The organism is Actinokineospora spheciospongiae (genome assembly GCF_000564855.1).
Classification (GTDB): domain Bacteria; phylum Actinomycetota; class Actinomycetes; order Mycobacteriales; family Pseudonocardiaceae; genus Actinokineospora; species Actinokineospora spheciospongiae.
On the sequence record NZ_AYXG01000240.1, the window covers coordinates 1 to 56,532 of the forward strand.

Here is a 56,532-nt window from a genome sequence, read left to right on the forward strand (position 1 = left end):
GCCCCGCCCCGCCGCCCAATCCGCCCCGCCCCGCGCCACCGCGCAAGCTGCCCCGTCCAGCTCCGCCCAAGCCGCCGCGTCCCGCCGCGCCGTCAAGCGCCCCGCGATCCGCCTCCGCTCGGCCTTCGGCCTGCTGCGCGACCGCCGCTTCCTGCGCGTCGCCGCAGCGGCCACCGTGCTGGGCCTGGCCACCATCAGCGACGCGTTCGTGTACGTGGTGGCGCAGAAGACCCTGGACGTGCCGGTCACGGTGCTGCCGCTGCTGCCGCTGGGCACGGCCCTGGTCTTCCTGCTCGGCGCGTACCCGATGGGGCGCATCGCCGACCGGGTCGGCCGGTGGCCGGTGTTCGTCGCCGGGCACGTGCTGCTGCTGGGCGTGTACGCGGCACTGCTGCTGCCGTGGGGCGGCTACGGCGTGCTGATCGCCGCCCTCGCCGTCCACGGCCTGTTCTACGCGGCGACGGACGGGGTGCTGATGGCCTACGCCGGGGCGGTCGTCCCCGAGCACCTGCGCGCGGGCGGCATGGCGGTCGTGCAGACCGGCCAAGCGCTGGCCAGGCTCCTGTCGTCGGTCGGCTTCGGCATCCTGTTGTCCGTGGTCACCATGCCCACCGCCACGATGATCGCGGCGGCCCTGCTGGTGGCGGCCCTGGTCGCGGCGGTCCTCCTGGTCGGCCGCTCCGGCGAAGACCAGACCACCATCAACACCCCCGACGCCGAGAAGAAGAACGAGGTCCAGCCATGACGAACAGGCGCCGCGCCCTGCTGGCAGTGGCGGCCATAGTCCTGGTCGTCCTGGGCGGCGGCACCTACCTGGCGGTCAAGTTCGCCGGAACCACCCCCGGCGGAACCCCCGCCTCCGCAGCCCCCACCGGCGGCCTCCTCTTCGTCGACATGTCGAGCGGCCTGCACCAGGTCAACCAACTGACAAAGGTCGAAGACCCGGCAGCGGGCCGCAGCCCCACCGACCTCCGCTGCGAACGCGTCTACCGCTCAACGGGCCGCACCGTCTGCCTCCGCCTGGCGGGCATCGGCCCCTCCTACGAGGCAGCGGTCCTCGACGCCACCGGCAAGGTCACCCACACCACCCTCCTAGCCGGAATCCCCAGCCGAGCCCGCATCTCCCACACCGGCGAGGTCGTGAGCTGGACCACCTTCGTCACTGGAGACTCCTACTCGGTCCCCGGCGGCTTCTCCACCCGCACCGGCGTGATGGACCTCCGCACCGGCGAGGTCATCGACTCCCTGGAAACCTTCACCGCCACCCTGGAGGGCAAGGAAGTCACCGCCGCCGACCGAAACTACTGGGGTGTCACAGTCGCCGACGACAACCGCACCTTCTACGCGACGTTGGCCACCGCAGGCCGCACCTGGCTCGTCAAGGGCGACCTCCAAACCCGCACCGCCCACGACGTCATCCAGAACGCCGAATGCCCCTCCCTCTCCCCAGACGGCACCCGAGTCGCCTTCAAGAAACGCCAAGGCCGCCTGGGCGCCTGGGTCCTCAACGTCCTCGACCTGGCCACCGGCAAAACCATCGAAATCCCAGCCACCCAAGGCCTGGACGACCAACCCACCTGGCTCGACAACAACAACATCGCCTACGGCGCAGCCCTCCGAAACGCCAAGGTCCCCTCCATCTACGAAGTCCCCGCCGACGGCAGCAAGCCCCCAACCCTCCTCATCCAGGACGCCCAATCCCCCTCCCCCATCACCTGACCCGGAGGCCCGCCGAAAGTGAATGAAAACCGCCACCAAGCCCAATAAAACCGCAGGTCAACAAGCCTCCTCCCCGCGCAGGCGGGGCTGTTCCGTCGGACTGCACGTTCGCAATCACCGGGGACGCCTCCTCCCCGCGCAGGCGGGGCTGTTCCCGCCTGCCGCTGGGTGTCGGTGCTGGTCGCGGTCTCCTCCCCGCGCAGGCGGGGCTGTTCCCACGCGGTGAAAGCCGTTTACTCATCGTTCCTCCTCCTCCCCGCGCAGGCGGGGCTGTTCCGGGCGGCAGCGGCAAGACCACCTTTGCCGGGCACTCCTCCCCGCGCAGGCGGGGCTGTTCCCGAAGAACTCAGGCACCAGGACGGGCGAACCGCCTCCTCCCCGCGCAGGCGGGGCTGTTCCCAGCCGGTAGAGCAGGTTGCCCTCCCCGTCGCCCTCCTCCCCGCGCAGGCGGGGCTGTTCCCAGCGGCGGTGATCACCCTGGCCCGCCGACCGCCTCCTCCCCGCGCAGGCGGGGCTGTTCCGGTTGACCCGGACACCCGGGTAGCGGGACTCGTCTCCTCCCCGCGCAGGCGGGGCTGTTCCTCCGCCTCCCACCCACCCCCTGCCGCGCGCCCCGTTTCCCCGCACACGCGGGGCTGTTCCGTGCAGCAGCGGGCGCGGCCCGTGACACGCGCGATCCTCCCCGCGTCAGCGGGGCTCCCCGCCTACTTCCGGAACCACGCGCCCTTCACCGCTTTCCCCGTCCCCACCGCTTCCCCCAACGACACCGGCGCCAACCCCCGCTCCGCCAACCCACCCAGCACCGCCCGAGCCAACCCCTCCCGAGAAAACCCGGGCGCGGGCCCGTCATCCACCCCCACGTCCAACCCAGCGTGCCCGTCGTGCATCAGGATCACATCCCCCGCCGAGGCCCCCGCCAATGTCCGCTCCGCCACCTCTCCCACCGGATCGTCCTGCCAGTCGTACCCGGTCCGGTTCCACACCACCGATTCCAGCCCACACCGCCGGATCGCCGCCCACGTGGCAGGTTGCTGCGCCCCGTACGGCGGCCGGAACCACCGCACCGGTGCCCCCAACATCTGCTCCAGCCGTTCCTTGCCCTCCCGGGTCCGCCGCAGCACCTCCCCGGGCGACAGCGTCGTCAGTCGCACGTGGTCGATCCCGTGCAGTGCCACCTCGTGCCCGGCGGCCACGATCTCCGCCAGCAGCGAGGGCTCCCGCTCCGCCCGCGCCACCAGCACGAAGAACGTCGCCGTCGCCCCGGCGTCGGACAGCGCGGACAGCACGCCCGGGGTGTCCTCGGGTACCGGGCCGTCGTCGTAGGTGAGCACGACCTGGGGCGTCGGGGTGGTCACCGTGCGGATGGAGCCGACGGGGGAGGTCAGCGGGAGGATGAGGCGGCGAGCGGTCTGGCCCAGCATGGCGGACATCCTGCCAGGTGTAACGGTGTGCGAACGGCCCCCGATGCCGAACACGGAGACCGGGCCGCCGCCAGCGGGCCGGCACGACCGAGCGGACGGCTGTGGCAGGGAACAGGGGCGGCCCCGAGCTGTCGATCGTGATGGTGTCCTACAACGCCGCCGCCCACCTCGAACGGACGCTGGCCGCGTTGACCGGGCCCGCGAAGCCCGCTGCCACCCACGAGGTGGTCCTCGTCGACAACGGTTCCGCCGATGGTGCGGCCGACGTCGCCGAGCGGTTCCTGGGCGCCGTCACCCGCCTCGGCCGGAACTCCGGTTTCGGGTACGCCGTCAACCGGGGCGTCGAGCGGACCACCGGTGACCACGTCCTGCTGCTCAACCCGGACGCCGAGCCGAAGCCGGGGGCGATCGACGCGCTGCTGGCGCACCTGCGGTCCAATCCGGGGCACGGCATCGCGGGTGGGCGCTACCTGGCCGAGGACGGCACTGTCGACCCGCGCAGTTGCTTCGGCCGCATCACCCTCTGGAGCCTCACCTGCGGGGCGCTCGGGTTGTCGGTGGTGGCCCGGGGCTCGCGGGTGTTCGACCCCGAGGCGCTGGGGCACTGGGGGCGCGACAGCACCCGGCACGTCGACGTGATCAGCGGTGGGTTCCTGCTGGTGTCCCGGGAGCTGTGGGACAGGCTGGGCGGGTTCGACGAGCTGTTCCTGATCTACGGCGAGGACCAGGACCTGTGCCTGCGCGCGGCCCGGTTGGGGTTCCGCCCGTCGATGACGCCGACCGCCGAGGTGGTGCACGCGATCGGTGCTTCCTCCTCGACGAAGGCGGGGCGGGACGTGCTCGTGCTGTGTGGCCGCGCCACCGTCGTGCGGCGGCACTACACCGGCTTCGCGTGCCGCTACGGCCTGGGGGCGATGGCGTTCGGCGTGCTGCTGCGGTCGGTCGCGGAGCGGGTGCTGCGCAGGCCGGGGCGGTGGACCGAGGTGTGGCGCAGGCGCGGTGAGTGGGTGCGCGGGTGGCAACCGGGCGCGGTGCTGCCGGGGGAGCGGGTCGCGGCGTGAGCGGGGTGGTCAGCGTGGTCATCCCGGCGCACAACGAGGCCGGGGTCCTGGGGCGCACCCTGCACGCCCTGCTCTCCGGTGCCGAGCCGGGGGAGTTGGACGTGGTGGTGGTGGCCAACGCGTGCACGGACGGGACGGCCGACGTGGCGCGGGCGTTCGGGGTGCGGGTGATCGACACCGAGGTGCCGGGCAAGGTCCCGGCGCTGTTGCTGGGCGACCGGTCGTGCGCAGGCTTCCCCCGCCTCTACCTCGACGCGGACGTGGAGTTGTCCGCCGCGTCGGTGCGCGAGCTGGCCGGGTGCGTGGACGCGGGTGCGCTCGCCTGCGCCCCGGTCCCCGAGTACGACCTGACCGGTGCCTCCGCCCTGGTGACCCGCTTCCACCGGGTGCTGGAGCACCTGATGGTGGCGCGGCGCGGTCTGGCGGGCACCGGTGCCTACATGCTCGCCGAACAGGGCCACGCGCGGATCTTCCCGATGCCCCCGGTGATCGCCGACGACGGTTACGTGCACCGCTCCTTCACCGCCGCCGAGGCCGCGGTGGCCCCGGGTGCGCGGTCGCTGGTGCGCCCGCCGCGCAGCGCGGTGGCCACGGTCCGGCGCCGGGCCAGGGTGCGCCGGGGCAACGCCGAGCTGGACCGCCTGGGCCACCGGGCGACCGGGGCGCCGGTGTCCCTCGGTGAGCTGCGCGGCGCCGTGCGCGCGGGTGAGGTCGGTCTCCTCGACGCGGGGTGCTACCTGGCCGTGCTGGTGGCCGAGCGGGTGCTGTTGACCTGGCGGCGGTTGCGCGGCACGCAGGCGTCCTGGTCCGCTGACACCACCAGTCGCGCGGCCGAATCCGGCCGGTAGGTAACCCGAGCGACACCTCGGGCGATTACCGGGAGTCGGTACTTCCAGAGAATGAGGTCCCCGTGAGGCGTCAGAGGGCCCCGCACGTCCTGATCATCGTGCAGAACCTGCCCGTACCGCTCGACCGGCGGGTGTGGTTGGAGTGCCAAGCCCTCAAGGCCGCCGGGTACGAGGTGTCGGTCATCTGCCCCAAGGGCCCCGGTGACCCGGCGTACGCCGAACTCGACGGCGTGCACCTGTACAAGTACGCCCCGCCGCGGCAGGCCGAGGGCGCCCTGGGGTTCGCCTGGGAGTTCGCCTACTGCTGGGTGCGCACCGCGTGGCTGAGCCTGAAGGTGCGCCGCCGCGCCCGCTTCGACGTCATCCAGGCGTGCAACCCGCCGGACACGTACTGGGCGCTGGCGCTGCCGTGGAAGGCCGCGGGCGTCCGGTTCGTCTTCGACCACCACGACCTCAACCCGGAGGTCTACCGCTCCCGCTTCGGCGAGCCGACCGGGTTGGTCGGCAAGCTGCAACTGGCCGTGCTGGAGTGGTTGGAGCGCCGGACCTTCCGCACCGCCGACCGGGTGATCTCGACCAACACGTCCTACCAGGACATCGCCGTGCGCCGCGGCGGCGTGCCGCGCGGGCACACCACGGTCGTGCGCTCCGGCCCGGACACCACGAAGATGCGCCCCGTCCACACCGACGCCACCGCGCGGCGTGGCGGTGAACACCTGGTGGCGTACCTGGGGATCATGGGCCCGCAGGACGGTGTCGACGGCGTGCTGGAGGCGGCGGACCGGATCGTGCACGAGCACGGCCGCACCGACTTCCGCTTCGTGCTGCTGGGCTTCGGCGACTGCCTGGAGGACCTCAAGCGGCAGTCCACCGAACTCGGCCTCGACGACTACGTGGAGTTCACCGGCCGCGTCGGCCCGGAGCAGATCACCCGCTACCTGTCCGCCGCCTCGATCGGCCTGTCGCCGGACCCGCTGAGCCCGCTCAACGACGTGTCGACGATGAACAAGACCATGGAGTACATGGCCTACGCGCTGCCCGTGGTCGCCTACCGGCTCACCGAGACGGTCGTGTCCGGCGGCGACTGCGCGGTCTACGTCGAGCCCGGCGACAGCGCGGGCCTGGCCGACGCGGTCGTGGCACTGGCCGACGACCCGGCCCGCCGCGGCGAGCTGGGTGCGGCGGGCAGGCGCCGCGCCGAGCAGGTGTTGGACTGGCGCCCGCAGGCCGAGGCTTACATCTCCGTCTACGACGGCCTGACCGGGTTCGAGTCGGCCGGGCCGTTCCCGGGCGGCCCGCCCGCGACCGGGGGCGACTCGACCGACCAGTGGGGCAACCCGCTGGTGGACCTGACCGACGACGGGGCGTTGCGTGCTTTCGCCTCGGCTCGCATGATGGCGCCGGGGGCGGAGCCCGCGCCGAGCGCGAGCTGAGACCAAGGGAGTGGAATCGGTGTTCGTACGACGCATCGCCGTGGTCGGCACGGGGTACGTGGGGTTGACGACGGGGGCGTGCCTGGCCTCGCTCGGCCACGACGTGGTCTGCGCCGACGTGGACGCGGCCAAGGTCGAGCGGTTGCGGCGCGGTGAGATCGACATCCTGGAGCCGGGCCTGGCCGAGCTGGTCGCCGAGGGGATGGCCGCCGGTCGGCTGACGTTCGTGCTGGGCGCCACCTCGGCGATGCGGCACACCGCCGAGGGCCCGGAGGTCATGTTCCTCTGCGTGCCGACGCCGATGGGCGTGGGCGGGGTGGCGGACCTGAGCATCGTCGAGGCCGTGGTGGAGGAGGTGCGCGAGCTGCTGCCGCCGGGCTGCGTGGTGGTCAACAAGTCCACCGTGCCGGTCGGCACCGCCGAGCGCACCGCCGAACTCTTGGGCCGCGACGACGTGGCCGTGGTGTCCAACCCGGAGTTCCTCCGCGAGGGCAGCGCGGTCTACGACTTCCTCAACCCGGACCGCATCGTGGTCGGCGGCTCCCAGCAGGACGCCGCTGAGCGCGTCGCCGCCCTCTACGCCCGCCTGGGTGCCCCGACCGTGCTCACCGACGCCCCGTCGGCCGAGCTGGTCAAGTACGCGGCGAACTGCTTCCTGGCGATGAAGCTGTCCTACGTCAACGCCGTCGCCGAGCTGTGCGACCGCCTCGGCGCCGACATCACCGACGTCACCGAGGGCATGGGTTACGACAAGCGCATCGGCCAGGCGTTCCTGCAACCCGGCCCCGGCTGGGGCGGTTCCTGCCTGCCCAAGGACACCTCGGCGATGCTGCAACTGGCCGACGCCGCCGACTTCGAGTTCCGCCTGATCCGGGCCACCATCGACACCAACACCCGCCAGCGGCAGCGGATGGTGGAGAAGGTCCGGCTGGCGGTCACCGGCAAGCGCGGCGGTTCCCTGTCGCACAAGCGGATCGCCCTGTTCGGCCTGACGTTCAAGGCGGGCACCGACGACCTGCGCGACTCACCGGCCCTCGCGGTGGCCGCGCTGCTGCGCCAGGCGGGGGCGGACCTGGTCGGCTACGACCCGGCCCTGCGCCCGGACAACCCCCACCCGGACCTGACCGGCGTCACCGTCGTCGACGACCCGTACCTGGCGGCGAAGGACGCCGAGGCGGTGGTCGTGCTGACCGAGTGGCCGGAGTTCCGCTCGCTGGACTGGTCCCGGCTGGCTGAGTCGGTCAGCAGGCCCACGGTGATCGACACCCGCAACCTGCTGGACCCGGCCGTGGCCCGCCGCGGCGGTTTCGAGTGGATCGGCATCGGCAAGAGCTGAGCCCCACGCCCCGGCCCGGCGACCCCGCCGGGCCGGGGCCCGCCCACCGGCAGGCCGACCACCGCGAAACCGCGGGCGGGCTTCACGCGGGGTCGGTGAAGTCCAGGTACGCCAGTGCCTGGTCGTCGTGCGCCTTGCGGCGGGGCCAGCGCACACCGTCCCGATCGCCGCGCTCAGCGGCGCGAACAGCGTCCAGCAGGACCTGCGGCCCGTGCTCGCTCGCCATCACGCGCGCGGTCGCCCAGTCGAACAAGCCGTAGCGGTCAACCCCGCAGGTCACACCGTCCGTTGCGATCAACGCCGCCAGCACCCGGTCCCGCCGCCACGTCCGGTGCACCGCCTGCGCGGCGGCCGACGGCAACGCCTCGGCGACCCAGAACCCGCCGTCCCGGTTGCGCAGCCGGTCGACCGAGGCCGTGGTCGCCCGCGCCTCCCGGGGCAGGTCGGCCAGCCGGGTGTCCTCGACCACCTCGTACCCGTCGTCGGTGAACACCACCACCGGGGTGTCGGCCAGCACCAGCGCCTCGACCTCGTCGTCGGTCCAGCGCACCACGGCCACCGTGCTCGACGGGCTGTTGCCCGGGGTGTAGCCGTTGCCGCGGGCCACCGCCCGGATCGCCCCGGCCAGGTGCTTGACCAGTGGCAGCTCCGGCGCCGCGGTCAGCCGGGCCACGAGCTGCGCGCCCAGTTCGATCGCGTACGCGCCCCCGGAGGGCAGGTCGTCGCGGGTGGCGGTGGCGCCGTCGAGCACGACCACGGCGTCCGGCAGGACCATGACGACGTCCTCGGTCGGGCGTTCCCGCCCGTCGAGTCCGACCCCGGCTGCCTCGGCGACGGTGATCTGCGGCATGTGCGCATCCTGCCTCCGTCAACCTGGGTTGACATAGCCGCCCTCGTCAACATAAGTTGACGGCCATGGTGGAGGCAACACAACTGGCAGGCGCCGCGGGTGACCGCGACCCCCGCGTGGGGCTGCGCGCCGTCGCGGCGCTGCGCAAGCTCCTCGAGCAACTGGAGGCGGTCCAGGTGCGCAGCGCCCGGGCGGACGGGTGGTCGTGGCAGGAGATCGCGGCCGAGCTGGGTGTCAGCAAGCAGGCCGTGCACAAGAAACACGGGAGGAACTGACGATGTTCGAACGCTTCAGCAAAGCCGCGCGCAACGCCGTCCGCGACGGCGTCCAGATCGCCGAGCGCGACCGCGCGGCGAGGGTCGAGGCCGAGCACCTGCTGCTCGGCATCCTCGCCCAGGACCGCACCCCGGGAACCGACATCCTCGTCCGGCACGCGGTCACCACCGCGGCGGCCCGCGAGGCCATCGACGCCGCCCGCCGCCGCGGTGGTCTGTCCACAGCGGACGCCGAAGCCCTCACCGGCCTGGGCATCGACGTGGACGCGGTGGTCGCCGCCGTGGAGCACAGCCACGGCGAGGGCGCCCTGGCCGCGGCGGGCAGGCGCGGGCGCCCCTTCGGGTGGCGCGTCCCGCTGTCCGCCGAGTGCAAGCGCGTCCTGCAGCGCTGCCTGGTCGAGGTCGTCGAACGCGGCGAGAACACCATCGGCGACGAGCACCTGCTCCTGGCCATCCTCCGCACCGGCGGCACCGCCGCCGACGTCCTCACCGGCTTCGGCGTCACCTACGAGGTCGTCCGGGACTCCTTGACCAGGGCCTGACCTACGGCGTGACCGCCAGGAACACGAACGCGCTGAACAGGACCAGGTGGACGGTCCCCTGCAACAGTGTCGCCCGCCCGGTCACCAGCGTCATCATGCTCACCACCACGGTGAGCACCAGCAGCACCAGTTCCTTCGCGCCCAGCCCGAGCAGCAGCGGCCCGGTCAGGAAGATCGACGCCACCGCGATGGCCGGGATGGTCAGCCCGATGCTGGCCAGCGCCGAGCCCAGGGCCAGGTTCAGGCTCACCTGCAACCGGTCGCGCAGCGCGGCGCGCACCGCCGCCACCGTCTCCGGTGCCAGCACCAGCATGGCGATGACCACGCCGACGAACGACACCGGCGCCCCGATGGACTCGACGGCCGATTCCAGCGTCGGGGACACGGTCTTCGCCAGGCCCACCACCGCCACCAGGCACAGCAGCAGCAGGCCCAGGCTGGTGAAGGTGGTGCGGTTGGTGGGGGCGGCGGCGTGGTCGTCGTCGGAGGTGCTGCCCTTGGGCAGGAAGTAGTCGCGGTGGCGGACGGTCTGCACGAACACGAACACCCCGTAGAGGACCAGCGACGCGACGCCCGCGAAGGCCAGTTGGGCGCCGGAGAACGTGGGTCCGGGGGTGGAGGTGGTGAAGGTCGGCAGCACCAGGCTCAGCGTCACCAGGGCGACGATCACCGCGAGCGCGCCGCCCGAGGCGTGGGCGCGGAACTCCTGCTCCCGGTGCCGCAGCGAGCCGACCAGCAGCGCCAGGCCGACGATCCCGTTGCAGGTGATCATGATCGCGGCGAACACCGTGTCCCGGGCCAGGGACGCGGCCTTCTCCCCGCCCGAGGTCATCAGGGTGACGATGAGCGCCACCTCGATGACGGTCACCGCCAGGGCGAGGATCAGCGTGCCGAACGGTTCACCGACGCGGTGCGCCACGACTTCGGCGTGGTGCACCGCGGCGGTGACGGCGCCGCCGAGGCCCAGGCAGACCAGGACCAGCAGGACGGCGCCGAGGGAGCGCCCCCAGGTGACGGCCAGCACCACCGCCGCGGCGGGTGGGACGGCCAGGCTCCAGCGGGGCAGGGCGGGGGTGGTCGTCGTGTCGTTCACCCCGTCGACAGTAATGTCGGTTTTACGCCCCGGCGCGCGGTCGCCAGGAGACCAGCGGCAGGAACGCCTGGGCGAGCGGGCCGATGGCGAGCGCGTAGAGCGCGGTGCCGAGGCCGACGGTCCCGCCGAGCAGCCAGCCGGTGGCGAGCACGGTCAGCTCGATTCCCGTTCGGACCCAACGGATCGAGACCCCGGTGCGCGTGGACAACCCGGTCATCAGCCCGTCGCGCGGCCCCGGTCCGAGCCGGGCGCCGATGTAGGCGGCGGTGGCGAAACCGTTCAGCAGCACGCCACCGATGAGGAAGGCGAGCCTCGTCACCACCGCCGACGGGGTGGGCAGCAGCGCGAGCGCGGCGTCGACCGCCAGGGAGATCACCACCACGTTGGCCACCGTGCCCACGCCGGGCCGCTGCCGCAGCGGAACCCAGCACAGCAGCACGCCGACGCTGGTGATCGCGGTGACGGTGCCGAAGCTGAGCCCGGTCCGCTCGTGCAGCGCCTCGTGCAGCACGTCCCACGGCGCGAGCCCGAGCGCGGCCTCGATCTGCATGGCCATGCTGGTGCCGTAGAGCACCAGTCCGAGGAACAACTGCGGGAGCCTGCGCCCGGGGCTGACCCCGACCGCCACCGATCTCACGTCCAAAGCTGACATGACCCCATCGTGGCCGGGCATTGGCCTTCTCATCCATGGCCAATCATGCACAATTGGCCTTGTGAACGCGCCCACCGGCCGGATCTCGGCCCGCCGACTGGTCCTCCTGCTCGGCCAGTGGCGGGCCGCGGGCAGCAGGCAGGGCTCCGCCGGGCTCGCCGCGGGCATCCGCAGGCTGGTGCTGGAGGGCGAGCTGCCCCCGGGCACCACGCTGCCCGCCGAGCGCGAGCTGGCCGCGGCGCTCGGCGTCAGCCGCACCCTGGTGGCCGCCGCGTGGGAGCAGTTGCGCGCCGACGGCTTCCTGCGCAGCAGGCGCGGCTCGGGCACCTGGACGGCGCAGCCGAACACCCCGACCGCGCCCACCGCCCTGACCGAGCAGCCCCTCGACCTCGCCCGCGCCGCCCCGGCCGCGCTGCCCGACATCCTCGCGGCCTTCGACCGGGTGCGCGACCGCTTCGCCGTCGAGCTGGGCGGCCACGGCTACCACGAGGTGGGCCACCCCCTGCTGCGCGCCCGCCTCGCCGAGCGGTTCACCGCCCGCGGCCTGCCCACCGACCCCGACCAGGTCCTGGTGACCAACGGCAGCCACCACGCGCTGGCGCTGGCCCTGCGCGCCCTCACCGGCCCCGGCGACCGCGTCCTGGTCGAGCAGCCGACCTACCCCAACGCCATCGACGCCATCCGGGCCGCGCACGCCGTCCCGGTCCCGGTGCCGATGCCCGAGGCGGGCTGGGACCTCGCGGGCCTGGCGGCCACCACCCGCCAGGCCGCGCCCCGGCTGGCCTACCTCGTCGTCGACTTCCACAACCCGACCGGCCGCAGGCTCGACGCGCCGGGCCGCGAGCGGCTGGCCGCCGTCCTGCGCCGCACCCGCACCCCGACCGTCGTCGACGAGACCCTGGTGGAGCTGGACCTCGACGGCGACCCGGCGGACGGCCCGCCGCCGATGGCGGTGTTCGCGCCGAACCAGGTGATCACCGTCGGGTCGGCCAGCAAGTCGCACTGGGGCGGGCTGCGGCTGGGCTGGGTCCGCGCCCCGGCCGAGGTCGTGCACCGGCTGGTCGCCGCCCGGTACGCCTTCGACCTGGGCTCCCCGGTCTTCGAGCAACTCGTGCTGGCCGAGCTGTACGCCGACCCGGAGCCGCTGCTGGCCGCGCGCCGGGCGCAGATCCGCACCCAGCGCGGGGCCCTGGTCGACGCGCTGCGGGAGCACTGCCCGAGCTGGGGGTTCGAGGTGCCCGCGGGTGGGCAGAGCCTGTGGTGCGCGCTCCCCGCGCCGATCAGCACCCGGATCGCGGTCGAGGCCCAGCGGGTGGGGGTGCGGGTGGCGCCGGGTTCGCGGTTCGGCGTCCACGGCGGGCTGGAGCGGTGGCTGCGACTGCCCTACACGCTGGCGCCCCCGGCGCTGGTCGAAGCCGTGCGCAGGCTCGCGGTGGTGGCCGGGGAGGTCGGCGGGGAGACCGCGCCGGGAGCGGGGGCCGGACTCGTCCCGGTGGCGTGACTGGCCCTGGAGGGGGTCCAACCGCTACAAAGTAGTGCGCTGGATGGCGTAGTCGCGTGGACCTTTCGGTTGCGACTCCGCCATCCAGCGCACTCGGCCCTGGTCGTACGCCCAGGTCAGTCGGCACAGCCCCTCGTTGTGCCGATCGGGCGGGCGACCGAGGGTGGGACCCCGGCGCCGCGGGGGCATCGCGGCGCCGGGGCCAGTCCCCGAGTCGGCCGGGCGCGGTCGGCCGATCGGGACGTCTGGTTCCTCGGGGGGATCTCCAGGACCACCGGGTGTGCGGGCGGTACCTGGGGGGAGCGGCCGACGGAGTGGTCGGCGGCAGCGGGCAGACCGGTCCCGTGGGACCCGGGTGTCAGTCGGGCGTCGAGGCGGGCAGCCCGGCCACCTGGCCCGGCTGCGCGAACACCCGGTCGTCGACGGTGACGGCGAAGGTCGGCGGCGCGGCGCCGGTACGCGTGGACAGGACGCCCTGCGGGGCGCCACCGCGGGCCTGACCGCTCAGGTCGTGACCCGAGGGGGCGGCGGCGGGCGCGGCCGGGGCGCTGGGGGAGAACGGCTGCTGGGGCGCCTGGCCGGACCCGGTCAGCGCGGTGGCCTCGACCGGCTCGGCCTGGGCGGGCGCCCCGGTCGCCGCGGGCACCCGGTCGGACCTGCGCTCGACCCGGGTCTGCGCCTGGTCGTGCCTGCGCGGGGACTCGGCGACAGCGGCGGTGACGGCGGTGGGGGCCTGCGGGAGCGCGGCCGGGGCCGGAGCGGTGATGGGGGTGGTGCCGGGGGCGGGCGCGGGTGGGACCTGCGGCCCGGGCGCCTCCGGGGCCGGGAGCACGAACGGCGGCACGAACGGCGGGGTGAACGGCGGCACGACCGGCGGCGAGAAGGTCGGCGGTGGCGGGAGGGTCGGCGGTGGCGGTAAGGAAGGGAGGACGACCGGGGCGGGTGGGGAGAAGTCCAGCACCGGCGCGACCAGTTGGTTCGCGGTCTCGGTGACCGTGCCGACGACCCCCGCCACGGTGCTGAGCGTGGTGTTGAGCACCGTCGTGACCTGGTCGAGCGTGCCGTCCAACAGGCTGAACAACGCGGCGGAACCGTCGTGCTGGCCGCTCGGGGACTGCTCGGGGGCGGGGGGCTCGTGGGCGGTCTGCGCGGACGCGGAAACCGCCAGCGCGAGCCAGCCGATCAGCGCCAACGCCCCGGTCACGACCAGGCGCAGCAGGGTGCGGGAGGGAGCTCGGGAACCGCTCACCGCCGTCACCACCATCCGCAACTCGTCGCCCGACGTCGAACCGGCCCCGCCCGATCGGTGCGACCTGGCCACTATCCAGCACCGGTTCTCCCTTTTGCACCTTAGTGGCGCGTGTTCCACCCGGAAAGACGGTGAACGCCCCGCCTCAGTGGGCCGAATGGAGACGATGATCACCGACAGTGGAAATCACCGGTCCGGGTGACGTCGAGCCGCCTTCCGTGCGGGGGGACCGCGGCGGCGGCAGGGTGTCCGTTGTGTACTCACAGCACCCGGACGCCCTCCCCGAGCTGGCCGAACGGCTCAGCGGCCTCACGGTGCACGACCCGGGCGGACCCGCGCAGTGCCTCGTCCGAACCGGTCAACTCCTCGTCCCGAGGGCGCGGGTGGAAGATGCCGCTCGCATTTTGCGGAGGTGGGTCGACACCGTCGAAACCGACGGTCCGGGTCTGCTCCGATTGCGCCCCCCGGTCGCCGCCGACTGCGTGCGGATAGCCGCCGACGTGGCCGAGCGGGTCCCGGTCGCGGCCAACCACGTCCACCTCGTCGGCACCCCGGTCCTCCACGGGACCGGTGCCGTCCCCACCCCGGCCGACCCGCCCCCGCCACCTCCGCGGGAGGTGTGGGCGCCACCGGTCACGGTCACCCTGTTCGACACCGGCCTCGACCCGCACCCCTGGTTCGCCGACCGCCCCTGGTTCGACCCCGCCACCGCCGAACTCCTCGACGAGGACGCCGACGGCCACGCCGACCGCCAGGCGGGCCACGGCACCTTCGTCGCGGGCGTCCTCCTGCGCCACGCCCCCGGGGTCACCATCCGCGCCCACCGCGTCCTCACCCCCCGCGGCCTGACCGACGACCGGACCCTCGCCGCCGCCCTGCACCACGAGTCGACCCGCCCCCACCCCCACGTCATCGTGCTCACCGCGGGCTGCCACACCGCCGACGACCGCTGCCCCCCGGTCCTCGCGGACGAACTGGCCCGCTTCCCCACCACCGCGGTCGTCGCCGCGGCGGGCAACACCGGCACCACCCGCCCGTTCTGGCCCGCCGCGCTCCCCGGTGTGGTCGCGGTCGGCGCCTCGGCGCTCGACGGCTCACCCGCCCCCTTCACCAACCGCGGCCCCTGGGTCGACCGCCACGCCCCCGGCGTCGACGTCCTCAGCAGCCACGTCCGCCTCGCCGGGGGCATGCGCACCTTCGGCGCGGCCCGCTGGAGCGGCACCTCCTTCGCCGCCCCCCGGGTCGCCGCCGAGATCGCCCGCGCCCGCCTCACGCCCCCACCACCCCCAGCACCCCGGGCCCGCGCCCACCCCGGTCCCTGACCGCGATCGGACTCCCCACCACCGTCTTGGCCCCCAGCCGGAGGAAGGCCAGCGGGAACCCGTAGGGGTGCCCCACCTCGCACGCCGCCAGCACCACCCGCTCGGGCCCCCGCCGGAGCCCACCGAGGTGGTGGGGGTGCAGCGTCCCGTCCCCCAGATCGATCCCGGGCGCCCCGGCGCGGTGGTGCCCGTGTGCGGCGATGTGCACCCACCCCGCCCGCCCGATCGCCTCCCGAGCGGCGTCGACGGTGGGCTCGACGAGGAGGGTGCCGCCGTGGGCGCGGTGCAGCGCGGTCACCTCGGGCACGGCGTGGTCCAACCCCGGGCCGGCGATCCACAGGCGCGGCCCGGTCGGCTCGGGAGCGGCCTCGGCACGGCGGTAGGCGGCCACCGAGGGGGCGACGGTGATGCCACCGGGCAGCAGCCCCCACGGCAACCCCGCCAGGGCGGGCGTGGGCACGACCACGGTGCGGCGGCCTGCGGGCAGCCCCAACAACCGGGCGAACTCGACGGCAGCCTGGCGGGCGGATGACAGCCCGGCACCGGGCACACCGCAGGCCGGCAGGCCGGTGGGGAACAGCCCGGCAGTAGGCGGGCCGGGGGAGGCCTGGTTTGGGGGGACCAGGCCAGCGGTGGGCAGTCCGGGGGAGGCATGGCCTGCGGGGACCAGCCCGGCGTCCAGCAGACCTGGGGCAGGCATGTCGGCGGGGGCCTCCCCGCTCGCGGAGTGTTCGGCGAGGACGGCGTGCCGGTGGAAGGCACGGGCGGCCGCGGTGATGCGAGCGGTGTCACCGATCTCTCGAAGGTCCGTAGTGGACAGTGCGAGCAGGGTGCCGCCCCGGTCGATGAGGACCACCAGCGCGGGGTCGTCGAGCGGCGCGGGCTCGGCGTCGTCACCGGTGTGCAGGGCCAGCAGCCGTTCGTTGCGCTCGTGCAGGTCCCGTGCCGTGCTCACCCTGGTGAGGGCGGACCTGGCCCGTTCGACGCGGGCGGGCGCGTCCACCCGAACCGCCCGGCGGGCCAGTTCGCGGGCCCGGGCGCCGAGTTCGGGCAGCCGGTGGTCCCGGAACAACTCGGCGGCCCGGGTGGCCGTCCGAGCGGCCGTCTCCCGGTCCCCGCCGCCCAAGGCGTGCTCAGCCCGAGCCAACAACGCCTCCGCGAACGCGGGCGCCCGCCCCGCCGCGGCCAACAACACCTCCGCCCTGGCCAACGTGGCATCAGCGGTGCGCACCAACCCCAACGCCAACTCCGACCGGGCGCGGTCGACCAACACCTCCGGCCACCGCCCCTCATCAACCCCCGAGGCCGCGTAGTGCTCCACGGCCCGCGCGTGCTCCCCCGCCTCAGCGGCGAGGAACCCCCGGTTGTGCACGCAGGTGGCCGCCCGCTCCACCTCTCCGATCCCGGCGTAGACCTCCCCGGCCTCCGCCAACGCCCGATCCGCCTCAGCGAACCGCCCCAGGTGCCCCGCGGCCACCCCCAACCCCACCAACGCGTTCGCCCGCCACCGCGGCTTCCCCGCCAACCCGGCCACCGCCACCGCCAACACACCGACCGCTTCCGCGTACCGCCCCGCCGCGCACTGGATCAACCCCCCGAGGCAGTCCGCCCGCACCACCCCACCCGCCCCCAACCCGGGCCGAGCGACCGCGATCAACGCCTCCGCCTCCGCGTCATCCCCCAACCGGTGCGACACCCACGCCAACACCAACCGCGACTCGGCCCGCTCCCGCTCATCCCCCGCCACCGCGATCGCCGCCCGAGCCGCCCGCCGCGCCACCAGCGGCTCCCCCTCCTCCTGCCGCCGCACCGCCTCCGCGTGCCACTCCGCCCACGTCCGCAACTCCCCATCCCGCGGCCCCGCCCGCTCAGGACCTCGCGCGGCTCTCGACCGCCGGTCGCCCGCCCTCCGCGCCGACGTAGTCGTCTGCGCGGTCGTGCCCCCAGCCTTCACCTGCTTTTGCGTTCTCTCTACGTCCTGTGCCTGGGGGTGTTCCGCCAAGTCCTGCCCATCGCCGAACTGACCCGTCGGAGCTCGGCCCCCTGCCGCCGACCGCGCTCCCCGCACCGCGGCCCGGTTCCTGGCCACGCCCCCGCTCACCCCAGCCACGACGTCACCAGCGGCACCCCACCGGCCCGGTGCAGCACGAACCGAACCCGCCCCCGGACCACCGGCCCGCCGAAGCTCCCCCCGGCGTCCACCGCGTACCGGGCCCCACCCGCCGCCCCCTGCGACTCCACCCGGGTGACCCCCAGTTCCGGCGCCACCACCCCGGTCACCTCGCCCCCCACCCGGATGGTGATGTCCGGCTCCCGGGCCCACACCCGCGCGGTCCCCCGCATCAGCGGCACCGCGACCTCCTCGAGTTCGACCCGCTCCCACCGCACCCCCAGCAGGCTCCCCGCCACCACCGCCGCCTCCCGCACCCCGGCGGGCACCGGGTCGAGTCCGCTGAGCACCTCGCGCAGCTCGGCGAGCAGCCCGGCCTCGTCGTCCCTCACGCCGCCTCCCCGGGCACCCCGAGCAGCACCAGCCGCCGCCGCAACGCCTCCAGGCAGCGGCCGCGCGTCTTGGACACCGCGCTGCCAGACAGGCCCAGTACCCCGGACAGCTCCACATAGGTCAGTTCGGGTGCGAAAGACTGCAACGCCAACAGGTTCCGGCACCGCTCGCGCAGTCCGGCGAACGCCCGCCACAGCAGGTCGTCGCGTTCGCCGCGCAGTGCCACCTCCTCCGGGCGCCAGGTCTCGTCCCCGTCGACCCACTCGGCCCAGCGGTCCGTCACGGTCTCCCGGCCGCGCTCGCCGAGGACCCGCAGCGACTCGCGCCGGGCGGTGGTCGCCAGCCACGCGCCGACCCGGTCGGGTTCGCGCAGCCGCCCGATGTTCTCCGCCAGGCGCACCCAGGTCAGTTGGCTCACGTCCGCCGCGTCGGCCCGTTGCAGCCGGTGGGCCCGCGCCACCGCCCACACCAGGTCCGAGTACCGCCGCACCAGTTCCCGCCAGGCGTCCTGGTCGCCGCCCGCCGCCAGCGCCACCAAGTCCCGCACCCCGCACGCACCTCCGTCCGCTCCACCCCTCGTCAGCCCGTCCGACGGCGGGGTGCGGCGGGCGGCTCCCGGGGTCACGCGAAGGTGTGACCTAGCGCAGCCTCCCCAGCCGCTCGACGGCTTCGTCCAGCACCTCGTCGCGCTTGCAGAACGCGAACCGCACCAGGTGCTTCCACTGCTCCGGCGAGTCCGTGAACACCTGCAGCGGCACCGCCGCCACACCCGCCCGCTCCGGCAGCGCGTAGCAGAACTCGACCCCGTCGGAGTAGCCCAGCGGGCGGATGTCGGCGCACACGAAGTACGTCCCCTCCGCCTGCCGCACCCCGAACCCGGCCGCCGCGAGACCCGCCGAGAGCCGGTTCCGCTTGTCCGCCAACACATCCCGCGTCGACGCCACCCACGCCGACTCGTGGCCGAGCGCGTAGGCCACCGCCGGTTGGAACGGCGCCCCGCCGACGAAGGTCATGAACTGCTTGGCCGCGCGCACCGCCGACACCAGTCCGGCCGGGCCGCACACCCAGCCGATCTTCCAGCCGGTGCAGTTGAAGCTCTTGCCCGCGCTGGAGATGGTCAGCGTCCGCTCCCGCATCCCCGGCAGCGACGCCAGCGGGGTGTGCGCGCGGCCGTCGAACAGCAGGTCCTCGTACACCTCGTCGGTGATGGCCAGCAGGTCGTGGTCGCGGCAGACGGCGGCGATGCCCGCCAGCTCGGCCGCGGTGAACACGGAGCCGGTGGGGTTGTGCGGGGTGTTGACCAGGACCGCCTTGGTCCGGGGGGTCACCGCCGCGCGCAGCGCCTCGACCGGCACCCCGAACCGCCCGGACTCCTCCTCCACCAGCGGCACTACCACCCGGGTCGCCCCGGCGAGGGCCACCGAGGCCGCGTACGAGTCGTAGTAGGGCTCGAACAGGATCACCTCGTCGCCCGTCTGCACGAGGGAGAGCAGGGCCGCCGCGATGGCCTCGGTGGCGCCCACCGTGACCAGGATCTCCCCGTCCGGGTCGTACGCCGTCCCGTACCGGGCGCGGCTCTCGGCGATGGCCGCCCGCAGCTCCGGGCGGCCCGGTCCGGGCGGGTACTGGTTGACGCCGGAACCGATCGCTTCCTGGGCCGCGGCCAGCATCGCGGGCGGCCCGTCGGTGTCCGGGAAGCCCTGGCCGAGGTTGACCGCCCCGGTCCGGGCGGCCAGCGCGGTCATCTCCGCGAAGATCGTCGAGGTGAACGGTCGCAGTCGGGGTACCAGCGGGTGTGGGGGCACGACTGCGCATCCTCACGGAGAATGGCGGGGTGGAGCAACTGACACCGGTCCCGGGCGAGGCGGAGAAGCGCCGCGCGCTGCGCACGATGAAACTGGTCGCGCTGTCGTTCCTCGGCGCGGCCACCCTCATCTTCCTGGCAACGGTCCTGTGGCCGGACCCGCCCGCGTGGGTGGGCTACGTGCGGGCGGCGGCCGAGGCGGGCATGGTCGGCGCCCTGGCCGACTGGTTCGCCGTCACCGCGCTGTTCCGCAGGCCGATGGGGCTGCCCATCCCGCACACGGCGATCATCCCCACCAAGAAGGACGTCCTGGGCGACAGCCTCGGCGACTTCGTCGGCTCCAACTTCCTGTCCGAGTCGGTCGTCCGCGACCGCCTCCGCCGCGTGGGCGTCGCCGGTCGCCTGGGCGGTTGGCTGGCCCAGCCGGACAACGCCGAGCGCATCACCTCCGAACTCGCCACGGTCTTGCGCGGCGCCGTCACCGTCCTGCGCGACGAGGACGTCCAGGCCGTCATGGAGCAGGCGGTCGTCACCCGCGTGGTCAACGTCCCCTGGGGACCGCCGCTGGGCAAGCTCCTCCAGCGCGTCTTCGACGACGGCACCCACCACAGGCTGGTCGACCTGATCTGCGACCAGGCCTACGAGTGGGTCAGCCGCAACCACGACCAGGTCATGCGCGTCGTCTCCAACCGCGCCCCCTCCTGGTCGCCCAAGTTCGTCGACGCCCTGGTCGCCGACCGCGTGTACGAGGAGGTCCTGACGTTCGCCTGGAACGTCAAGACCGACGTCAACCACCCCATGCGCGCCGCCGTCGACAAGTTCCTGCACGAGTTCGCGGGCAACCTCCAGACCGACCCCAAGATCATGGAGCGGGCCGAACTGGTCAAGCACCAGGTCCTCGAACACCCCGCGGTGAAGGACATCATCGGCCGGGCCTGGACCACGGCCAAGCGCATGCTCCTCGACGCCGCGGAAGACCCCTCCAGCGAACTGCGCACCAGGGTCCGCACCGCCCTCACCACCCTGGGCGACCGCCTGGCCAACGACACCGACCTCCGCACCAAGGCCGACGGCTGGGTCGAGGGCGCGGCGGCCTACGTGGTCCTCAACTACCGCGACGAGATCACCACCCTGATCACCGACACCGTCCACCGCTGGGACGCGGAGGAAACCTCCCAGAAGATCGAACTCCAGGTCGGCCGCGACCTCCAGTTCATCCGCATCAACGGCACCGTCGTCGGCGCCCTCGCGGGCCTGCTCATCTACACGGTCGCCCAGTTCATCTCCTGAGCCCCGCAAGCCCTCGGTGTTGCCTGTGGACAACCTGCCGGGTTGTCCACAAGCATGATCGTCTCTTCCCGCGCCGCACCCGTGGCGGGATAGGATGGCCTTGGGCTCGGCCCCATGGGTGTGGCGAGGTAATCGGGTATGACGGTTCGAGGCGATGGCCCCTCGGCTGGCTGAGGGGTGCAGTTACTCAGGGAATGGGAACACGGGAATAAATGCAGCCAGCGCGCTGGAGTCGCGGTTGACGTCATACTGGCGCAGCAAAGTGATGTAGTGAGCTTTGTCTATATTCCAATCATATCCATGAAGTGTTTCGTCATCTTGTGTGGCAGCAAATACCAGGTCGGCGAGCAGGCGGGTTGTGCGACCATTTCCGTCGGTAAATGGATGAATTCTCACCAACTCGGCATGGACGGCGATGCCGAGTTCGCGCGGCGTCCAGTCCTGGGTGGTGTTCCAGCGGTACTGGATGCTGTCCAAGGCGTTGCGTAGGTCGACTGCGATCTGCTCGGGAGCTACGCCGATGTTCAGTTCGCGTTTGCGGAAGCGTCCGGCCCACGTCCAGATGTCTCCGTACAACCGCTCGTGCAATTCGCGCACAAACCCGTCATGCGGGAGATCTTGGAGCGCTAGTTCGTCGACGAGTACCTGGGTCAGCAGTTGCTCGGTGACCTCGTTTTGCAGTTCCTGCTCAAGGTCGAATATCGCGGCCTTGTTGATGGGTGACCCGAGTGCTGTCCGTGCATCCGCGAGCAGTGCTTGCATCTCGTCGTCGGAAACGGGGGTCTCACCGTAGCCTGGCGTGAACGCGGTCACGCCTGCTGGCGACGCTTGACGAGGAACTGTGTGATGCTTTCCGGGCGGACGTAATCAGCGGGGATCGCCCGCCGTTCGAGCCGCGCGGAGGCCGCGGTCGAGCGGGCGACGATCCGTTTGACTGTCGACTTGCTCACAACCCTGCGCTTCACGGCTCGCATCTCCATTCGCCAGAACGCTCGTATACCACGATATTACAGCCGGTATGCAAGGGGGCTGCGATGGCGCCGGTCGCCCACGCGCAGCAACTAGGCCGGCAAACCGGTCACTCCGGGCGGGTGCGTTCCCGCCAGGCCCGCGCTTTCTCCCGGTTGCCGCACACCCGCATCGAGCACCAGGTCCGCGACCGGTTGCGGCTCCGGTCGAAGAACGCCCACCGGCAGTCGTCCGCCGGGCAGATCTTCACCCGCTCCCACTCCCCGAGCACCGCCAACCGCACCGCCGCCGCCAGGACCGCTTCGGTCACCTCCGCCCCCGCCAACCGGGGTACCCCGCCCGCCACTTCAACCGGCACCGCGAAACCGGCCAGGGAAGCGGGTTCTCCGGCGGCAGCGGCCCGGAGCCCGTCGCGCACGGCCCGCACCCGCGCCGCATCGCCGTCCGACAGGCCGTGTGCGGTGAGCCATGACCGCCACCCGTGGGCGTCGTCGAGCAGGTCGGTGTGCTCCTCGAGGTCGATCGTGTTCAGGAAGTCCAGGAGCAGGTCCGCGTCGTGCTCCGGGGTCGCCTCGCCAGTGCGCACGTCACCACTGTAGGCCGGTGACCGGTTGTCGAAAGATGCCGTAACCCGCATACTCGGTATACCGGTTACCAACTCCAGGAGGTCGCCATGTCCGTACCCACTTTCGGCACCACCGTCCTCGACTGCCCCGACCCGATCGCCCTGGCGGGCTTCTACGCCCGGCTCCTCGAGTGGCCGGAGCCGGGGGAGCAGCGGGAGAACGGCTGGGTGAACCTGAACGGCCCCGGCGGTCGGCTCTCCTTCCAGCGCGTCGCCGACCACACCCCGCCCACCTGGCCCACGGGTGAGCGCCCCCAGCAGTTGCACCTCGACCTCTACGTCGAGGACCTGGAGGCCGCGCACACCCGGGCGGTCGGCCTCGGTGCCCGGCTCCTGGACGACGGGGCGGAGGACTTCCGCGTGTACGCCGACCCGGCCGGGCACCCGTTCTGCCTCTGCCTCTCCTGATCTATTCGCCGTGTGTATACACATCCGGTAGAGTCCCGGGGCATGTCAATCGGACACGCCTTGCTGGGGCTGCTGGAGACCGGTCCCCGGCACGGCTACGACCTCAAGCGCGCCTACGACGAGCGCTTCGGGCAAGACCGCCCGCTGGCCTACGGACAGGTCTACTCGACGCTGTCCCGTCTGCTGCGCAACGGACTCGTGGAGGAGAGCGGTGTCGAACCAGGGGGCGGTCCCGACCGCAAGCGCTACGCCATCACCCACGCCGGGGTCACCGACGTGGCGGAGTGGCTCGTGACCCCGGAGAAGCCGCAGATCTACCTGCAGAGCGCGCTCTACACCAAGGTCGTGCTCGCGCTGATGTCCGGGCGCAGCGCGGAGGACGTGCTCGACGCGCAGCGGGTCGCGCACCTCAAGGCTATGCGGGAGCTGACCGCGCGCAAGCAGGAGGGGGACCTGGCCGACCAGTTGATCTGCGACCACGCCCTGTTCCACCTGGAGGCGGACCTGCGCTGGTTGGAGCTGACCACCGCCCGCCTGGCCGACCTGGGCGCGCAGGTCGCGTCATGAGCGACGTGCTGCTGGTCGGGACCGACCTGCGCAAGTCGTTCGGAAAAACCCCTGCGCTGGACGGGGCCGGGATGAGCGTGGCGGCGGGGGAGGTCGTCGCGGTGCTGGGGCCGTCCGGGTCGGGGAAGTCGACGCTGCTGCACTGCCTGGCCGGGATCGTCGCGCCCGAGTCCGGGACGGTCGTGTACGCCGGGCGCGAGTTGTCGGCCATGGGCGACAAGGAGCGCAGCGCGCTGCGGCGCGGTGAGTTCGGGTTCGTGTTCCAGTTCGGGCAGTTGGTCCCTGAGCTGACCTGCCTGGAGAACGTGGCGCTGCCGCTGCGCCTCGGCGGCACCCCGCGCAAGGCGGCGGAGGCGGCGGCCCGCGAGTGGCTGGGGCGGGTGCGGGTCGACGAGGTGGCCGACAAGCGGCCCGGCGAGGTGTCCGGCGGGCAGGGGCAGCGGGTGGCGGTGGCCAGGGCGCTGGTGACCCGGCCGAAGGTGATCTTCGCCGACGAGCCGACCGGGGCCCTGGACTCGCTCAGCGGCGAGGAGGTCATGCGGCTGCTCGTCGGCACCGCCAGGGAGACCGGGGCGGCGGTCGTGCTGGTGACCCACGAGGCCAGGGTCGCCGCGTACTCCGACCGCGAGGTCGTGGTGCGCGACGGGCGCACCAGGGAACCGGAGCACGCGTGGTGAGGGCCTGGTGCAACGACCTGGCCATCGGGGTCCGGCTGGCCGTCGGGGGCGGCCGGACCTCGCTGGCCAGGTTCCTGCTCAGCACCTTCGGCGTGGCCACGGCGGTGGCCGTGCTGCTGCTGGCCGCCTCGGTGCAGCCGACGTTGCAGGCGCGCGACGACCGCTCGACCGCCGCGAGCCCCGACTCCAACCCGGCAGACGGGATCACCCCGCTGGCGTACCGCAGCACCTCCACCAACTTCCACGGTCGCAACATCGCCGTGCGGTACGTGTACGCCCCGGACGCCACCTCCCCGGTTCCGCCGGGCATGGACGCGGTGCCCGCCGAGGGGTCGATGTGGGTTTCGGGCGACCTCGCCACCCTGCTCGCCGAGCCGGGTTCGGGGCTGCTGCGCGACCGCTTCCCCGCGCGCGTGGCCGGGGTGCTCGGCCAGGAGGGCGTGCCCGACCCGCACGACCTGGTCGCCTACGTCGGCGCCGGACCGGACCTGGTGGGCGGCTCGCTGACCACCCCCGTCTACGCGTTCGGCACCTTCGAGCAGGTCCGCTACCTCGACCCGACGCTGCTGCTGCTGATCCTGCTCGGGATCGTGGCGCTGCTGGTGCCGGTGTTCATCTTCCTCGCGGCCAGCACCCGCATCGCCGGGGCCGAGCGGGACCGGCGGCTGTCCGCGCTGCGGCTGGTGGGCGCGGGTGACCGGCAGGTGCGGCGGATCGCGGCGGCGGAGTCGCTGGTGAGCGCTGTTGCCGGGCTGGTCGTCGGGGTCGGGCTGTACCAGGTGGGGCGGTCGGTGGCGCCGGGCGTGGTGCTCGCCGGGATCAGCGTGTACCCGTCGGACATCGTGCCGGTGTGGTGGCTGGCCGCGCTGGTGGTGCTCGCGGTGCCGGTGCTGGCCGTGCTGACCGCGCAGTTCGCCCTGCGCCGCACCATCATCGAGCCGCTGGGTGTGGTGCGGTTCAGCAAGCCGGTCAACCGGAAGCCTGCCTGGCGGTTCGCGGTGATCGGGTTCGGCGTGGTGCTGCTGCTCTGGCACGGCGGCGGCGCCAGGGCGGGCAGCGAGGTGTGGTCCTACAGCGTCGCCGCCGGGGCCACGCTGCTGCTGGCGGGCGTGCCGATCCTGCTGCCGCTGGTGATCGAGCGGGCGGTGGCGCGGCTGCGCGGCGGACCGACGTCGTGGCAGCTTGCCATCCGCAGGCTCCAGCTCGACTCCGGCACCTCGGCCAGGGTCGTCGGCGGGGTGGCCATCGTGCTCGCCGGGGCGATCGCCGTGCAGTCGGTGCTGGTCGCGCAGGCGGACCGCTTCGCGGACTCGCCGTCCGAGGTCTCGACCACGGCCGGGCAGAGCCCGCACATGCAGGTCTACCCGGAGGCCGACGCCATCCAGCGCAGCATCGATCTGCTCGACGGGGTGCCGGGTGTGCGCGGGGCGTTCCCCAGCGAGAGCGTGACCTTCGAGCTGGAGGAGACGGGGATGACCTACGGCCTCAACGTGCTCGACTGCGCGGTGGTGACCGAGGTCTACCGGGTGCCCGATTGCGGGGGCGGGCAGGTCTACGCCGTGGGCGGTGCGGACTTCCCCGAGCTGTTCACGTCCGGTCGCACGCTGCGGCTGATGGACGTGGCCCCGGGTGGGGAGTACCGCCCCCGGGCCGCCTGGACCATCCCGGAGATCCGCCGCGTCGCCCGGCCCGCCGAGTCGGGCACGTCGTTGTACGGCCTCTTCCTCACCGCGGGCGGCACCCTGCCGGACCCGCTGCCCACCACCTCGCGGACCACCGTCGACGTCGTGCTCGACCCGACCGACCCGGACGCCCTGGACCGGGCGTACGCGGCGCTGGCCCCGCTGGGGTGGAAGGTGCACAGCAACGAGTTCGACCCCTACTACTACGGCTCCCGCCTCGTCGAGGAGCAGTCGTTCCTGACCATCCGCCGCGGCCTGCTCATCGGGGCGGTGTTCATCCTGCTGCTGGCCGGGATCAGCCTGCTGGTGCTGGCGCTGGAGCACATCCGCGAACGCCGCCGCCCGCTGGCCGTCCTCGCCGCCAGCGGGGTGCCCACGGGGGCGCTGGCCCGGTCGCTGCTGTGGCAGATCGCCGTCCCGATCGCACTGGGGGTGCTCATCGCCATCGGCACCGGCATCGCCCTGGCCGCACTGGTCCTGCGGCTGGGCAACGACCCGCTGTACGTCGACTGGCCGAGCGTGGGCCTGATGACCCTCGCCGCCGCCGTCCTCGGCCTGCTGGTCTCGGTGGTCACCCTGCCGTTCCTGCGCGGCGCCACCCGGCTCACCTCGCTGCGCACGGAGTAGGACCCGGGCCCCGGGGAGGGTCCGACCTCCCCGGGGCCGGTCACATCAGCAGGTACGCGGCGCTCCCCAGCCGGGCGATCGTGCCGTCGGCGGGCTGCTCGTCGAACAGCGTGGTGGCCGCCCCGCGGCGGTGGAAGCCGGTGAGCACGGCGTGCCGGGTGCCGCTGGAGTTGTTGCGGGTGCCCGAGTGCCACACGTGCGAGTTGAACAGCCAGGCCGTCCCGGCGGGCCCGGACAGCAGCACCTGATCCGGGTGGTCCTCGTGCCCGCGCGGCGCCACGAACCCCCAGTCCAGGTGCGACCCCGGCACCACCCGCGTCGACCCGTTCTCCGGGGTGAAGTCGGTCAGCGCCACGATCGCCGTGCACACCTGCCACCGCCCCGGCCCGGCCCGCTCCGGCGAATCCCGGTGCAGCGCCTGGCCCCCGTGCTCCGGGGTGCCCGCCCGGTAGTGCATCTCGTCGACCCGGAACTCCGGCCCGAGCAGGTGCCGCACCGCCGCCAGCAACCGCGGCCGCAGCCAGAACGCGTCGAACACCGGCCCGGCCTCCAGCAGCCCCCGCAGGTGCAGCGTCCCGCCCTGCCTGCCCGACCCCGCCAGCAGCCGCTCCAACTCCGCCATCGCCGCCTCGACCCGCGCCCGGTCGAGGAAGGTGTCGAACCGGCAGAACCCGAGCTCGTCCAGCTCGACCAGTTGCTGCGGGTCGAGCAGGTCCGATCGCACCCCCAACTCGGAGAGAACCTCGTGCACCCCTCCGGTGTAGCCCAGCGGAGCCGCCCGTGCCACCGGATTGACCGGATTCACCTGCTATCGGCGCAGGCGGTGCAGGCGGAGGGCGAGTTGGATCTCCAGGGCGCGGCGCGGGTCCTGCCAGTCCTCGCCCAGCAGGGTCGCCACCCGGTCGAGCCGTTGCACGACCGTGTTCACGTGGACGTGGAGCAGGTCCTTGGCGCGGGCGAGGCTGGCGCCGGAGTCGAAGTAGGCGGTGAGGGTGCCCAGCAGGTCGGTGCCTCGGCGGGAGTCGTAGTCGAGGACCGGGCCGAGGACCGAGTCGACGTGGGCGGTCAGGTCGCGGGTGTCGCCCAGCAGGAGGCCGATGAAGCCCAGGTCGGCGGTGGTGGCGCCGTCGCCCGCGCGGTCCAGGGCGAGCAGGGAGCGGGCGCAGCGGGCCGCTTCGGCGTGGGCCGCCGCCAGTTCGGGGATGCCGGTGGCCGGGCCCGCGGCGCCGACGGTGACCGGGGCGTCGACGGCGGTGCCCAGGTCGGTGGCGACCCGGGCGGGGTGGACCGGGCCCGGTGCCAGCACCACGACCTGCTCCGCGTGCACCCCGACCAGTCCGCCGTAGCGGCTCGCGGCCGTGGCCAGCCTGCGGCGGGGGACCTCCGAGGCGCAGACCAGGACCATGTGCGGCGCCGACAGGTCCACCCCCAGCCGGGCGCCGCGCGCCGCCAGCCCGGACGGGTTGCGCGTCGGCGCGGTCAGCAGGTCCGACAGGAGTTCGCCGCGGACCTCGTCCTCCGCCGCGGCCACCGAACGCCGCAGCAGCAACAGCAGCGCCGTCACCACCCCGGCCCGTTCGAACAGCCGCCGTTCCGCGTCGCCCAGGTCCGCTCGGCCGGACAGGACCAGGCTGCCCAGCACCTCCGGGCCCGCCTGCACCGCGCACACCCACGCCCGCTCCACCGCCGCCACCCGGCCCGACGCCTGCGCCGCCACCCGACCCGTCGCGTCCATCGGCGCCGCCCGGCCCGGCGCCTCCACCAGCACCGCCCGGCCGGAGGCCTCCACCGGGAACGGGCCGCACGGGTCGCCGACCCGGGCCAGTTCCGCCCCGCCCGCGTCGAACACCGCGATCCCGCCGCCCAGGACCGAGGCCAGGGCTCCGGCGACCTCGTCGAGGTCGCCGCCGCGCAGGACCAGGTCCATCAGCTTGTCGTGCGCTTCCGCGGCCTGGCGCAGGGCGGAGACGTGGCCGGAGATGGTGGTGTGCGCGGTGTTCAGCTCCGCCAGGGCGGCCCGGGTGGAGTCCAGGAGGCGGGCCGTGTCGATGGCGATGGCGGCGTGGTCGGCCAGGGACGACAGCAGGGCGACCTCGTCGGGGGTGAAGTCGCGGGCGGTGCGGTCGGCCGCGTACAGCACGCCGATCACCCGGCTGCCCAGGGCGAGCGGCACGCCCAGGATCGCCGTCAGGCCCTCGTCGCGCACCGACGAGTCGATCGGGCCGGTGTGGTTGAAGCGGGTGTCGGCGAAGTAGTCGCGGCTGGCGTAGGGGCGGGCGGTTTGGGCGACCAGTCCGCCCAGGCCCTCGCCCATGCCGAGCTGGACCTGTTGGAACAGCGCGGACACCGAGCCGTCGGTCACCCGCACGTAGGTCTTGCCCGCGTGCTCGTCGTTCAGCGACAGGTACGACACGTCGACGCCGAGGAGCATCCGGGCCCGGTGGACGATCGAGCGCAGGACCGCGTCGGTGTCGCGCAGTGCGGCGAGGTCGCCCGCGGTGTCGAACAGGGCGGTCAGCTCCGCTTCGCGGCGGCGGTGGGCGGTGACGGTGCGGCGGACCCGCAGCGCCGCCGCGACGGCGCGGTCCACCGCCGCCAGCGCGTCCCCGCCGAGGCCGGACGCGCGGGCCGTGGCCGCGACGCCGGACAGCTCCTCGGGGCTCGCCCCCTCGGCCAGCAGGTCGAGCAGGGTGAGCAGGTCTGTCACGGCGTCGCGGGCCTCCACCGGGGGGATGGTGCCACTCAGCGGGTGGCCGGGGCGGGTTCGTCGTGCAGGGAAGTCCCGGCGGTCTCCTCGGCCAGGAACACCGCCGCGGTGGTGATCGCGCACATGGCCACCACGTAGAGCGACACCGGGATGGTGCTGTCGTACTCCTGGAACAGGGCCACCGCGATCAGCGGCGCCACCGCACCGGCCGCGATCGAGGAGAGCTGCCCGCCGATCGACAGCCCGGTGTAGCGGACCCGGGTGGGGTACTGCTCGGAGAAGAACGCCGCCTGCGGCCCGTACATCGCCCCGTGCAGCACCAGCCCCACGGTGGCCGCGGCGATGATGACCGGGGTGGAGCGGCTGTCGAGCAGGGCGAAGAAGGCGAACGCCCACCCGGCCATGGCGATCGCGCCGAACAGGTACACCGGGCGCCTGCCCAGCCGGTCCGACAGCGCGCCCCACAGCGGGATCGACACGAAGTGCACCGCCGACCCGACCAGCACCGCGGTCAGCCCGAGGCCGCGGGTCAGGCCCAGCCCGGTGGTGACGTAGACCAGGATGAACGCGGTCAGCACGTAGTAGGAGACGTTCTCCGCCATCCGGGCGCCGATGGTGATCAGCACCTGCCGCCGGCTCGTGCGGAACACCTCCACGGCGGGCGCGTGCTCCCGCCCGCCCGCCCGCTCGGCCGCCGCCAGGAACACCGGGGACTCCGCCACGGTCAGCCGAATCCACAGCCCGATGACGACCAGCACCCCGGAGATCAGGAACGGGATGCGCCAGCCCCAGGACTCGAACGCCGCGTCGGTCTGGACCGCGGCCAGCACCGCGAGCACCGCGGTGGCCAGCAGGTTGCCGCCCGGCGCTCCGCACTGCGGCCAGGACGCCCAGAACCCGCGGCGGGCGTCGTCGCCGTGCTCGGAGACGATCAGCACGGCCCCGCCCCACTCGCCGCCGAGGGCGAAGCCCTGCACCAGGCGCAGCAGGATCAGCAGGAGCGGGGCGCCCGCGCCGATCATCGCGTAGGTGGGCAGCAGGCCCATGGCGAAGGTGGCGCCGCCCATCAGCAGCAGGCTCACCACCAGCAGCTTCTTGCGGCCGACCTTGTCGCCGTAGTGGCCGAACACCAGCCCGCCGATGGGTCGGGCGAGGAAGCCGATGGCGAAGGTGAGGAAGGAGAGCAGGGTTCCGGTGAGCGGGTCGCTGTCGGGGAAGAACAGCTTGTTGAAGACCAGGGCCGCCGCGGAGGCGTAGAGGAAGAAGTCGTACCACTCGATCGTCGTGCCGACGAGGCTGGCGCCGACGATGCGGACGAAGGACTTCGGCTGCGCTGCCGTCATCGTCATCACCGTTTCTCACAGGGGGACAGGGAAGCCCTGCGGCGTTTCTCGCAGGGAACGGGGGACCGGCCCCACCAGGCCGGGGACGATGCCGGGTGGGGACGAGGGGGTGGGTGGCGGGAGGGAGTGATTCAGTTGGCGGTCCAACCGCCGTCGATCGGGAGGGAAGCTCCGGTCAGGTGGGCCGCGTGCGGGCCGCACAGCCAGGCGACCAGGGCGGCGACCTCCGCCGGTTCGACCAGTTGCTTGAGCGGTGCCCGGTCCAGCAGCACCTGCTCGACCACCTCGTCCCGCTCGATGCCGTGCGCCCGGGCCTGGTCGGCGATCTGCCCGGTGACCAGCGCCGTGCGCACGTACCCGGGGCTGACGCAGTTGCTGGTCACCCCGTGCGGCGCCCCCTCCACCGCGGTGACCTTCGACAGCCCCTCCAGCGCGTGCTTGGCCGTCACGTAGGCGACCTTGTACGCGCTGGCCCGCAGCCCGTGCACGCTGGACAGGTTCACCACCCGGCCCCAGCCGCGGGCGTACATGTGCGGCAGCGACCGGCGGATCAGCAGGAACGGCGCGGTGACCATGACCCGCTGCAGGTGGGTGAACCGCTCCACCGGGAACTCGTGCAGCGGTGCCACGTGCTGCAACCCGGCGTTGTTGACCAGGACGTCGACCTCGGCGGGCAGCCGGTCGACCGCCGGGGGGTCGGACAGGTCCGCGGTGTGCGCCCACCCGCCGACCTCCTCCGCCGCCGCGGCGGCCCCGGCGGCGTCCACGTCGACCACGTGCACCTTCGCCCCGGCGGCGGCGAGCGCCCGCACGCACGCCAGGCCGATGCCGCTCGCGCCGCCGGTGACCAGGGCCGTGCGCCCGGCCAGGGGGTTGTGATCCGGACCACTCGTCATGCGTCCACGGTAGGAGCGGGGGGTGCCCGCGGACCATGTGCGCCCGCACCACAAGCCGGGGGTTCGCCGTGTTCGTGTCGCACATGCGGACATGCGCATGGTCAAGTGCGTAGGCTGGCCCCGTGATTTGTCCGAAGTGTCAGAACGTGATGCACACGGTCGAGCGGCGGGGCGTGCACATCGAGCAGTGCACCGGTTGCCGGGGGATCTTCCTCGACCACGGGGAGCTGGAGCAGATGGCGGTGGCCGAGCAGCGCCACTACGCCGCTCCGCCGGCTTCGTACCAGCCGGGTGCGCCCGCGGGCCCGTACCCGCCCGCCGGGCCGTACCCGCCCGCTGGGGGCCACTACCCGGCGCAGCCGCACCAGCCGCACTACCGGGATTCGCCCCCCGGGTACCGGGACTCGCCCCCCGGCTACGGGCACGGCGGCTACCGCGACTCGCCTCCCGGGTACGGGCACGGCGGCTACGGGCACAAGAAGCGCCGCAAGAGCTTCCTCGAGGACCTCTTCGACTGAGTTCCGCCGTGAACCCGATGATCTGCGCGGCCTGCGGCGAGTGGGCCGACGCACCCCGGGTGGACGGGAGCGGGGACGCCGCGTTCCTCGTGTGTGACCGGTGCGGGCACCGGGAGCCGTTCCGCAGGCTCCCGGTGTTCGCCCTGACCGGTCCCAGCGGAACCGGCAAGTCCACCGTGTGCCGCCGCCTGGGTCCGCTGCTCGGCGACCGGGCCGTGGTGCTGGAGCAGGACGTCCTGTGGGTCGGCGCGCTGCGCGACCCGGAGGACGACTTCGGCGCGTTCCGCCGCACCTGGCTGCGCCTGCTGGCCATGCTCAACCAGTCCGGCCGCCCCGCCGTGCTCTGCGGCACGGTCGCGCCCCCGCAGTTCGAGCGCAGGCCGGAGCGCGCCCTGTTCGGCGACGTGCACTACCTGGCCTTGGTCGCCGAGGACGACGTCCTGCGCGCCCGGCTGTCGGCCCGCCCCGCCTGGCGGGAGTGGCACGACGAGCGGCGCGTCGCCGACATGCTCGCGTTCAACGCCTGGATCAAGGCGAACGCCGATTCGACCGACGCCCCGATGCGCCTGCTGGACACCTCCTCGGCCAAGGTCGACGAGACGACCGCCGCCGTGGCGAAGTGGGTACTCGACCTGCTGTGAGGCCGTGGGGGTCGCCTTGTGACCGGACGCACCGCCGGGTGCAAGCTCTCCGCTTGCAGTTGCTAGCACTCGGGCGTAGCGTTGTTCCCGTCACGAGGAGGAGATGCTTTCCGATGGGCGACACCGACGGCGAGGCCAGCGCGATCGACAAGGTCGCCGACCTGGGCCGCGACATCGGTGGCTACATCAAGCAGCAGCGCGACACCGCCAAGATCTCGTTGCGCCAGCTGTCGAAGCTCGCGGGCGTCTCCAACCCGTACCTGAGCCAGATCGAACGCGGCCTGCGCAAGCCGAGCGCCGAGATCCTGCAGCAGATCGCCAAGGGACTGCGGATCTCCGCCGAGGCGCTGTACGTGCGGGCGGGAATCCTCGACCTCCCGGTCGGGGGTCCGGTGCCCGACGCCGTGCGCGCCGACACCGAGCTGACCGAGCGCCAGAAGCAGGTCCTGCTGGACGTCTACGAGAGCTTCCGGCGCGAGAACGAGAACACCCGATGGTCCACACCAGAGGAATCCGATGTGGACGGCAAGCGGACCGCGGATTCCACGAGTGAGGAGTGACGACATGACCACCACCGAGAAGCCCGCCACCGAGAAGACCACGCTGCCCGAGCCCGTCCGCACGCCGCTGCTGGCCGTGCTGGGCGCCGGTGACTACGCCGCCAAGGCCGTCGCCGAGGCGTTCGCCAGGGCCAAGGGCCGCGCGGAGAGCACCGTCGAAGAACTCCCCGGCGAGGTCGCGGGCCTGCGCGGCAAGCTGGACCCGGCCGAGCTGCGCAAGCTGGTCGACGCCTACGCCGCCGCCGCCGTCTCGCTCTACCAGAAGCTGGCCGAGCACGGCGAGGACGCGCTGGGCAAGCTGCGCGAGCAGCCCCAGGTCAAGCAGCTCGAGGACGCCCTCGCCCTGGCCCAGCTCAAGGCGGGCGACGTGGCGGGCGACGCCAGGGTGCTGACCGAGGACCTGCTGGCCAAGGTCACCCGCAAGACCCGCGCGGCGGGCGAGAAGGCCGCCAGCGTGACCGAGGACCTCACCGAGCGCACCGCCCTGGCCACCCAGGAGCTCGCCGAGGAGGTCGCCGAGGCCGTCGAGGACGCGGGCGCCGAGCTGGCGCACGAGGTGCGCACCACCTCCCGCAAGGCCGCCGACAAGGCCGACCCGGCCCGCAAGCCCGCGGCCACCACCGCCAAGCCCGCGGCCACCGGCACCGCCAAGCCCGCGACCGCCAAGCCCGCCGCGAAGCCGACCACGGACAAGTAGCCCGCGGCGATCGCGATCACCCGCCCACGACCCCCGGACCGACAGCCCGGGGGTCGTGGCGTGTGGTGGACCTGCCCGGTTCGCACGTAGGGTGGTGCTGTGCCGGTTCTCGCCTACTGGATCTTGCGGGTCATCGACTGGGCCGCCGTGCCCGTCGGTGTCTTCGCCTTCATCCACGCCCTGTTGCAGCGACCGGATGCCTATTCCGCCGCCGACCGGCTCAGCAAACCCGCCTGGCTGGGGATCACCGCCGGGGCGGTGGGCGCGCTGCTGCTGTTCAGCTTCGCGAACTCGGGCTGGTTCTTCTGGACCGCGGGCCTGGTCGCGGCGCTGGTCTACATCGTCGACGTGCGGCCCAAGCTGATCGAGGTGCAGCGCGGCCAGCGCTGGTGATCCTGGCCCGCTCGTACGGCACCGGTGACCCGCGCACCCTGGTGGTCCCCGGGCTGGGGGCCACCGCCGGTGAGGCGCGCGTCCCGGCGTCGGGCCTGCCCGGCACCCGGACCGTGCTGACGCTGCCCTCGCACGCCGACAACACCGACGCCCCGCCCGGTTACTGGCACTACGCCACCCTCGCCCGCGACGTCGCCGCCGTGCTGGGCGGCACCCGGCAGGCCGTGGGGGTCTCGCTCGGCGCCGCCGCGCTGTGCGCGCTGGTCGCCGCCGACCCGACCGCCCTCGACCGGCTGGTCCTGCTCCTGCCCGGCGCGCTGTCGAAGCCGCGCCCGGCCCCCTCGGCGGCGCTGGTCCTCGCCATGGCCGACGCCGCGGACGCGGACGACCGCGCCGGGCTCCGCGCACTGGTCGCGCCGACCGTCCCGCCCGGCACCGGCTCCTACGTCGACGACCGCACCACCGCCCTCCTGCGGCTCGGCCCGGCCCTGCGCGCCGTCGCCACCGAGGTCCCGGTACCCGACCCGGCAGCCCTGGCCGATGTCCGGGCGCAGGTCCTGGTGGTCGCCGCCACCGGCGACCCGGTGCACCCGGCCGAGGTCGCCGAGGAGGCCGCCAACGCCTTCCCGCGCGCCGAGCTGGTCCGCTACGACTCGCCCGCCCCGCTGGTCACCCACCGCCGCGAACTGCGGGCACGCCTCAGCGGCTTCCTGGGCCGCCCGGACTAACCTCGGCGCGGTGACCTGGAGCATCGCCGGAAGCCTCACCGTCGTCCCCGCCCTCGACCGCCCGGACCTGCTCGCCGAGCCGGTGGCCAAGGCCCTCACCGGGCTCGACGCCACCCGCGTCGGCGTCGCCGAGATCGACCCGGACCTGGCCGACACCGCCGAGTTCTGCGCCCACTACGGCTCCCCGCTCGCCGCGTCGGCGAACTGCGTGGTGATCCTGGGCAAGCGCGGGGACACCGAGACCATGGCCGCCTGCCTGGTGCTCGCCACCACCCGGGCCGACGTCAACGGCCTGGCCCGCAGGCACCTGGGCGTGCGCAAGGCGTCGTTCGCGCCGATGGACCGCGCGGTGGAGGGCAGCGGCATGGCCTACGGCGGCATCACCCCGATCGGCCTGCCCGCCGGGTGGCCGCTGCTGGTGGACGCTGCCGTGGCCACCGCCCCGGAGCTGGTGATCGGCAGCGGGGTGCGCGGCAGCAAGCTGCTGGTGCCCGGCGACCTGCTCGCCGGGTTGTCGTCGGCCGAGGTGGTCGAGGGGCTGGGCCGTCCGGTCGGGTGACGTCGGCGGGAACCTACCTTCGTCGGTTGCCCCGATATGCCGGTTTCCGGTCCCATTTCCCCTGACGGTCGGTGGAGCGGGCCCAGGGAGGCTGCGGAGATGACCATGCAGGTCGAGGGTGGGCCGGAGGCGGCGAGAGCCACCATCCGCGTGGGCGTCGTCGACGACGAGGCCATGGCCAGGGCGTTCGTCACCAAGATCCTCGGCGCCGCGCCCGACGTCACCGTGGTCGCCGAGGGCGCCGACGGCACCGAGGCGCTGGAGCTGGTCCGCACCAGCTCCCTGGACGTGCTGCTGCTGGACCTGCGGATGCCGAAGATGGACGGCCTGGACACCCTGCGCGAGCTGCGCCGGGTGCCGGGCGCCCCCGCCGTGGTCGTGCTCACCACCTTCCACGCCGACCAGGCCGTGGCCACGGCGTTGCAGCTCGGCGCCAAGGGCTTCCTGCTCAAGCACGTCGACCCGGCCGAGCTGGTGCGCGCGGTCCGCGTCGCCGCCCGCGGCGGGGCGGTGCTCGACCCGACCCTGACCCACGAGCTGATGGGCCACCTGGCCAGCCACCACCTCGACCGGATCGGCGCGGCCACCGAGGTCGCCCGCCTGTCGGCCCGCCTGCGCGACGTGCTCAAGCTGGTCGGCATGGGGCGCAGCAACGGCGAGATCGCCGAGGCGCTGCGGCTGTCGGACTCCACCGTCCGCGGCTACGTCTCGGAGATCCTGGCCGCCACCGGCTGCGCCAACCGGGTCACCGCCGCCGTCCTGGCCCAGCGGGCAGGCCTGCTCGACTGAGGTCCCCGAGCCCAACCGGAGAATGGCGTTATCTGAAAACCGGCGCACTGCCGAACCGGTAACCTCACGACCCATGAACCAGGTCCAAGCGGTCACCTCGCGCAGCTTCGCCGCGCCCGTCGACGCGGTCCGCGCCGCCGTCGCCGACTACACCGGCACCCGTTCGAAGATCCTCCCCGCGAACTACAGCGAGTACGAGGTCCGCGAGGGCGGCACCGGCGCGGGCACGGTCGTGCACTGGAAGTTGCAGGCCACCAAGAAGCGCGTCCGCGACTGCCTGCTCGACGTGACCGAACCGCAGCCCGGCACCCTGGTCGAGGCCGACCGCAACTCCACGCTGGTCACCACCTGGACCGTCGACGGCTCCGCCGACGCGGCGTCGGTGCGCGTCGCCACCACCTGGGAGGGCGCCAACGGGATCGGCGGCTTCTTCGAGCGCACCTTCGCCCCCGCGGGCTTGCGCACCATCCACGACGAACTGCTCGCCAACCTGGCCAAGCACCTCAACGCCTGAGGCGCGAGCACGGGAAGTGCCGTCAGGGGCGGGAAACCCGCTCCTGACGGCACTCGGTCAGACCCACTCCCGATCGGTCGGTTGTGGATGGTCGATGGTGATCCTGTTCTGCTCCCCCTTGGTCATGGGGAAGACGATGCCCCGTCGATGCCGCCCCGGGCAACCGATATATGCGTGAACCGCAACGGTTCGCGCGGCGGCTCCCGGTCAGAGGATGACGGTCTTGTTGCCGTGCAACAGGATTCGGCTCTCCAGGTGCGCGCGCAGCCCGCGCGCCAGCACGACCTTCTCGATGTCGCGGCCCTTGCGCACCATGTCCACCACCGAGTCCCGGTGGTCGACCCGGATCACGTCCTGCTCCACGATCGGCCCGGCGTCCAGCTCGGCGGTCACGTAGTGGCAGGTGGCCCCGATCAGCTTCACCCCGCGCCGGTGCGCCTGGTGGTAGGGCCGGGCGCCGACGAACGACGGCAGGAAGCTGTGGTGGATGTTGAGCGCCTTGCCCGCCCAGTCCGCGCACAACTCCGGCGGCAGCACCTGCATGAACCGCGCCAGCACCACCGCGTCCGGCTTGGCCGCGTCCACGAGCTGGCGCAACTGCGCGAACGCCGCCCGCTTCCCCTCCGGCTCGCAGGCGGGGAAGGGCACGTGGTGGAACGGGATGCCGTGCGCGCGGGTGATCGCGGCCAGGTCGGTGTGGTTGCCCACGACCGCCCGCACGTCCACGTCCAGCTCACCGCTCTGCACCCGGCCGAGCAGGTCGTAGAGGCAGTGCCCCTCCTTGGACACCAGGATGACCACCCGGCGGCGGCCCCCGGTGTCGGTCACCGACCAGTCCGACTGCGCGTGCAGCCCGCGCGCCACCGCCCCGAACCGCTCCCGCAGCTCGGCGACGTCGAAGGGCAGCGAGTCCGCCCGCACCTCCTGGCGGGTGAAGAACCAGTTGGTCTCGGGGTCGGTGTGGTAGGCGGCCTCGACGATCCACCCGCCTGCCTCGGCGAGGAATCCGGCGATGGCGGCGACGATGCCGGTCCGGTCTGGGCAGGCCAGGCGGATCACGTAGCGGCGTTCGGTTGTGGGCACGCCCCGATTGTGGCAGCCACCGTCCACAAGCGCGCCCCGCTCGCGGCGTTGTCAGCGCCCCCCGAGGTCGGCCATCAGCGAGCGGTCACCGCTCCTGTTGTGAACCCCCAGCCTCTGATCGGGTGAATCGGCGGCTCGATCGGCCCGGACAACCGTTGTGGCGCAGTGGTTCCTCCTATTCTGGTCGTGTTCCGCATGGTGCAACTCCGATTCGACGCCGGGTGTCTGCCGATGACCGCCCCGCCGGATGCGTCCCACACTGTAAAATCCCGGCAACGGCGCACGTGTGTCCTTGCGGGGGTGGAAAGGAAGACGTGTCCGGTCAGAGGAAGAACCCACAGGCGCGCGACCGCACCATCGGCGCCCAGCTCAAGGCTGTCCGCCTGGAGCAGACCCCGCTGAACCTGGAGGCCGCCGCCCGGGCCATCGGCTGGTCGACGGCGACCCTGAGCCGCACCGAGAACGGCAAGCGGCACATCACCAGCGAGGACGTCGCCATGGTCCTGGCCGTCTACGGCGTGCCCATGACCCAGCGCGGGGAGCTGATCGAAAGCGCCCGAGCGGGCGTGCAGGCCGGTTGGTGGTCCCGCCCCCTTCCCGGCGTGTTCCCCGACGTGGGCACCCTGGCCAGCTACGAGGCTTCGGCCAGGGCGATCACGAACTGGTCGCTCAACTTCATCCCCGGGCTGCTGCAAACCGAGCGGTACGCCACGGACCTGATGATCGAGGACGGCGTCGACCCCCACGACGCCGAGATGCGCTGGCTCGCCCGCTTGCGGCGGCAGGCGGTGTTGCCCACCGTCGACTACGTGGCCTTTCTCCACGAAGCCGCGTTGTACATGCCGTTCGGCGGCGTCGATGCGCTCCGGGAGCAGTTGGGCCACCTGGTCCAAGCCTCCACCCGAGGCCACGCTGTCCGCATCGTGCGCGGACGGGTGCCGCACCGATTGCTGCTGCACCCGTGGCTGCTGATGCACTTCCCCGACGCACCCCCGGTGCTGAATGTCGAGCTGCACGGCAGCAGTGTCTACCTGCACGACGATGAGGTGGACAGCTACGAGAACATGCGCTCCGCGCTCGATCGTCTGGCCCTGTCGACTGCGGAAAGCCGCAGTATGATCGAACAACTACGAGAAAGGGTGTGATCATGGAGTGGCGCAAGTCATCCCGTTCCGGCAGCACCGGTGACTGTGTCGAGCTGCGGCAGGACCTCGCAGCCGTGCGGGACAGCAAGCGCCCCGGCGTCACCCTCCCCGTGACCCGGTCCGCCGTCCGCGAGCTGATCACCCGCCTCGCCCGCTGACCCACCGCCCCAAACGAGCCGGGTTGGGTCACCCCGCCACGGTGACCCAACCCGGCTTGAGCGCAGGCATTGTCAGGGCAGTTCCGGTTCGACCAGCTTGGCAGCGTCCAGCACCTTGGGACAGATGACTTCGGGCGGCATCCCACCGCCTGCCCCGGAGCCCAGTACGTCCACTCGTGAGGTCGCGGTCAGTTCGAGTGATACCGCACACGAGGAGCTGGTTGCAGTTCCATGCCATTGGATTGCTCGGTGATCCCCTATTGTCAGCGGTTCTTTCTCGCTGGTGGAGGTTACTTTGTCGATACCGAGCTTGGGAAAGACGGCCACCGCTAAAGTGTAACTTTCCGCTCCCGTTTCTTTGGCGACCTTCCACTGGCAGAGTTTTGCACTTCTGGTTTCGTCGGGTTCTGCTGGCCCTGTCACGCCAAGTGCGGTTTTGGTGGCTGGAGTGAACAGGACGCACGGGTCGAGCGTGTCTGCCCCCTCATCTGAGGTGGGTGGTTGTGATGGGGATGTGGTTGCCTGATCGGATTTGTTCGGTTCCGCCGTCGCAGCAGTGGGATTGCCTGGTGTCTGCGTGGAGCACGCCGTGATCATGCCAAGGGCAAGTATGGCGAGAACCGCACCGATACGGGTGAGTTTCACGATGGTCACTCCTCTGGTGCGAGTTGCCTGGCCGTGTCTTCGTCGACATGGCGGTAGTTGCTCATCGCCACCTTGATGGCCGCCTCGGCCTTGACCAGCGTCTCTTGAAGGGCGGTGAGTTGGGTCAGAAAGCCCTGGTGGTCGGTGGCCACCTGATGAACATACGGCTTCATCACCGTGGAGGCGTTGCTGCCACCGAGCATAGGCTCTTGGCCCAGGACAAGGCGCAGGTTTTGCTGCTTTTCCAGCCAGTCGAGCAACTTGCGGATGGCGGCCAGCAGGGCGTTGCCGCCGTGCTCGTTGACCGCGAACTGGCCTGCCGCTGCCGCGCCCACGAGTGCGTTCATGGACGCGCCGATTTGCTCCAGTGACGCGTTGCTGCCCTCATCGATGTACACCATGCCCCCCGCCGTGCCTGTGGTGACGATGCGTTGACAGGTGGTCACTCTAGGAGCTGTAGGGGTGGTGTGTCTCGGGTTTGAAACAACCCCGGCGAGCCGCTAGTCCAGGTTGGCGTCCGCGTAGACGACCATCGCCGAGCGCAAGTACTCCGCCAGGCGCGGGTCGGTCTTGTCGAACTTGACCCGAAACTTCGGGTCGTCGGCGTACACGTTGGCCAACCCCTTGTATGACTCCCGGTTCGGCACCCAGTTGCCCTGGAGCCACCGGTGGTGTCCGGCGATCGTCTCCTGCACGGCCGGGTCGTCCGGTGCCCGGTTCGCGTCGATGTGCCCGATCAGCGTTTCCAGCGCGGCGACCCAGACCTTGCCCTGTTCGCGCATCCAGTCCTGGCCCTTGGTGCGGTATTCGGCGTTCGCCGCGTCCACGTGCTCGGCGCCCCAGCGCTTCCGCGCTTCGGCCTGCAACGCCTCCTGCTTTTCCGGGTCGAAGCCCTCGAACCAGTGCGCCACGGATGTCGTTGTCATCTCAGCGTTCCTCTCCACCTCGGTGATCGTGCGGGAGACGGTTCGCGCGAGCCGGTCGAACCGGTCTCGCTCGGCCAGGAGTCGGTCGCGGTGTTGGCGCAGGGCCACCACCTGGTCCTTCTCGCGGTCGACGATCTCGGCGATCGCGTCCAGGCCGAGCCCCAGTTCGCGCAGGAGCAGGATTTCCTGCAACCGCAGCACCTGTTCCCGCTCGTAGTAGCGGTAGCCGTTGTGGCCCACGAACGCGGGCGGCAGCAGACCGATGTCGTCATAGTGCCGCAGCGTTCGGGAGGTCACCTTCGCCATTCGCGCCACCTGTTGGATCGACCAGGCCACCGCGCTCATCTCCCCGTCATCTCGCTGACCCGGTCAACGGTAGAAGTTGACGCGGCGAGAAGGTCAAACCCCGTTTTCGGCGGGGGCCACCGCCGCCCAGTCCAGCGTGACCTCGCCCAGGCGCCAGCGCCTGCGGTCGTCGAGGACCGGCCAGCCCTCGGCGGCCAGCAGGCGCGCCGACTCCACCCAGCGGGCGCGCGGGCCGAACGGGGCGAACGCCGCCGCGGTGGCCCAGCAGGCGTCCAGGGCGGCGAGCAGGTCGTGCACCCGCTCGCCGGGCACGTTGCGGTGGATCAGCGCCTTCGGCAGGCGCTCGGCCAGGTCGGACGGCTTCTCGATGCCCGACGGCAGGCAGGACAGGGTGAGCGTCAGCGGCCCGTCCACCGTCAGGGCCACCCAGCAGCAGCGCCTGCCGATCTCGTCGCACGTGCCCTCGACCAGCAGGCCGCCGGGGGCCAGGCGGGCGAGCATGGTGTCCCACGCCGCCGTCGATTCGGCCTCGGTGTACTGGCGCAGGACGTTGAACGCGCGCAGCAGCACCGGGCGGGCGCCCGCGAGTTCAAAGCCGCCGCGGCGGAAGTCCAGCCGGGGAGGGTCGGCGGCGGGTGCGGCGGCGGCGACCCGTTCCGGGTCGATCTCCAGGCCCAGCACGCGCACGCCCGGCTGGACCGCGCGCAGCCGGGCGGCCAGTTCCACGGTCGTCACCGGGGTGGCGCCGTAGCCGAGGTCGACGACCAGCGGGTCCGGGGTGCCCGCCAGCCGGGTGCGGACCTCGGGGGAGCCGGTGAGCCAGCGGTCGACGCGGCGCAGCCGGTTCGGGTTCGTGGTGCCCCGGGTCGGTGCGCCCAGGGCTCGCGCCCGGCCCGCGGCCAGGCGGGGTGCGCGGGCCATCAGCCGCCGTGCTCGGCCAGCCAGGCCGCGGTGAACTCCGCCTCGGCGGCCAGCAGCCTGCCGACCTGCTCGGCGATCACCGACTCGACCTTGCCGCCGACGAACGGGATGCGCACCTTCACCTCGCCCGAGGTGGTCCACACGCTGCCCGAACCGCTGTCGACCAGCGCGAACCGGCCCTTGATGTCGCCGGGGACCCCGGACACGGCGGCGGTGGTGTCCCCGGCGAAACCGGTTCCGTCCGGGCGCCAGCCCTCGGTGCGCTCGACCACCAGGTCGCCCTTGATGACCGTGCGGGCCACCGACGGCAGTCGGGCCGCGTCGACGCCCTGGCGCAGCCGGAACACCACCTCGGCGCCGCGCTCGGTGTAGTCGATCAGCCGCGCGTCCTTGCCGCCGAGCACCCGCAGGCGCTCGGCGAGGAAGTCGCGGTCGACGAACGCCGCGTGCACCGCCTTCGCGGGCACGGGGAACGCGGCACGGTGCTCGATGCGGCTCGCCATGGGCTGGAGGTTACCGTTGGCGCCCGTGACGAGCCTCCCCGTCGGTCAGCCGACCCACCCCCGCGTCCCGCTCAGCGGCTACACCACGCTGCGCCTGGGTGGACCGGCGGCGGCGTTCGTGACCGCCACCACCGCCGCCGAGGCGGTCGACGCGGTCCGCGGCGCCGACGCCGCGGGCACCCCGCTGCTGGTCCTCGGCGGCGGTTCCAACCTGGTCATCGGCGACCCGGGCTTCGACGGCACGGTCGTGCACGTCGCCCACCGCGGCACCAAGATCGACACGGCGGGTCCCGGCCGGGTCCGGCTCACCGTGGAGGCGGGCGAGGACTGGGACCACGTGGTCGCGGGCGCCGTCGAGGCGGGCCTCGGCGGCCTGGAATGCCTCTCCGGCATCCCCGGCCTGGTCGGTGCCACCCCGGTGCAGAACGTCGGGGCGTACGGGGTGGAGATCAGCCAGGTCCTCACCTGCGTCGACCTGCTCGACCGCGCCACCGGTGAGGTCCGCACCCTGGCGGTGGAGGAACTGGGCCTGGGGTACCGCACCAGCGTCCTCAAGGGCACCGACCGCGCCGTCGTCCTCCGCGCCACCTTCACCCTCAGCGACGACGGCCTGTCCATGCCGATCCGCTACACCGAGCTGGCCCGCGCCCTCGGCGTCCGCCAGGACGAGCGGGTGCCGGTCGCCGCCGCCCGCGAGGCGGTCCTGGGCCTGCGCCGGGGCAAGGGCATGGTCCTCGACCCCACCGACCACGACACCTGGAGCGCGGGCTCCTTCTTCACCAACCCGATCGTCCCGGACGCCGACGCCGACGAGGTCCTGGCCCGCATCACCGCCCGGGTCGGCCCGGACGTGCCGGTCCCGCGCTACCCGGCCAACCCGGGCGCCTCCAAGCTGTCCGCCGCCTGGCTGATCGAGCGCGCGGGCTTCACCAAGGGCTACAGCCGACCCCCGGGCCGGGCGGCGCTGTCCGGCAAGCACACCCTCGCCCTCACCAACCGCGGCGGCGCCACCACCGCCGACCTCCTCACCCTCGCCGGAACCATCCGCGACGGCGTCCACAGCACCTTCGGCGTCACCCTGCACCCGGAACCGGTCCTGGTGAACTGCTCCCTCGCCGACCACCCCGAGTAGGTCCCGCGCCGTGCGCCTCGACCTGGCCCGCATCCGCGACGCGGTGTCCGCGATCGACCCGGCGTTCCTGCGCAGCCCGCAGTTCCGGTCGTGGCCGCTCGACGCCGCCCTCGGGTGCTCGGTGACGTTGAAGGTGGAAACCCTCAACCCGGTGCGCAGCTTCAAGGGCCGCGGAACCGAACTGGTCGTCTCGCGGCTGCTGTCCGAGCGCCGGTACCCCTCGGTCGTGTGCGCCAGCGCGGGCAACTTGGGCCAGGCGCTCGCCTACAGCGGCGCGCGGCGCGGCGTGCCCGTCGCCGTCTTCGCCGCCGCGAACGCCAACCCCCTCAAGGTCGAGCGCATGCGCTCCCTGGGTGCGGCGGTGCACCTGGAGGGGGACGACATCGAACGGCCCAGGGCCCTCGCCCGCGAGTACGCCCGGACCGAGGGGGCGTTCCTGGTCGAGGACAGCCTCGACGTCGACACCTGCGAGGGCGCGGCGACGATCGCCCTGGAACTCCTCGCAGGCCCCGCGCGCCCCGACGTGCTGGTCATCGCCCTCGGCGGCGGTGCCCTGGCCAGCGGCGTCGGCTACGTGACCAGGCAGTTGTCCCCGGACACCCGGGTCATCGCGGTGCAACCGGCAGGCGCCCCCGCCATGGCGCTGTCCTGGCGGGCGCGGGCGGTGGTCAACACCGACGCCGTCGACACGATCGCCGACGGCGTCGCGGGCAGGCACCCCATCCCCGAGGTCCTCGACGACCTCCTGGAGGTCCTGGACGACGTCACCCTGGTCGACGAAGACCTCATCAAGCGCGGCATGCGCCTCCTGCTGGAGTGCGCCGGGCTCGTCGTCGAACCGTCGGCCGCCCTCGGGGTGGCGGCCGTCCTCGGGGACCCCGAGCGGTTCGCCGGGCTGGACGTGGCCACGGTCGTGTGCGGCAGCAACGTCGCCCCCGCCGACTTCCGCACCTGGACGGCGCCACCCGGCGCCCACTCGGAGCGGGTCAGCTCGGTTCGCGGTGCGCCCGGGTCGCCGACGCCTGGGCGCGGGGCTTGAGCACGATCTGGTCCAGGTTGACGTGCGCCGGGCGGGTCACCGCGAAGGCGATCACCTCGGCCACGTCGTCCGCCGTCAGCGGCTCGATGCCCTGGTAGACCGCCGCGGCCCGGTCCGCGTCGCCGTCGAAGCGGGTCAGGGAGAAGTCGGTCTCGACCATGCCGGGGAGGATTTCGGTGAAGCGGACCGGCCTGCCCAGGAGTTCGCCGCGCAGCGTGCGGTGCAGGGCCGACTGGGCGTGCTTGGCCGCCGTGTAGCCCGCGCCGCCGTCGTAGACCTCCACCGCGGCGATGGAGGTCACGGTGACCACGTGGCCGTCGCCGGAGGCGACCAGGGGCGGCAGGAGGGCCTTGGTCATCCGGAGGGTGCCCAGCACGTTGGTCTCGTACATCCAGCGCCACTGCTCGACGTCCGCCGCGTCGACGCGGTCGAGGCCCAGGGCACCGCCCGCGTTGTTCACCAGCACGTCGACCCGGTCCAACTGTCCCGCGAAGGCGTCCACCGACTCCTGCGAGGTCACGTCCAACTCCAGCGCCCGGCCGCCGACCCGCTCCGCCACCGCTTCCAGCCGGTCCAGCCTGCGGGCGCCGAGCACCACGGCGAAGCCCGCCCCGGCCAGTGCCGCCGCGGTCGCGGCCCCGATCCCGGTGCTCGCCCCGGTCACCACTGCAACACGTTTCTCCACGTCACCGATAATCCTCTCGGGGGAATTTCGTTCCCTTCCGGGGGGTTGTGAGAACTGTCACCGGGGGTGCACCCCACCGCGCCCCCACCCCGGGCGTCTTTCCCCACGGGACACGATTTCGGACTTGGAGGTCACCGGTGAGAAGCACGGCAACGAAGACCAGGAACTCGACCCTGATCGGGGCGTTGTTCTCGGTTCTCGTCCTGCTCACCGCCTGCACCTCGGAGGGGTCGGGCACGCCCGGTTCCTCCGGTGGCGGGGCGGCGGGCACGACCGCCGAAACCCCACCGGTGGCGAAGCTGACCGCCCTCCCGGCCGCCGACGCCGCGGACGTCTCGCCCGCCGCGCCGGTGCGGGTCACCGTGGCGGACGGGAAGCTCGACGAGGTGGCGCTGACCAACGCCGAGGGCAAGGCCGTCAAGGGCGAGCTGTCCGCCGACAAGCTGACCTGGACCTCCGCGGAGACCCTGGGGTACGCCAAGAAGTACACCTACGACGCGTCGGCGACCGGCAGCGACGGCAAGCAGGTGGAGCTGAAGGGCTCCTTCACCACGCTCAAGCCCGCGAAGACGCCGCGCGCCACCGTCAACCCGGCCGACAACGCCAACGTCGGCGTGGCGATGCCGATCAGCGTGAAGTTCCCCGAGGGCAAGGTCACCGACAAGGCCGCCGTGGAGAAGGCGCTCACCGTCACCACCTCGGTCCCGGTCGAGGGCTCCTGGGCGTGGCTCAACGACCAGCAGGTCGACTGGCGGCCGAAGGAGTACTGGCCCGCGGGCACCAAGGTCTCCGTCAGCGCCAAGCTCTACGGGCTGGCCTACGGCGGCGGCGCCTACGGCAAGGCCGACCTGACCAGCGACTTCACCATCGGCCGCAACCAGGTCACCAAGGTCCACACGCCCGACCACAAGCTGAACGTGTACCGCGACGGCGCGCTGGTCGCCAGCTACCCGGCCAGCAACGGCAAGGACTCCGACCCGAACCTGAACACGCCCAACGGCACCATGATCGTCATGCAGAAGGACCCGGTCGGCGACTTCTCCAACCCGCAGTACGGCTACACCAACGTGATGAAGAAGTGGGCCGTGCGGTTCTCCAACCACGGCGAGTTCATCCACGAGAACAACGACAACGCCGCCAACATCGGCAAGGCCAACACCTCGCACGGCTGCGTCAACCTGCTGGAGGCCGACGCCAAGGCCTACTTCGACAGCGCGCTGGTGGGCGACCCGGTCGAGGTCACCGGCTCCCAGGCGAACATGCCCACCACCTCCGACGTCTACGACTGGCTGATCCCGTGGGCGCAGTGGCAGAGCATGTCCGCCCTCCGGTGACCCGCACCACCGGCGGCGGGCTGTCGCTGCTGGAGCGCGGCGAGCCGGGCAGGCCCGCGATCGTGCTCCTGCACGGCTGGGCGCAGACCGGGGAGGTGTGGTCGGACGCGGTCGACGCGCTCGCCGACGAGTTCCACCTCCTGGTGCCCGACCTGCGCGGCCACGGGCGCTCCGGCGGGGTCGACGGGCCGTTCGACGACGGCCGGGTGTGGGCGGACGACCTCGCCGAGGTGATCGCCCTCGCCCGCGGCCCGGTGACCCTGGTCGGCTGGTCCTACGGCGGGTTGGTGATCACCGACTACCTGCGCTCCCGCGGCTGCGCGGGCCTGCGCGGGATCGTGCTGGTCGGTGCGCTGACCGAGATCGGCCGCGGCAACCCCGGCGGGGCGGTCGGCCCGGCCATGCGCGCCGCCCTGCCGGACGTGCTCAGCCCGGACGACGCGGTCGCCGAGCCCGCCGCCCGGGCGCTCATCACGGCCATGACCGCCGAGCCCCCCGCCCCGGGGGTCGTGGAGCGCGGGGTGGCCACCACGCTGCGCACCCCCGCCCACGTCCGGCGTGGCCTGTTCACCCGATCGGTGAGCAGCGGGGACGTCCTCGCGGGCATCACCGTGCCGACGCTGGTGCTGCACGGCGACCAGGACGCCGTGGTCGCCCCGGCCGCGGCCGAGTACGCGCTCGGGAAGATTCCGGGGGCCTCCGCGCGTTGGTTCACCCGGGTGGGGCACATGCCCTTCGCCGAGCGGGCCGCCGAGTTCACCCACGCCGTTCGCTCGCACGCGGGAGGTCGGAAGGAGTGAACGGCGTGACGCAGCTTCACCGGCCGCGCAGGGTGGCGGTGTTGTCGGTCCACACGTCCCCGCTCGAACAGCCCGGCACGGGCGACGCGGGCGGGCTCAACGTGTACGTGAGCGAGACGACCCGGCGGCTGGCCCGGCACGGCATCGCCGTCGAGGTCTTCACCCGGGCCACGTCCTCGGACCTGCCGCCGGTGGTGGAGCTGGCCCACGGGGTGCTGGTCCGGCACGTCACCGCGGGCCCGTACGAGCCGCTGGAGCGGGCCGAGCTGCCCAGCCAGCTCTGCGCGTTCACCGCGGGTGTGCTGCGCGCCGAGGCCCGCCAGGACCCGGGCCACTACGACCTCGTGCACTCGCACTACTGGCTGTCCGGGCAGGTCGGCTGGCTGGTCCGGGAGCGCTGGGGGGTGCCGCTGGTGCACACCGCGCACACCCTGGCCAAGGTCAAGAACGCCGCGCTCGCCGACGGCGACGCCCCCGAACCGCGGGTGCGGGTGATCGGCGAGCAGCAGGTGGTCGACGAGGCCGACCGGCTCATCGCCAACACCGACGTGGAGGCGGCCCAGCTCACCGGCCTCTACGCCGCCGACCCGGACAAGGTGCACACCATCGCCCCCGGGGTCGACCTCGACCGCTTCCGCCCGGCCGACCGGGCCGCCGACCGCGCCGCCCTGGGCATCCCGGCCGACGCGGTCGTGTTCGCCTTCGTCGGCCGGGTGCAGCCGCTCAAGGCCCCCGACGTGCTGCTGCGCGCCGCCGCCGAACTGCTCGCCCGCGGCGACCTCGCCAGGGACCGACTGGTCGTGCTGGTCGCGGGCGGCCCGTCCGGCTCCGGCCTGGACCAGCCCGCCGCGCTACAGGACCTGGCCGCCGCGCTGGGCATCACCGACGTGGTCCGGTTCCTGCCGCCGCAGTCCGGCGACGCGCTGGCCAGGGTGTACCGGGCGGCCGACGTGGTGGCGGTGCCCAGCCACAACGAGAGCTTCGGCCTGGTGGCCCTGGAGGCGCAGGCCTGCGGCACCCCCGTGGTGGCCGCCGCGGTCGGCGGCCTCCCGGTCGCGGTCGCCGACGGCCGCTCCGGCCTGCTCGTCGACGGCCACGCCACTCCCGACTGGGCCGACGCGCTGACCCGGCTGGCCACCGCCCCCCGGTTGCGGGCCGAACTGGCGGCGGGCGCGGTCCGCCACGCCCGCGCCTTCTCCTGGGACCGCACCACCGACGCGCTGCTGGCGGGCTACGCGGAAGCGGGGCGCGCGCTGCGGCGGTCGCTGCCGCGTGTTGAGGTTGCGGTGTGAGCACTCCACTCGATCAGGTCATCAAGGACGCACTCGACGAGCGCGAGCTCGCCTACGACAACCCGGAACCCGGCCGCTTCCTGGTCGTGCTGCCCGGCATCAAGAAGCAGCAGACCAACTGCTGGTTGAGCGTCGGCAAGCACGCGCTGGTGGTCGAGGCGTTCGTCTGCCGCCGCCCGGACGAGGCGTTCGAGGAGGTCTACCGGTTCCTGCTGCGCCGCAACGCCCGCCTCTACGGCGTGCACTACACCGTCGACAAGGCAGGTGACATCTACCTGCTCGGCCGGGTCGGGCTGAACTCGGTGACCGCCGACGAACTGGACAAGCTGCTCGGGCAGGTCCTGGAGGCCGCCGACGGCGACTTCAACACCCTGCTGGAGATCGGCTTCGCCACCGCCATCCGCCGCGAGTGGGACTGGCGCACCTCCCGGGGCGAGTCGCTGGCCAACCTCAAGGCCTTCGAGCACCTGCTGGAGCCCGCGCAACGGTCGCGTGTCTCAGACGAGGCCGACTCGTGACCGGCTCCCCGGCAACGGGCTGACCCGGATGCCCCGTCCCACCGGTGATCGCACAGCTCACCTGAGGGGACACCGAGATGAACACCACCCCGAGACGGGCCCGCCGCACGGCGGGCCTGCTCCTGGCCGCGACCGCGCTGGCGGCCCTGGCCTCCTGCACCAGCAGCGGTGAGAGCGGCACCTCCGCCGCCGTCGCCCCGGAGCGGGCGGCGCAGGCCCCGGCTGGCGCGGACGCCGCAGGTTCCGCGAACGGCGGGAAGGCCGCCGAGTCCGGACCGGCCGACCGGCAGGCCGCCCAGGTCAGCGCCCCGGGCGTGGACCGCAAGCTCGCCCGCACCGCCACCCTCGAACTGGGCTCGGACGACGTGGTCGCCGCCGCCGAGACCATCCGCGCCGAGGTCTTGGCGGCGGGCGGCTACTCCGGGCAGGAGTCCGTCTCCGAGCGCACCGCCTCGCTGACCCTGCACGTGCCGTCGGACAAGCTCGACGCGGTCCTGGCGAAGCTCACCGACGGCGGCGCGGGCACGGTCCGCAACCGGGGGCAGAACGCCGAGGACGTCACCGAGCAGACCGTGGACGTGGAGAGCCGCATCAAGACCCAGCGCGCCAGCCTCGACCGGGTGCGCGCCCTGCTGGCGAACGCGCGTTCGGTCCCCGAGATCGTCGAGATCGAGAGCGAGGTGACCCGCCGCGAGGCCGAGTTGGAATCCCTCCTCGCCCGCCGCGACCGGCTCGCGGGCAGCGTGGCGATGTCGAAGATCACCGTGCAGGTGGTCCGGGCGGACGCCCCGGTGGTGTCCGAGCCCGCGGACGACAACAGCTTCCTGTCCGCGCTGGCGGCGGGCTGGGACGGCTTCCTGACCGCGGGCGGGTTCGTGCTGCGGGTGGTGGGCTACCTGCTGCCGTTCGCCGCGCTCGCGGCCGCTGTCGGCTGGGTCGTGCTGCGGCTGCGCCGCAGGACCAGGGCGGAGCCGCCCGCGGCGCCCGCAGTGCCCGCGGAGGGCTGAGGGGTGGGGTCGCGGAGCGGACCGGGCGAGGGGGGAGTCGTAATCCCGGTCCGCCCCGCGACCGAACCCACCGGGCCGCCGAGGCGGGGGGCACCTGGGGCCCACTGCGGGTTTCGTGCGGCTCGGCAGGGGAGTCGAGCCGCGCGGGTGGCCCCGGGGATCAGGGAGTGCTTGGGAGCTGATCCGTCGAGGCTGTTGTCAACTTGTCAGATGCGGGACACGGACACAAGGCCGCCAGGTAAGCCGATCGGGGACTCTCGCGCGGTTGGCGTCTCGATTTCATAACGACGCTTGTTCCGCAGGTCAGCGCAACCCCGACCGGCCCCGGCGCGCACCCCCGGACCGGTCGCGGACAGCGGTCCGACCATCCGGGGCGGATCATCCGGGCAGGCCCCGCCGCCGCGGGCGCCGGTACCGCGTGCGAGCGCACCCGTGCGCCCCTGTCAAGCCCACCCCGCGGGTGCGCCCGAACGGGTCTGGCAGGCTCCACCCATGGCCATCGGAACCCTGGTGCTGCTCCGGCACGGCGAAAGCGTCTGGAACGCACAGAACCTCTTCACCGGCTGGGTCGACGTGCCCCTCTCCGAGAAGGGCACCGCCGAGGCGATCCGGGGCGGGACCCTGCTGCGCGAGGCGGGCATCCTCCCGGACGTCGTCCACACCTCCCTGCAGCGCAGGGCCATCAACACCGCGCACCTGGCGCTGGACGCGGCCGACCGCGCCTGGATTCCGGTCAAGCGCGACTGGCGGCTCAACGAGCGCCACTACGGCGCCCTGCAGGGCAAGGACAAGAAGCAGACGCTGGCGGAGTTCGGCGAGGAGCAGTTCATGCTCTGGCGCCGCTCCTACGACGTCCCGCCGCCGCCCATCGAGCGCGGCTCCGAGTTCAGCCAGGACGCCGACCCGCGCTACGCCGGGCTGGGCGCCGACCTGCCGCTGACCGAGTGCCTCAAGGACGTCGTCACCCGGCTGGTCCCGTACTGGGAGTCCGAGATCGTCCCGGACCTGCGCGCGGGCCGGACGGTGCTGATCGGTGCGCACGGCAACAGCCTCCGCGCCCTGGTCAAGCACCTCGACGGCATCTCCGACAGCGACATCGCCGGGCTGAACATCCCGACCGGCATCCCGCTGCGCTACGACCTCACTGAGGACCTGGCGCCGACCACGCCGGGCGGCACCTACCTCGACCCCGACGCCGCCGCGGCCGCCATCAGCGCGGTGGCCAACCAGGGCCGCTGACCCCCGACGACCGACCGAGGCCCCGGCTCACCCGAGCCGGGGCCTCCGCCGTCCCCGGGGCGCCGTCCGGCGGCCCCGCGGTTCACCGGGCGACGCCCCGTCGTACGGGGCGCCACGCGCAGGCGACCGGCCCGTGGCAGCCCCGCCAAGTTCACCCGCCGGGGTGGTTACGGAAGGATCACCGGCGGGTTTCTACCGGCCGGTAGGACACGACAGGGTGAACGTGACCTGACTGCGGTACGAACAACCGCGCGGCAGGTGTCACCACTGTCACGGAAAGCGTGATCAGACTGGTCAAAACCGCTGCCGGGCTGCTTACGATCCCCCTGTGGCCGCCCCGGTCTGTATCGCGTTGTCGCTCGGCACCCTGCTGATCGGCCTGTCCGTCGGTTTCCTGCTCGGCCGCACCCGCGGCGCGGTGGGCAAGCGGAAGCCGGTCGGCCCCACGGTCGCCGAGCTGGTCAGTCGTCTGACGCACTCCTCGCACTCCGGCATCGTCGTGCTCAACCGCTTCGGCGACGTCGTCCTGCACAACCCGCGCGCCGAGGCCCTCGGCCTGGTCCGCAACCACCGCGCCGACGACCGGGCCCGCAAGGCCGCCGAGGTGGTGCGCGAGACCAACGAGCCCATCGAGGTCGACCTGGCGCCGCTGGAGTCGCGCGGCGGGCGCACCCCGGAGGCCGTGGTCGGCGAGGTCCGCCCGCTCGGCGACGGGTTCACCGCCATCGACGCCGACGACCAGTCCGAGGTGGTCCGGCTGGAGGCGGTCCGCCGCGACTTCGTCGCCAACGTCAGCCACGAGCTCAAGACCCCGGTCGGGGCGATGGCGCTGCTGGCCGAGGCCGTCCTCGACGCCGCCGACGACCCGGTCGAGGTGCGCCGCTTCACCACCAAGATCCTGCACGAGGGCAACCGCCTGGGCACCCTCGTCACCGAGCTGATCGCCCTCTCCCGCCTCCAGGGCGCCGAGCGGCTGCCGGACATGAACACCGTCGGCGTGGACGCGGTGGTGGCCGAGGCCATGGGCCGCGCCCGCCCGGCGATGGAGACCGCGGGCATCGACATCACCACCGACACCGACAGCGGCCTGCTGGTCGAGGGCGACCGCACGCTGCTGGTCACCGCGCTGTCGAACCTGCTGGAGAACGCCCTCGCCTACTCCCCGCCCGGGTCCCCGGTGACGGTGAGCAGGCGGGCCGCCGACGGCATGGTCGAGATCGCGGTCACCGACCGCGGCATCGGCATCGCCGAGGAGGAGCAGCAGCGCGTGTTCGAGCGCTTCTACCGCCTCGACAAGGCCCGCTCCCGGGCCACCGGCGGCACCGGCCTCGGGCTGGCCATCGTCAAGCACGTCGCGGCCAACCACGGCGGCGAGGTGCGGCTGTGGAGCAAGCCGGGGCTGGGCTCCACGTTCACCCTGCGCATCCCGGCCCACGTCGGGTCGGAACCCGTCGGGGTCGGGGCACAAGGCGCGCTGTCGACGGTCGACAGCGCCGTTAGCGATCACCACGGAGGACCGGCATGACGAGGGTGCTGATCGTCGAGGACGAGGAGTCCTTCGCCGACCCGCTCGCCTTCCTGCTGCGCAAGGAGGGGTTCACCGCCGCGGTGGCGGGTACCGGGCAGCAGGCGCTGGAGGAGTTCGACCGCAACGGCGCCGACATCGTCCTGCTGGACCTGATGCTGCCCGGGATGAGCGGCACCGACGTGTGCAAGGCGCTGCGCCAGCGCTCGGCCGTGCCGGTGATCATGGTGACCGCCCGCGACAGCGAGATCGACAAGGTGGTGGGCCTGGAGCTGGGCGCCGACGACTACGTCACCAAGCCCTACTCCGCCCGCGAGCTGATCGCCAGGGTGCGCGCGGTGCTGCGCCGCGGCGGCGAGGCCGGTGGCGACGGCGAGCTGCTGCCGCAGGTGCTGGCGGCCGGGCCGGTGCGGATGGACGTCGAGCGGCACGTGGTGACCGTCTCCGGCACCGACGTGGCGCTGCCGCTCAAGGAGTTCGACCTGCTGGAGTACCTGCTGCGCAACGTCGGCAGGGTGCTCACCCGCGGCCAGCTCATCGACCGGGTCTGGGGCGCGGACTACGTCGGCGACACCAAGACGCTGGACGTGCACGTCAAGCGGTTGCGCTCCAAGATCGAGCCCGACCCGGCGGCCCCGAGGCACCTGGTCACGGTCCGCGGCCTGGGTTACAAGTTCGAGTCCTGATCGAGGCCATGTACGGTTCTGGCCGTGCGCCTCGGTGTGCTAGACGTCGGCTCCAACACCGTCCACCTCCTCGTGGTGGACGCGCATCGTGGTGCCCACCCGACCCCCGCCCGCTCGGAGAAGACCGTGCTGCGGCTGGCCGAGCGGCTCACCCCGTCCGGGCTGCTGTCCAAGCGCGGGGCCGACGACCTGGTGCGCACCGTGGCCGAGGCGAAGGCGTCCTCGGTGCGCCTGGGCTGCGCGGAGCTGATGGCCTTCGCCACCTCGGCGGTGCGCGAGGCGGGCAACTCCGCCGAGGTGCTGGCCAGGGTCACCAGGGAGACCGGGGTGGAGCTGCGCGTCCTCTCCGGTGAGGACGAGGCCCGCTACACCTTCCTCGCCGCCCGCCGCTGGTACGGCTGGTCGGCGGGGAACCTGCTGGTGGCCGACATCGGCGGCGGCTCGCTGGAGCTGGCCGCGGGCATCGACGAGAACCCGGACTTCGCCGTGTCGGTGCCGCTGGGCGCCGGGCGCACGACCCGCACCCGGTTCACCGCCGACCCGCCCACCCGCACCGAGGTGGCCGAGACCGCGCAGTGGCTGGTCGAGCAGCTCGCGCCGGTGGCCAAGCGGGCGGCGAAGTTCGGCAGGCCGGACCGGGCGGTCGCCACCTCCAAGACGTTCCGCACCCTGGCCAGGCTGACCGGGGCGGCGCCGTCGTCGGCCGGGCCGAGGGTCCGCCGGGTGCTCACCGAGTCCGGGCTGAGCCAGCTCATCGCGTTCGTCTCCCGGATGTCCGCGACCGACCTGGCCGAGCTGGACGGGGTGAGCCCCAGCCGCGCGCACCAGCTCCTGGCGGGTGCCCTTGTGGCGCAGGCCACTATGCGAGCGTTGTCACTGACCGAACTCGAGATCGGGCCGTGGGCCCTGCGCGAGGGTGTCATCCTGCGACGGCTGGACCAGACGAATGGCGAGGACCACACTGATTCCTCGGACTGACAGGTACTGCTGGGCGGCGACCGACCGGGTGCTGCCGCTGGAGTGTGCGAGCACTGGACTGTTCGGCCCGCACGGGGCACGGTGGAGTGGATGAGTCAAGAAGGTGGACCGGAGCGCACGCAGCGCACCGTGGCCGAGTTGCTGGCCAAGTACGGCGGCAACCCGGACGAGGGCGCGCCCAGGCGACGCCGCCGCAGGGCGGACGACGCCTCGGACACCGCACCCCAGGCCATCATCGAGCGGGTCATGTCCGACAGCGGCACCATGCTCCCGATCCGCGAGGACCAGGAGGCGCCCGAGCGCACCTCGCACCGGCCGCGCCGAGCCCCGCAGCAGCCGCCCGCCGCTGACCGGCAGCAGCCGCCGCAGCGCAGGCAGGCGCCCCCGCAGCCCGAGCAGGCCCCGCCCCCGGCGCACCAGCCGCCGCAGGACCGCCAGGCCCCGCCGCGCCGCCGCACGCTGCCCCAGGGGCCGCCGCAGGCCGAGCCCCCGCAGGACCCGCCGACCGTGCCGCAGGCGGGCCCGCCCGCGGGCAGGCCGACCACGCCGCGCCGGTCGCTGCCGGTCCGCGGCCGCACCGGCGACCCCGGCCTGGAGACCGGCCGGTTCGACCCGGCCGCCCGCCCGGAGCCCGACCGCCAGGAGTTCGAGCAGCAGGCATTCGAGCCGCCGCCCTTCGAACCACCGCCGTTCGAGCCGCAGGGCCGCGCGGACCACGAGCGCCCGGACTACGAGCGCCCGGAGTTCGACCCGCCCGCCCGCCCGGACGTCGAGCCGCCGCGCCCGCCGCGCGGTCGGCCGCGCCCCGGGGTGGACCAGTTGCGCGACCCCGGCCGCCAGCAGGCCGACCAGGGCAGGCGGGAGGCCCGCCGGGACACCCGGATGGAGGGCACCCGCCCGGACCTGCCCGACCTGGGTTCCGCCGAGCCGCCCGCCCCGGACCTGCCCCGCCGCCCGGGGCGGCCGGAACCGCCGCGCGCCGCGCCGGAGCCGATGACCGAGCAGTTGCCCCGCGTCCCGGAGCGCACCGAGCTGGTCGACCCGGTGCAGGTGGACCCAGCGCCGACCGACCCGGTGCCGACCGACCCGCCCCAGGCCGGTCCGGCGCAGGCCGCCGGTCCGCGCCGGGGTGGCCCGCTGCTGCCCCGCCGCGCCCCGGGCACGTCCCGGCGCCCCGGGCTGCCGAACGGCCCGCAGCAGCCCTCGCAGGCCCTGCCGGTGCCGCCTGGTCGCGCCCAGGAGTTCCCCGGTGACGCCGCCGAGACCGCGGTCGACCCGCAGGGCCCGCCCACGGAGTTCCACGAGAAGGTCGAGGGCTTCGACGACAAGGCCGCGACCCGGTTCGACGACTACCAGGCCCACGACGACTACCCCGCCCTCGGCGCGGGCCCGCGCGGCCGCGCCGCGGTCGACGAGCGCCCCTCCGGCGACTTCGACGTCAGCAGGCTCGACGCCCCCGACACGTTCGACGCCGACGACGACCGGCCCGACGACCGCGACGACGAGGACGACCTCGAGGAACTCGAGGACCTGGACGACCTCGACGCCGACGACGCCGACGACGACCGCGAGACCTCGCCCACCCGCGAGTGGCTGATCATGGGCGGCCAGCTCGCGCTCGGCGTGGCAGGCGGCGCGGCGGTGTGGCTGGGCTTCAACTGGCTGTGGCGGGTGCTGGCCCCGGCGGCGCTGATCGGCGCGCTGGCCGTGATCGTCGGCCTGGTGCTGATCGTCCGCAAGATCCGCAAGGCCGAGGACCTCCAGACCACCGTGCTGGCAGTGCTGGTCGGCCTGGTCGTCACGGTCTCCCC

Annotated in this window: 61 protein-coding genes and 1 CRISPR repeat array (1 of these 62 only partly in view); of the genes, 38 read left to right on the forward strand and 23 right to left on the reverse strand. The window is 73.2% G+C overall.

What is annotated here, in order from left to right; genetic code table 11:
- Together UO65_RS30380 and UO65_RS30385 are read left to right on the forward strand one after the other, a co-directional pair.
- A partial coding sequence (locus UO65_RS30380) for an MFS transporter (RefSeq protein WP_152552358.1) occupies positions 1-745 on the forward strand: 745 nt, incomplete at its 5' end.
- Positions 742-1,719, forward strand: a complete 978-nt coding sequence (locus UO65_RS30385) for a TolB family protein (RefSeq protein ID WP_035289593.1) — start codon at positions 742-744, stop codon at positions 1,717-1,719. The genes UO65_RS30380 and UO65_RS30385, both read left to right, overlap by 4 nt.
- Before the next feature lie 66 nt (positions 1,720-1,785).
- Positions 1,786-2,361: a CRISPR direct-repeat array (repeat unit 28 nt; unit sequence CTCCTCCCCGCGCAGGCGGGGCTGTTCC).
- 62 nt (positions 2,362-2,423) lie between these two features.
- Here the strand turns inward: UO65_RS30385 and UO65_RS38780 are convergent.
- Entirely contained in the window at positions 2,424-3,149 is a 726-nt protein-coding gene (locus UO65_RS38780) for a polysaccharide deacetylase family protein (protein WP_200873508.1), read from the reverse strand.
- Between the two features lie 92 nt (positions 3,150-3,241).
- Here UO65_RS38780 and UO65_RS30395 point away from each other — a divergent pair, with 92 nt between their 5' ends.
- The 4 genes from UO65_RS30395 (at position 3,242) to UO65_RS30410 (ending at position 7,818) form a co-directional block, all read left to right on the forward strand.
- Positions 3,242-4,201 (forward strand): glycosyltransferase family 2 protein, encoded by a 960-nt coding sequence (locus tag UO65_RS30395; protein ID WP_052022022.1) that lies wholly within the window; start codon positions 3,242-3,244, stop codon positions 4,199-4,201.
- The gene (locus UO65_RS30400; protein WP_052022023.1) at positions 4,198-5,049 is read left to right on the forward strand and encodes a glycosyltransferase; all 852 of its coding nucleotides are present in this window, start codon (positions 4,198-4,200) and stop codon (positions 5,047-5,049) included. Before UO65_RS30395 ends, UO65_RS30400 begins: the two co-directional genes overlap by 4 nt.
- A 62-nt stretch (positions 5,050-5,111) precedes the next feature.
- Positions 5,112-6,482, forward strand: a complete 1,371-nt coding sequence (locus UO65_RS30405; protein ID WP_035289596.1) for a glycosyltransferase family 4 protein — start codon at positions 5,112-5,114, stop codon at positions 6,480-6,482.
- Between the two features lie 19 nt (positions 6,483-6,501).
- Positions 6,502-7,818 carry a UDP-glucose dehydrogenase family protein gene (locus UO65_RS30410; protein ID WP_035289704.1) on the forward strand — a complete coding sequence of 439 codons (1,317 nt, stop codon included), beginning with the start codon at positions 6,502-6,504 and terminating at the stop codon, positions 7,816-7,818.
- Positions 7,819-7,900: 82 nt separating this feature from the next.
- Here UO65_RS30410 and UO65_RS30415 read toward each other — a convergent pair whose 3' ends face one another.
- Entirely contained in the window at positions 7,901-8,668 is a 768-nt protein-coding gene (locus UO65_RS30415) for a hypothetical protein (RefSeq protein WP_035289599.1), read from the reverse strand.
- Positions 8,669-8,733: 65 nt separating this feature from the next.
- Here UO65_RS30415 and UO65_RS30420 point away from each other — a divergent pair, with 65 nt between their 5' ends.
- Positions 8,734-8,943 (forward strand): helix-turn-helix domain-containing protein, encoded by a 210-nt coding sequence (locus UO65_RS30420; RefSeq protein ID WP_035289604.1) that lies wholly within the window; start codon positions 8,734-8,736, stop codon positions 8,941-8,943.
- Between the two features lie 2 nt (positions 8,944-8,945).
- Positions 8,946-9,485 carry a Clp protease N-terminal domain-containing protein gene (locus UO65_RS30425; RefSeq protein ID WP_035289606.1) on the forward strand — a complete coding sequence of 180 codons (540 nt, stop codon included), beginning with the start codon at positions 8,946-8,948 and terminating at the stop codon, positions 9,483-9,485.
- 1 nt (position 9,486) lies between these two features.
- Here the strand turns inward: UO65_RS30425 and UO65_RS30430 are convergent, their stop codons facing one another.
- Together UO65_RS30430 and yczE are read right to left on the reverse strand one after the other, a co-directional pair.
- Positions 9,487-10,578 carry a calcium:cation antiporter gene (locus UO65_RS30430; protein WP_035289608.1) on the reverse strand — a complete coding sequence of 364 codons (1,092 nt, stop codon included), beginning with the start codon at positions 10,576-10,578 and terminating at the stop codon, positions 9,487-9,489.
- Between the two features lie 22 nt (positions 10,579-10,600).
- Positions 10,601-11,230 carry a membrane protein YczE gene (gene yczE / locus UO65_RS30435; RefSeq protein WP_110079687.1) on the reverse strand — a complete coding sequence of 210 codons (630 nt, stop codon included), beginning with the start codon at positions 11,228-11,230 and terminating at the stop codon, positions 10,601-10,603.
- A 61-nt stretch (positions 11,231-11,291) separates the two neighbouring features.
- Between yczE and yczR the strand changes: the two genes are divergently transcribed.
- Positions 11,292-12,731 (forward strand): MocR-like transcription factor YczR, encoded by a 1,440-nt coding sequence (gene yczR / locus UO65_RS30440; protein ID WP_411431388.1) that lies wholly within the window; start codon positions 11,292-11,294, stop codon positions 12,729-12,731.
- A gap of 358 nt (positions 12,732-13,089) precedes the next feature.
- Here the strand turns inward: yczR and UO65_RS30445 are convergent, their stop codons facing one another.
- Entirely contained in the window at positions 13,090-13,980 is an 891-nt protein-coding gene (locus tag UO65_RS30445; RefSeq protein ID WP_152552360.1) for a hypothetical protein, read from the reverse strand.
- 455 nt (positions 13,981-14,435) lie between these two features.
- On the opposite strand from UO65_RS30445, the gene UO65_RS30450 reads away from it, so the two are divergent.
- The gene (locus UO65_RS30450) at positions 14,436-15,302 is read left to right on the forward strand and encodes a S8 family peptidase (protein ID WP_233427903.1); all 867 of its coding nucleotides are present in this window, start codon (positions 14,436-14,438) and stop codon (positions 15,300-15,302) included.
- Here the strand turns inward: UO65_RS30450 and UO65_RS38785 are convergent.
- The 4 genes from UO65_RS38785 to UO65_RS30470 all read right to left on the reverse strand — a co-directional run bounded on the left by UO65_RS38785 (position 15,250) and on the right by UO65_RS30470 (position 19,610).
- Positions 15,250-17,145, reverse strand: coding sequence for a CHAT domain-containing protein (locus UO65_RS38785; protein ID WP_152552361.1), 1,896 nt, complete (start codon positions 17,143-17,145; stop codon positions 15,250-15,252). The genes UO65_RS30450 and UO65_RS38785 overlap by 53 nt on opposite strands.
- 254 nt (positions 17,146-17,399) lie before the next feature.
- Entirely contained in the window at positions 17,400-17,804 is a 405-nt protein-coding gene (locus tag UO65_RS30460) for a hypothetical protein (RefSeq protein ID WP_035289616.1), read from the reverse strand.
- Positions 17,801-18,352, reverse strand: a complete 552-nt coding sequence (locus tag UO65_RS30465) for an RNA polymerase sigma factor (RefSeq protein ID WP_035289618.1) — start codon at positions 18,350-18,352, stop codon at positions 17,801-17,803. The genes UO65_RS30460 and UO65_RS30465 overlap by 4 nt, the downstream gene beginning before the upstream one ends.
- A 91-nt stretch (positions 18,353-18,443) precedes the next feature.
- Positions 18,444-19,610, reverse strand: a complete 1,167-nt coding sequence (locus tag UO65_RS30470) for a pyridoxal phosphate-dependent aminotransferase (protein WP_035289620.1) — start codon at positions 19,608-19,610, stop codon at positions 18,444-18,446.
- 29 nt (positions 19,611-19,639) lie between these two features.
- Between UO65_RS30470 and UO65_RS30475 the strand changes: the two genes are divergently transcribed.
- On the forward strand, positions 19,640-20,899 hold the full coding sequence (locus UO65_RS30475; protein ID WP_035289622.1) for a DUF445 domain-containing protein: 1,260 nt from the start codon (positions 19,640-19,642) through the stop codon (positions 20,897-20,899).
- 183 nt (positions 20,900-21,082) lie between these two features.
- Here UO65_RS30475 and UO65_RS30480 read toward each other — a convergent pair whose 3' ends face one another.
- From UO65_RS30480 to UO65_RS30485, 3 genes are all read right to left on the reverse strand, one after another.
- Complete coding sequence (locus UO65_RS30480) at positions 21,083-21,712, reverse strand: Fic family protein (protein ID WP_035289624.1); 630 nt, start codon at positions 21,710-21,712, stop codon at positions 21,083-21,085.
- The gene (locus tag UO65_RS37090) at positions 21,709-21,864 is read right to left on the reverse strand and encodes a hypothetical protein (RefSeq protein ID WP_161784544.1); all 156 of its coding nucleotides are present in this window, start codon (positions 21,862-21,864) and stop codon (positions 21,709-21,711) included. Before UO65_RS37090 ends, UO65_RS30480 begins: the two co-directional genes overlap by 4 nt.
- Before the next feature lie 113 nt (positions 21,865-21,977).
- The gene (locus UO65_RS30485) at positions 21,978-22,454 is read right to left on the reverse strand and encodes a CGNR zinc finger domain-containing protein (RefSeq protein ID WP_052022025.1); all 477 of its coding nucleotides are present in this window, start codon (positions 22,452-22,454) and stop codon (positions 21,978-21,980) included.
- A gap of 87 nt (positions 22,455-22,541) precedes the next feature.
- On the opposite strand from UO65_RS30485, the gene UO65_RS30490 reads away from it, so the two are divergent.
- From UO65_RS30490 to UO65_RS30505, 4 genes are read left to right on the forward strand one after another with little or no spacing between them, the layout of a single operon-like run.
- A complete protein-coding gene (locus UO65_RS30490) occupies positions 22,542-22,901 on the forward strand; it encodes a VOC family protein (protein ID WP_035289626.1) in 360 nt (119 codons plus the stop codon).
- 42 nt (positions 22,902-22,943) lie between these two features.
- Positions 22,944-23,468, forward strand: a complete 525-nt coding sequence (locus tag UO65_RS30495) for a PadR family transcriptional regulator (protein WP_035289628.1) — start codon at positions 22,944-22,946, stop codon at positions 23,466-23,468.
- A complete protein-coding gene (locus UO65_RS30500; RefSeq protein ID WP_035289630.1) occupies positions 23,465-24,145 on the forward strand; it encodes an ABC transporter ATP-binding protein in 681 nt (226 codons plus the stop codon). The genes UO65_RS30495 and UO65_RS30500 overlap by 4 nt, the downstream gene beginning before the upstream one ends.
- Positions 24,139-26,454 carry an ABC transporter permease gene (locus UO65_RS30505; RefSeq protein ID WP_052022026.1) on the forward strand — a complete coding sequence of 772 codons (2,316 nt, stop codon included), beginning with the start codon at positions 24,139-24,141 and terminating at the stop codon, positions 26,452-26,454. The genes UO65_RS30500 and UO65_RS30505 overlap by 7 nt, the downstream gene beginning before the upstream one ends.
- A gap of 40 nt (positions 26,455-26,494) precedes the next feature.
- Here UO65_RS30505 and UO65_RS30510 read toward each other — a convergent pair whose 3' ends face one another.
- The 4 genes from UO65_RS30510 to UO65_RS30525 form a co-directional block, all read right to left on the reverse strand.
- Positions 26,495-27,205, reverse strand: a complete 711-nt coding sequence (locus UO65_RS30510; protein ID WP_035289633.1) for a phytanoyl-CoA dioxygenase family protein — start codon at positions 27,203-27,205, stop codon at positions 26,495-26,497.
- A 57-nt stretch (positions 27,206-27,262) separates the two neighbouring features.
- On the reverse strand, positions 27,263-29,179 hold the full coding sequence (locus tag UO65_RS30515; protein ID WP_035289635.1) for a helix-turn-helix domain-containing protein: 1,917 nt from the start codon (positions 29,177-29,179) through the stop codon (positions 27,263-27,265).
- 17 nt (positions 29,180-29,196) lie between these two features.
- Entirely contained in the window at positions 29,197-30,504 is a 1,308-nt protein-coding gene (locus UO65_RS30520; RefSeq protein ID WP_035289638.1) for an MFS transporter, read from the reverse strand.
- 131 nt (positions 30,505-30,635) lie between these two features.
- Entirely contained in the window at positions 30,636-31,400 is a 765-nt protein-coding gene (locus tag UO65_RS30525) for a 3-hydroxybutyrate dehydrogenase (protein ID WP_035289641.1), read from the reverse strand.
- A gap of 122 nt (positions 31,401-31,522) precedes the next feature.
- On the opposite strand from UO65_RS30525, the gene UO65_RS30530 reads away from it, so the two are divergent.
- The 9 genes from UO65_RS30530 (at position 31,523) to UO65_RS30570 (ending at position 36,799) form a co-directional block, all read left to right on the forward strand.
- Positions 31,523-31,918 (forward strand): TFIIB-type zinc ribbon-containing protein, encoded by a 396-nt coding sequence (locus UO65_RS30530; protein ID WP_084176398.1) that lies wholly within the window; start codon positions 31,523-31,525, stop codon positions 31,916-31,918.
- Between the two features lie 17 nt (positions 31,919-31,935).
- Positions 31,936-32,559, forward strand: a complete 624-nt coding sequence (locus tag UO65_RS30535) for an AAA family ATPase (protein ID WP_084176408.1) — start codon at positions 31,936-31,938, stop codon at positions 32,557-32,559.
- 113 nt (positions 32,560-32,672) lie between these two features.
- Entirely contained in the window at positions 32,673-33,119 is a 447-nt protein-coding gene (locus tag UO65_RS30540) for a helix-turn-helix domain-containing protein (RefSeq protein ID WP_052022027.1), read from the forward strand.
- Positions 33,120-33,123: 4 nt separating this feature from the next.
- Positions 33,124-33,816, forward strand: coding sequence for a hypothetical protein (locus UO65_RS30545; RefSeq protein WP_035289650.1), 693 nt, complete (start codon positions 33,124-33,126; stop codon positions 33,814-33,816).
- Between the two features lie 99 nt (positions 33,817-33,915).
- Positions 33,916-34,209 carry a DUF2516 family protein gene (locus UO65_RS30550; RefSeq protein WP_035289652.1) on the forward strand — a complete coding sequence of 98 codons (294 nt, stop codon included), beginning with the start codon at positions 33,916-33,918 and terminating at the stop codon, positions 34,207-34,209.
- Complete coding sequence (locus UO65_RS30555) at positions 34,206-34,937, forward strand: alpha/beta hydrolase (protein WP_233427904.1); 732 nt, start codon at positions 34,206-34,208, stop codon at positions 34,935-34,937. The genes UO65_RS30550 and UO65_RS30555 overlap by 4 nt, the downstream gene beginning before the upstream one ends.
- A 10-nt stretch (positions 34,938-34,947) precedes the next feature.
- On the forward strand, positions 34,948-35,496 hold the full coding sequence (locus UO65_RS30560) for a YbaK/EbsC family protein (protein WP_035289655.1): 549 nt from the start codon (positions 34,948-34,950) through the stop codon (positions 35,494-35,496).
- 99 nt (positions 35,497-35,595) lie between these two features.
- Positions 35,596-36,285 carry a response regulator gene (locus UO65_RS30565; RefSeq protein ID WP_063936046.1) on the forward strand — a complete coding sequence of 230 codons (690 nt, stop codon included), beginning with the start codon at positions 35,596-35,598 and terminating at the stop codon, positions 36,283-36,285.
- 73 nt (positions 36,286-36,358) lie between these two features.
- A complete protein-coding gene (locus UO65_RS30570; protein WP_035289658.1) occupies positions 36,359-36,799 on the forward strand; it encodes an SRPBCC family protein in 441 nt (146 codons plus the stop codon).
- A 207-nt stretch (positions 36,800-37,006) separates the two neighbouring features.
- On the opposite strand, the gene purU is transcribed toward UO65_RS30570, so the two are convergent.
- Positions 37,007-37,882, reverse strand: a complete 876-nt coding sequence (gene purU / locus UO65_RS30575; RefSeq protein ID WP_035289661.1) for a formyltetrahydrofolate deformylase — start codon at positions 37,880-37,882, stop codon at positions 37,007-37,009.
- Between the two features lie 314 nt (positions 37,883-38,196).
- Between purU and UO65_RS33870 the strand changes: the two genes are divergently transcribed.
- A complete protein-coding gene (locus UO65_RS33870) occupies positions 38,197-39,027 on the forward strand; it encodes a helix-turn-helix domain-containing protein (protein ID WP_052022028.1) in 831 nt (276 codons plus the stop codon).
- 2 nt (positions 39,028-39,029) lie between these two features.
- On the forward strand, positions 39,030-39,185 hold the full coding sequence (locus UO65_RS35240; protein ID WP_084176400.1) for a DUF397 domain-containing protein: 156 nt from the start codon (positions 39,030-39,032) through the stop codon (positions 39,183-39,185).
- Between the two features lie 72 nt (positions 39,186-39,257).
- On the opposite strand, the gene UO65_RS35245 is transcribed toward UO65_RS35240, so the two are convergent.
- From UO65_RS35245 to UO65_RS30600, 5 genes are read right to left on the reverse strand one after another with little or no spacing between them, the layout of a single operon-like run.
- Positions 39,258-39,830, reverse strand: a complete 573-nt coding sequence (locus UO65_RS35245) for a DUF3558 domain-containing protein (RefSeq protein WP_152552362.1) — start codon at positions 39,828-39,830, stop codon at positions 39,258-39,260.
- A 5-nt stretch (positions 39,831-39,835) separates the two neighbouring features.
- Positions 39,836-40,276 (reverse strand): hypothetical protein, encoded by a 441-nt coding sequence (locus UO65_RS30585; RefSeq protein ID WP_035289664.1) that lies wholly within the window; start codon positions 40,274-40,276, stop codon positions 39,836-39,838.
- A 54-nt stretch (positions 40,277-40,330) separates the two neighbouring features.
- Positions 40,331-41,101, reverse strand: coding sequence for a MerR family transcriptional regulator (locus UO65_RS30590; protein ID WP_084176402.1), 771 nt, complete (start codon positions 41,099-41,101; stop codon positions 40,331-40,333).
- 54 nt (positions 41,102-41,155) lie between these two features.
- Positions 41,156-41,983 carry a hypothetical protein gene (locus UO65_RS30595; RefSeq protein WP_035289667.1) on the reverse strand — a complete coding sequence of 276 codons (828 nt, stop codon included), beginning with the start codon at positions 41,981-41,983 and terminating at the stop codon, positions 41,156-41,158.
- Positions 41,983-42,486, reverse strand: coding sequence for a DUF2505 domain-containing protein (locus tag UO65_RS30600; RefSeq protein WP_035289670.1), 504 nt, complete (start codon positions 42,484-42,486; stop codon positions 41,983-41,985). The genes UO65_RS30595 and UO65_RS30600 overlap by 1 nt, the downstream gene beginning before the upstream one ends.
- A 25-nt stretch (positions 42,487-42,511) precedes the next feature.
- Here UO65_RS30600 and UO65_RS30605 point away from each other — a divergent pair, with 25 nt between their 5' ends.
- The gene (locus tag UO65_RS30605; RefSeq protein WP_035289672.1) at positions 42,512-43,618 is read left to right on the forward strand and encodes a UDP-N-acetylmuramate dehydrogenase; all 1,107 of its coding nucleotides are present in this window, start codon (positions 42,512-42,514) and stop codon (positions 43,616-43,618) included.
- A 10-nt stretch (positions 43,619-43,628) separates the two neighbouring features.
- Complete coding sequence (locus UO65_RS30610) at positions 43,629-44,657, forward strand: threonine ammonia-lyase (protein ID WP_063936047.1); 1,029 nt, start codon at positions 43,629-43,631, stop codon at positions 44,655-44,657.
- On the opposite strand, the gene UO65_RS30615 is transcribed toward UO65_RS30610, so the two are convergent.
- The gene (locus UO65_RS30615; RefSeq protein WP_035289675.1) at positions 44,605-45,342 is read right to left on the reverse strand and encodes an SDR family NAD(P)-dependent oxidoreductase; all 738 of its coding nucleotides are present in this window, start codon (positions 45,340-45,342) and stop codon (positions 44,605-44,607) included. The genes UO65_RS30610 and UO65_RS30615 overlap by 53 nt on opposite strands.
- Positions 45,343-45,515: 173 nt before the next feature.
- On the opposite strand from UO65_RS30615, the gene UO65_RS30620 reads away from it, so the two are divergent.
- From UO65_RS30620 to UO65_RS37695, 10 genes are all read left to right on the forward strand, one after another.
- Entirely contained in the window at positions 45,516-46,676 is a 1,161-nt protein-coding gene (locus UO65_RS30620; protein ID WP_035289739.1) for a L,D-transpeptidase, read from the forward strand.
- Complete coding sequence (locus tag UO65_RS30625) at positions 46,673-47,476, forward strand: alpha/beta fold hydrolase (RefSeq protein ID WP_035289678.1); 804 nt, start codon at positions 46,673-46,675, stop codon at positions 47,474-47,476. Before UO65_RS30620 ends, UO65_RS30625 begins: the two co-directional genes overlap by 4 nt.
- Before the next feature lie 5 nt (positions 47,477-47,481).
- Positions 47,482-48,768 (forward strand): D-inositol-3-phosphate glycosyltransferase, encoded by a 1,287-nt coding sequence (gene mshA / locus UO65_RS30630; protein WP_233427905.1) that lies wholly within the window; start codon positions 47,482-47,484, stop codon positions 48,766-48,768.
- Positions 48,765-49,286: a type III secretion system chaperone family protein gene (locus UO65_RS30635; protein ID WP_035289684.1), complete on the forward strand. Its 522-nt coding sequence runs from the start codon at positions 48,765-48,767 to the stop codon at positions 49,284-49,286. Before mshA ends, UO65_RS30635 begins: the two co-directional genes overlap by 4 nt.
- A 77-nt stretch (positions 49,287-49,363) precedes the next feature.
- Positions 49,364-50,293 (forward strand): DUF4349 domain-containing protein, encoded by a 930-nt coding sequence (locus UO65_RS30640; protein WP_052022030.1) that lies wholly within the window; start codon positions 49,364-49,366, stop codon positions 50,291-50,293.
- 492 nt (positions 50,294-50,785) lie between these two features.
- Positions 50,786-51,532, forward strand: coding sequence for a phosphoglyceromutase (locus tag UO65_RS30645; RefSeq protein ID WP_035289687.1), 747 nt, complete (start codon positions 50,786-50,788; stop codon positions 51,530-51,532).
- A gap of 328 nt (positions 51,533-51,860) precedes the next feature.
- Entirely contained in the window at positions 51,861-53,057 is a 1,197-nt protein-coding gene (locus UO65_RS30650) for a sensor histidine kinase (protein ID WP_161784545.1), read from the forward strand.
- Positions 53,054-53,743 carry a response regulator transcription factor gene (locus UO65_RS30655; protein ID WP_035289690.1) on the forward strand — a complete coding sequence of 230 codons (690 nt, stop codon included), beginning with the start codon at positions 53,054-53,056 and terminating at the stop codon, positions 53,741-53,743. The genes UO65_RS30650 and UO65_RS30655 overlap by 4 nt, the downstream gene beginning before the upstream one ends.
- A 24-nt stretch (positions 53,744-53,767) precedes the next feature.
- The gene (locus UO65_RS30660) at positions 53,768-54,721 is read left to right on the forward strand and encodes a Ppx/GppA phosphatase family protein (RefSeq protein ID WP_035289692.1); all 954 of its coding nucleotides are present in this window, start codon (positions 53,768-53,770) and stop codon (positions 54,719-54,721) included.
- A gap of 90 nt (positions 54,722-54,811) precedes the next feature.
- Positions 54,812-56,532 carry the 5' portion of a hypothetical protein gene (locus UO65_RS37695; protein WP_200873509.1) on the forward strand. The gene runs 28 nt beyond the window's last position, so 1,721 of the gene's 1,749 nt are visible here — the first part of the coding sequence; its start codon is at positions 54,812-54,814; its stop codon lies beyond the right edge, outside the window.

Excerpts from the sequence above, each read along its gene's own strand:
- UO65_RS30495 (WP_035289628.1), top strand. The coding sequence starts at position 22,944 with ATGTCAATCGGACACGCCTTGCTGGGGCTGCTGGAGACCGGTCCCCGG.
- UO65_RS30570 (WP_035289658.1), top strand. The coding sequence starts at position 36,359 with ATGAACCAGGTCCAAGCGGTCACCTCGCGCAGCTTCGCCGCGCCCGTC.
- UO65_RS30420 (WP_035289604.1), top strand. The coding sequence starts at position 8,734 with ATGGTGGAGGCAACACAACTGGCAGGCGCCGCGGGTGACCGCGACCCC.
- UO65_RS30425 (WP_035289606.1), top strand. The coding sequence starts at position 8,946 with ATGTTCGAACGCTTCAGCAAAGCCGCGCGCAACGCCGTCCGCGACGGC.
- UO65_RS35240 (WP_084176400.1), top strand. The coding sequence starts at position 39,030 with ATGGAGTGGCGCAAGTCATCCCGTTCCGGCAGCACCGGTGACTGTGTC.
- UO65_RS30595 (WP_035289667.1), bottom strand. The coding sequence starts at position 41,983 with ATGGCCCGCGCACCCCGCCTGGCCGCGGGCCGGGCGCGAGCCCTGGGC.
- UO65_RS30565 (WP_063936046.1), top strand. The coding sequence starts at position 35,596 with ATGACCATGCAGGTCGAGGGTGGGCCGGAGGCGGCGAGAGCCACCATC.
- yczE (WP_110079687.1), bottom strand. The coding sequence starts at position 11,230 with ATGTCAGCTTTGGACGTGAGATCGGTGGCGGTCGGGGTCAGCCCCGGG.
- UO65_RS30385 (WP_035289593.1), top strand. The coding sequence starts at position 742 with ATGACGAACAGGCGCCGCGCCCTGCTGGCAGTGGCGGCCATAGTCCTG.
- UO65_RS38780 (WP_200873508.1), bottom strand. The coding sequence starts at position 3,149 with ATGTCCGCCATGCTGGGCCAGACCGCTCGCCGCCTCATCCTCCCGCTG.
- UO65_RS30640 (WP_052022030.1), top strand. The coding sequence starts at position 49,364 with ATGAACACCACCCCGAGACGGGCCCGCCGCACGGCGGGCCTGCTCCTG.
- UO65_RS30520 (WP_035289638.1), bottom strand. The coding sequence starts at position 30,504 with ATGACGGCAGCGCAGCCGAAGTCCTTCGTCCGCATCGTCGGCGCCAGC.
- UO65_RS30645 (WP_035289687.1), top strand. The coding sequence starts at position 50,786 with ATGGCCATCGGAACCCTGGTGCTGCTCCGGCACGGCGAAAGCGTCTGG.
- UO65_RS30525 (WP_035289641.1), bottom strand. The coding sequence starts at position 31,400 with ATGACGAGTGGTCCGGATCACAACCCCCTGGCCGGGCGCACGGCCCTG.
- UO65_RS30490 (WP_035289626.1), top strand. The coding sequence starts at position 22,542 with ATGTCCGTACCCACTTTCGGCACCACCGTCCTCGACTGCCCCGACCCG.
- UO65_RS30415 (WP_035289599.1), bottom strand. The coding sequence starts at position 8,668 with ATGCCGCAGATCACCGTCGCCGAGGCAGCCGGGGTCGGACTCGACGGG.
- UO65_RS30540 (WP_052022027.1), top strand. The coding sequence starts at position 32,673 with ATGGGCGACACCGACGGCGAGGCCAGCGCGATCGACAAGGTCGCCGAC.
- UO65_RS30590 (WP_084176402.1), bottom strand. The coding sequence starts at position 41,101 with ATGAGCGCGGTGGCCTGGTCGATCCAACAGGTGGCGCGAATGGCGAAG.
- UO65_RS30535 (WP_084176408.1), top strand. The coding sequence starts at position 31,936 with ATGATCTGCGCGGCCTGCGGCGAGTGGGCCGACGCACCCCGGGTGGAC.
- UO65_RS30655 (WP_035289690.1), top strand. The coding sequence starts at position 53,054 with ATGACGAGGGTGCTGATCGTCGAGGACGAGGAGTCCTTCGCCGACCCG.
- UO65_RS30545 (WP_035289650.1), top strand. The coding sequence starts at position 33,124 with ATGACCACCACCGAGAAGCCCGCCACCGAGAAGACCACGCTGCCCGAG.
- UO65_RS30500 (WP_035289630.1), top strand. The coding sequence starts at position 23,465 with ATGAGCGACGTGCTGCTGGTCGGGACCGACCTGCGCAAGTCGTTCGGA.
- UO65_RS30600 (WP_035289670.1), bottom strand. The coding sequence starts at position 42,486 with ATGGCGAGCCGCATCGAGCACCGTGCCGCGTTCCCCGTGCCCGCGAAG.